This is a genomic window from Paenibacillus sp. FSL R7-0179 (assembly GCF_038002265.1).
Classification (GTDB): Bacteria; Bacillota; Bacilli; order Paenibacillales; family Paenibacillaceae; genus Paenibacillus_AQ.
Genome location: NZ_JBBOCC010000001.1, coordinates 633,465 through 691,135, shown reverse-complemented (window position 1 = coordinate 691,135; position 57,671 = coordinate 633,465). Strand labels below are relative to the sequence as shown.

The 57,671-nt window shown below is 54.4% G+C and carries 53 protein-coding genes (2 of these 53 cut by a window edge); 37 read left to right on the top strand and 16 right to left on the bottom strand.

What is annotated here, in order from left to right:
• The 5 genes from MKX63_RS02910 to MKX63_RS02890 form a co-directional block, all read left to right on the top strand.
• On the top strand, positions 1-1,768 hold the 3' portion of the coding sequence (locus MKX63_RS02910; RefSeq protein WP_341015156.1) for a carbohydrate-binding domain-containing protein. The gene continues 1,700 nt to the left of window position 1, outside the view; 1,768 of the gene's 3,468 nt are visible here — the last part of the coding sequence; its start codon lies beyond the left edge, outside the window; the stop codon is at positions 1,766-1,768.
• 138 nt (positions 1,769-1,906) lie between these two features.
• Positions 1,907-3,652 carry a glycoside hydrolase family 3 protein gene (locus MKX63_RS02905; protein WP_341015155.1) on the top strand — a complete coding sequence of 582 codons (1,746 nt, stop codon included), beginning with the start codon at positions 1,907-1,909 and terminating at the stop codon, positions 3,650-3,652.
• A gap of 76 nt (positions 3,653-3,728) precedes the next feature.
• On the top strand, positions 3,729-4,898 hold the full coding sequence (locus tag MKX63_RS02900; RefSeq protein WP_341015152.1) for a glycoside hydrolase family 88/105 protein: 1,170 nt from the start codon (positions 3,729-3,731) through the stop codon (positions 4,896-4,898).
• Between the two features lie 158 nt (positions 4,899-5,056).
• The gene (locus tag MKX63_RS02895; protein ID WP_341015151.1) at positions 5,057-7,171 is read left to right on the top strand and encodes a hypothetical protein; all 2,115 of its coding nucleotides are present in this window, start codon (positions 5,057-5,059) and stop codon (positions 7,169-7,171) included.
• 266 nt (positions 7,172-7,437) lie between these two features.
• A complete protein-coding gene (locus MKX63_RS02890; protein ID WP_341015149.1) occupies positions 7,438-7,611 on the top strand; it encodes a hypothetical protein in 174 nt (57 codons plus the stop codon).
• Positions 7,612-7,730: 119 nt separating this feature from the next.
• Here the strand turns inward: MKX63_RS02890 and hflX are convergent, their stop codons facing one another.
• Positions 7,731-9,002 carry a GTPase HflX gene (gene hflX / locus MKX63_RS02885; protein ID WP_341015146.1) on the bottom strand — a complete coding sequence of 424 codons (1,272 nt, stop codon included), beginning with the start codon at positions 9,000-9,002 and terminating at the stop codon, positions 7,731-7,733.
• 611 nt (positions 9,003-9,613) lie between these two features.
• Here hflX and MKX63_RS02880 point away from each other — a divergent pair.
• Positions 9,614-10,408, top strand: a complete 795-nt coding sequence (locus MKX63_RS02880) for a hypothetical protein (protein WP_341015145.1) — start codon at positions 9,614-9,616, stop codon at positions 10,406-10,408.
• A gap of 112 nt (positions 10,409-10,520) precedes the next feature.
• Here MKX63_RS02880 and MKX63_RS02875 read toward each other — a convergent pair whose 3' ends face one another.
• Both MKX63_RS02875 and MKX63_RS02870 read right to left on the bottom strand, forming a co-directional pair.
• Complete coding sequence (locus MKX63_RS02875) at positions 10,521-13,568, bottom strand: DEAD/DEAH box helicase (protein WP_341015143.1); 3,048 nt, start codon at positions 13,566-13,568, stop codon at positions 10,521-10,523.
• Positions 13,565-15,202 carry an SWIM zinc finger family protein gene (locus tag MKX63_RS02870; protein ID WP_341015142.1) on the bottom strand — a complete coding sequence of 546 codons (1,638 nt, stop codon included), beginning with the start codon at positions 15,200-15,202 and terminating at the stop codon, positions 13,565-13,567. The genes MKX63_RS02875 and MKX63_RS02870 overlap by 4 nt, the downstream gene beginning before the upstream one ends.
• A 585-nt stretch (positions 15,203-15,787) precedes the next feature.
• Here MKX63_RS02870 and MKX63_RS02865 point away from each other — a divergent pair.
• Complete coding sequence (locus MKX63_RS02865; protein ID WP_341015140.1) at positions 15,788-16,420, top strand: copper amine oxidase N-terminal domain-containing protein; 633 nt, start codon at positions 15,788-15,790, stop codon at positions 16,418-16,420.
• Positions 16,421-16,425: 5 nt separating this feature from the next.
• On the opposite strand, the gene MKX63_RS02860 is transcribed toward MKX63_RS02865, so the two are convergent.
• Both MKX63_RS02860 and MKX63_RS02855 read right to left on the bottom strand, forming a co-directional pair.
• On the bottom strand, positions 16,426-17,316 hold the full coding sequence (locus MKX63_RS02860; RefSeq protein ID WP_445321810.1) for a copper amine oxidase N-terminal domain-containing protein: 891 nt from the start codon (positions 17,314-17,316) through the stop codon (positions 16,426-16,428).
• A 159-nt stretch (positions 17,317-17,475) separates the two neighbouring features.
• Entirely contained in the window at positions 17,476-18,459 is a 984-nt protein-coding gene (locus MKX63_RS02855; RefSeq protein ID WP_341015137.1) for a phosphotransferase enzyme family protein, read from the bottom strand.
• Between the two features lie 481 nt (positions 18,460-18,940).
• Between MKX63_RS02855 and MKX63_RS02850 the strand changes: the two genes are divergently transcribed.
• Genes MKX63_RS02850 through MKX63_RS02840 form a run of 3 tightly spaced genes read left to right on the top strand, consistent with a single transcriptional unit; the run spans position 18,941 to position 20,982 of the window.
• Positions 18,941-19,537: a bifunctional transcriptional activator/DNA repair enzyme AdaA gene (locus MKX63_RS02850; protein WP_341015136.1), complete on the top strand. Its 597-nt coding sequence runs from the start codon at positions 18,941-18,943 to the stop codon at positions 19,535-19,537.
• Positions 19,512-20,102 carry a methylated-DNA--[protein]-cysteine S-methyltransferase gene (locus tag MKX63_RS02845; protein ID WP_341015134.1) on the top strand — a complete coding sequence of 197 codons (591 nt, stop codon included), beginning with the start codon at positions 19,512-19,514 and terminating at the stop codon, positions 20,100-20,102. The genes MKX63_RS02850 and MKX63_RS02845 overlap by 26 nt, the downstream gene beginning before the upstream one ends.
• The gene (locus MKX63_RS02840) at positions 20,083-20,982 is read left to right on the top strand and encodes a DNA-3-methyladenine glycosylase family protein (protein ID WP_341015132.1); all 900 of its coding nucleotides are present in this window, start codon (positions 20,083-20,085) and stop codon (positions 20,980-20,982) included. Before MKX63_RS02845 ends, MKX63_RS02840 begins: the two co-directional genes overlap by 20 nt.
• A gap of 203 nt (positions 20,983-21,185) precedes the next feature.
• Here MKX63_RS02840 and MKX63_RS02835 read toward each other — a convergent pair whose 3' ends face one another.
• Positions 21,186-21,611 carry a VOC family protein gene (locus MKX63_RS02835; RefSeq protein WP_341015131.1) on the bottom strand — a complete coding sequence of 142 codons (426 nt, stop codon included), beginning with the start codon at positions 21,609-21,611 and terminating at the stop codon, positions 21,186-21,188.
• A gap of 114 nt (positions 21,612-21,725) precedes the next feature.
• Here MKX63_RS02835 and MKX63_RS02830 point away from each other — a divergent pair, with 114 nt between their 5' ends.
• Positions 21,726-22,688, top strand: a complete 963-nt coding sequence (locus MKX63_RS02830) for a helix-turn-helix transcriptional regulator (protein WP_341015129.1) — start codon at positions 21,726-21,728, stop codon at positions 22,686-22,688.
• 334 nt (positions 22,689-23,022) lie between these two features.
• Here MKX63_RS02830 and pdxR read toward each other — a convergent pair whose 3' ends face one another.
• Positions 23,023-24,477, bottom strand: a complete 1,455-nt coding sequence (gene pdxR, locus MKX63_RS02825) for a MocR-like pyridoxine biosynthesis transcription factor PdxR (RefSeq protein WP_341015127.1) — start codon at positions 24,475-24,477, stop codon at positions 23,023-23,025.
• 105 nt (positions 24,478-24,582) lie between these two features.
• On the opposite strand from pdxR, the gene MKX63_RS02820 reads away from it, so the two are divergent.
• The 5 genes from MKX63_RS02820 (at position 24,583) to MKX63_RS02800 (ending at position 30,585) form a co-directional block, all read left to right on the top strand.
• Entirely contained in the window at positions 24,583-25,137 is a 555-nt protein-coding gene (locus MKX63_RS02820) for a GNAT family N-acetyltransferase (protein WP_341015126.1), read from the top strand.
• A gap of 214 nt (positions 25,138-25,351) precedes the next feature.
• On the top strand, positions 25,352-25,828 hold the full coding sequence (locus MKX63_RS02815; protein WP_341015124.1) for an Hsp20/alpha crystallin family protein: 477 nt from the start codon (positions 25,352-25,354) through the stop codon (positions 25,826-25,828).
• A gap of 247 nt (positions 25,829-26,075) precedes the next feature.
• Positions 26,076-27,071 carry a DnaJ C-terminal domain-containing protein gene (locus tag MKX63_RS02810; protein ID WP_341015123.1) on the top strand — a complete coding sequence of 332 codons (996 nt, stop codon included), beginning with the start codon at positions 26,076-26,078 and terminating at the stop codon, positions 27,069-27,071.
• A gap of 82 nt (positions 27,072-27,153) precedes the next feature.
• On the top strand, positions 27,154-29,796 hold the full coding sequence (clpB, locus tag MKX63_RS02805; protein ID WP_341015122.1) for an ATP-dependent chaperone ClpB: 2,643 nt from the start codon (positions 27,154-27,156) through the stop codon (positions 29,794-29,796).
• A 363-nt stretch (positions 29,797-30,159) separates the two neighbouring features.
• The gene (locus tag MKX63_RS02800; protein ID WP_341015120.1) at positions 30,160-30,585 is read left to right on the top strand and encodes a hypothetical protein; all 426 of its coding nucleotides are present in this window, start codon (positions 30,160-30,162) and stop codon (positions 30,583-30,585) included.
• Here the strand turns inward: MKX63_RS02800 and MKX63_RS02795 are convergent.
• From MKX63_RS02795 to MKX63_RS02780, 4 genes are all read right to left on the bottom strand, one after another.
• A complete protein-coding gene (locus MKX63_RS02795) occupies positions 30,582-31,031 on the bottom strand; it encodes a GNAT family N-acetyltransferase (protein ID WP_341015118.1) in 450 nt (149 codons plus the stop codon). The genes MKX63_RS02800 and MKX63_RS02795 overlap by 4 nt on opposite strands.
• 351 nt (positions 31,032-31,382) lie before the next feature.
• Positions 31,383-31,604 carry a hypothetical protein gene (locus MKX63_RS02790; RefSeq protein WP_341015116.1) on the bottom strand — a complete coding sequence of 74 codons (222 nt, stop codon included), beginning with the start codon at positions 31,602-31,604 and terminating at the stop codon, positions 31,383-31,385.
• On the bottom strand, positions 31,547-31,888 hold the full coding sequence (locus tag MKX63_RS02785) for a sigma factor-like helix-turn-helix DNA-binding protein (protein ID WP_341015114.1): 342 nt from the start codon (positions 31,886-31,888) through the stop codon (positions 31,547-31,549). Before MKX63_RS02785 ends, MKX63_RS02790 begins: the two co-directional genes overlap by 58 nt.
• A 208-nt stretch (positions 31,889-32,096) precedes the next feature.
• A complete protein-coding gene (locus tag MKX63_RS02780) occupies positions 32,097-33,812 on the bottom strand; it encodes a glycosyltransferase family 2 protein (protein WP_341015113.1) in 1,716 nt (571 codons plus the stop codon).
• Positions 33,813-34,044: 232 nt separating this feature from the next.
• Between MKX63_RS02780 and MKX63_RS02775 the strand changes: the two genes are divergently transcribed.
• From MKX63_RS02775 to MKX63_RS02735, 9 genes are all read left to right on the top strand, one after another.
• Complete coding sequence (locus MKX63_RS02775; protein WP_341015111.1) at positions 34,045-34,263, top strand: hypothetical protein; 219 nt, start codon at positions 34,045-34,047, stop codon at positions 34,261-34,263.
• Positions 34,260-34,685 (top strand): peptidylprolyl isomerase, encoded by a 426-nt coding sequence (locus MKX63_RS02770; RefSeq protein WP_341015109.1) that lies wholly within the window; start codon positions 34,260-34,262, stop codon positions 34,683-34,685. The genes MKX63_RS02775 and MKX63_RS02770 overlap by 4 nt, the downstream gene beginning before the upstream one ends.
• Positions 34,686-34,793: 108 nt before the next feature.
• Positions 34,794-36,407: an ABC transporter substrate-binding protein gene (locus MKX63_RS02765; protein ID WP_341015108.1), complete on the top strand. Its 1,614-nt coding sequence runs from the start codon at positions 34,794-34,796 to the stop codon at positions 36,405-36,407.
• 85 nt (positions 36,408-36,492) lie between these two features.
• Complete coding sequence (locus MKX63_RS02760; protein ID WP_341015107.1) at positions 36,493-37,443, top strand: ABC transporter permease; 951 nt, start codon at positions 36,493-36,495, stop codon at positions 37,441-37,443.
• Positions 37,444-37,447: 4 nt separating this feature from the next.
• Entirely contained in the window at positions 37,448-38,293 is an 846-nt protein-coding gene (locus MKX63_RS02755) for an ABC transporter permease (RefSeq protein ID WP_341015105.1), read from the top strand.
• 14 nt (positions 38,294-38,307) lie between these two features.
• Positions 38,308-39,318: an ABC transporter ATP-binding protein gene (locus MKX63_RS02750; RefSeq protein ID WP_341015104.1), complete on the top strand. Its 1,011-nt coding sequence runs from the start codon at positions 38,308-38,310 to the stop codon at positions 39,316-39,318.
• Positions 39,315-40,232 carry an ABC transporter ATP-binding protein gene (locus tag MKX63_RS02745; RefSeq protein WP_341015103.1) on the top strand — a complete coding sequence of 306 codons (918 nt, stop codon included), beginning with the start codon at positions 39,315-39,317 and terminating at the stop codon, positions 40,230-40,232. Before MKX63_RS02750 ends, MKX63_RS02745 begins: the two co-directional genes overlap by 4 nt.
• A gap of 26 nt (positions 40,233-40,258) precedes the next feature.
• On the top strand, positions 40,259-40,708 hold the full coding sequence (locus tag MKX63_RS02740; RefSeq protein ID WP_341015102.1) for a hypothetical protein: 450 nt from the start codon (positions 40,259-40,261) through the stop codon (positions 40,706-40,708).
• Positions 40,709-40,900: 192 nt separating this feature from the next.
• Entirely contained in the window at positions 40,901-41,647 is a 747-nt protein-coding gene (locus MKX63_RS02735; RefSeq protein WP_341015100.1) for a hypothetical protein, read from the top strand.
• 74 nt (positions 41,648-41,721) lie between these two features.
• On the opposite strand, the gene MKX63_RS02730 is transcribed toward MKX63_RS02735, so the two are convergent.
• Positions 41,722-42,561, bottom strand: coding sequence for an SDR family oxidoreductase (locus MKX63_RS02730; protein WP_341015099.1), 840 nt, complete (start codon positions 42,559-42,561; stop codon positions 41,722-41,724).
• A 235-nt stretch (positions 42,562-42,796) separates the two neighbouring features.
• Between MKX63_RS02730 and MKX63_RS02725 the strand changes: the two genes are divergently transcribed.
• From MKX63_RS02725 to MKX63_RS02695, 7 genes are all read left to right on the top strand, one after another.
• Positions 42,797-43,831 carry an AI-2E family transporter gene (locus MKX63_RS02725; protein ID WP_341015098.1) on the top strand — a complete coding sequence of 345 codons (1,035 nt, stop codon included), beginning with the start codon at positions 42,797-42,799 and terminating at the stop codon, positions 43,829-43,831.
• 102 nt (positions 43,832-43,933) lie between these two features.
• Complete coding sequence (locus tag MKX63_RS02720; RefSeq protein ID WP_341015097.1) at positions 43,934-44,947, top strand: S66 family peptidase; 1,014 nt, start codon at positions 43,934-43,936, stop codon at positions 44,945-44,947.
• 329 nt (positions 44,948-45,276) lie between these two features.
• A complete protein-coding gene (locus tag MKX63_RS02715; protein ID WP_341018500.1) occupies positions 45,277-46,161 on the top strand; it encodes a DegV family protein in 885 nt (294 codons plus the stop codon).
• 16 nt (positions 46,162-46,177) lie between these two features.
• Positions 46,178-46,735 (top strand): hypothetical protein, encoded by a 558-nt coding sequence (locus tag MKX63_RS02710; protein ID WP_341015095.1) that lies wholly within the window; start codon positions 46,178-46,180, stop codon positions 46,733-46,735.
• A 225-nt stretch (positions 46,736-46,960) separates the two neighbouring features.
• Positions 46,961-47,377, top strand: coding sequence for a hypothetical protein (locus MKX63_RS02705; protein WP_445323472.1), 417 nt, complete (start codon positions 46,961-46,963; stop codon positions 47,375-47,377).
• Between the two features lie 199 nt (positions 47,378-47,576).
• On the top strand, positions 47,577-48,632 hold the full coding sequence (locus tag MKX63_RS02700; RefSeq protein WP_445323515.1) for an RNA-guided endonuclease InsQ/TnpB family protein: 1,056 nt from the start codon (positions 47,577-47,579) through the stop codon (positions 48,630-48,632).
• Positions 48,633-48,988: 356 nt separating this feature from the next.
• Positions 48,989-49,513, top strand: coding sequence for a helix-turn-helix transcriptional regulator (locus tag MKX63_RS02695; RefSeq protein WP_341015092.1), 525 nt, complete (start codon positions 48,989-48,991; stop codon positions 49,511-49,513).
• On the opposite strand, the gene MKX63_RS02690 is transcribed toward MKX63_RS02695, so the two are convergent.
• A complete protein-coding gene (locus tag MKX63_RS02690; RefSeq protein WP_341015091.1) occupies positions 49,510-50,130 on the bottom strand; it encodes a flavin reductase family protein in 621 nt (206 codons plus the stop codon). The two genes, MKX63_RS02695 and MKX63_RS02690, sit on opposite strands and share 4 nt — an antisense overlap.
• 95 nt (positions 50,131-50,225) lie before the next feature.
• Here MKX63_RS02690 and MKX63_RS02685 point away from each other — a divergent pair, with 95 nt between their 5' ends.
• Positions 50,226-50,915: an ArsR/SmtB family transcription factor gene (locus tag MKX63_RS02685; RefSeq protein WP_341015090.1), complete on the top strand. Its 690-nt coding sequence runs from the start codon at positions 50,226-50,228 to the stop codon at positions 50,913-50,915.
• Positions 50,916-51,144: 229 nt separating this feature from the next.
• On the opposite strand, the gene MKX63_RS02680 is transcribed toward MKX63_RS02685, so the two are convergent.
• On the bottom strand, positions 51,145-51,540 hold the full coding sequence (locus MKX63_RS02680; RefSeq protein WP_341015089.1) for a hypothetical protein: 396 nt from the start codon (positions 51,538-51,540) through the stop codon (positions 51,145-51,147).
• A 253-nt stretch (positions 51,541-51,793) separates the two neighbouring features.
• Here MKX63_RS02680 and MKX63_RS02675 point away from each other — a divergent pair, with 253 nt between their 5' ends.
• The 3 genes from MKX63_RS02675 (at position 51,794) to MKX63_RS02665 (ending at position 55,180) form a co-directional block, all read left to right on the top strand.
• Positions 51,794-52,486, top strand: a complete 693-nt coding sequence (locus tag MKX63_RS02675; protein ID WP_036723597.1) for a response regulator transcription factor — start codon at positions 51,794-51,796, stop codon at positions 52,484-52,486.
• Entirely contained in the window at positions 52,483-53,955 is a 1,473-nt protein-coding gene (locus MKX63_RS02670; protein WP_341015088.1) for a sensor histidine kinase, read from the top strand. The genes MKX63_RS02675 and MKX63_RS02670 overlap by 4 nt, the downstream gene beginning before the upstream one ends.
• Before the next feature lie 103 nt (positions 53,956-54,058).
• Entirely contained in the window at positions 54,059-55,180 is a 1,122-nt protein-coding gene (locus MKX63_RS02665; RefSeq protein WP_341015086.1) for a TolB family protein, read from the top strand.
• A 109-nt stretch (positions 55,181-55,289) separates the two neighbouring features.
• Here the strand turns inward: MKX63_RS02665 and MKX63_RS02660 are convergent, their stop codons facing one another.
• Positions 55,290-56,438, bottom strand: coding sequence for a DUF4179 domain-containing protein (locus MKX63_RS02660; RefSeq protein WP_341015084.1), 1,149 nt, complete (start codon positions 56,436-56,438; stop codon positions 55,290-55,292).
• Positions 56,404-56,997 (bottom strand): RNA polymerase sigma factor, encoded by a 594-nt coding sequence (locus MKX63_RS02655; protein ID WP_341015083.1) that lies wholly within the window; start codon positions 56,995-56,997, stop codon positions 56,404-56,406. The genes MKX63_RS02660 and MKX63_RS02655 overlap by 35 nt, the downstream gene beginning before the upstream one ends.
• Positions 56,998-57,328: 331 nt before the next feature.
• On the opposite strand from MKX63_RS02655, the gene MKX63_RS02650 reads away from it, so the two are divergent.
• A protein-coding gene (locus tag MKX63_RS02650) for a MarR family winged helix-turn-helix transcriptional regulator (RefSeq protein WP_341015081.1) crosses the window boundary here: on the top strand, positions 57,329-57,671 show its 5' portion. 200 nt of this gene lie beyond the right edge of the window; the window shows 343 of its 543 coding nt (coding positions 1-343); the start codon lies at positions 57,329-57,331; the stop codon falls past the right edge of the window.

Below are 57,671 nucleotides of genomic sequence, written 5' to 3'. Positions count from 1 at the left end.
GGCATACTTCCGCGCAGTGGATACCTCGACGCTGGGCACTTCGGCCATCGGGGCTGCTGCGGATAAAATCCTGCTGAACTTCGTGAATTTCGAGAAGACGCCGGTAACGATGCAGGTCCGGGTGGCCCTGCCGTCCAGCGGAGTATATACCGGGGAGCGGTTCGGACCCGGGGAGACGTACGCCGCCGCCTACTCCCGGGTGGAGCTTACGGCAGATCCCTACGTTACCCTTACAGTGGCACTGGACGCGGGAGAGACAGTCCAGTACATCCTGGATGAGCAGGACAACACACTGCCTGCTGCTCCGGGCAACCTTGCGGCAACAGCCGTAAGCCATGAGCAGATCCGGCTGACCTGGGCGGGTTCGACAGACAATGATGCTGTGGTCAGCTATAACGTCTACCGTGACGGCGGAGCGGCTCCGGTGATCAATATTCCGGGTAGGCTGACCTTCTGGAGTGACTATACCGTTGCGCCCCAGACCACTTACAGCTACACGGTGCAGGCCGTGGATGACTCCGGCAATGTATCGCCTCTCAGCGCAGCCGTGTCAGCGACTACGCCGGTTATGCCCATTACACCGCATGCCGCAGGAGATCCTTCCAAGTTCGAGGCCGAAGCTACCGCCTTTGCCCTGCCGCTGAAGACCGGTAATAACAGCAGCGCCTCGGGCGGCAAGGTCGTAGAGCAGACACATAGCGGAGGCTTAACGATCCAAGGCTTCCACTCCGTGAACGGAGGCAGCTATACTTTGACAATTGTATACGCTTCCAATGAGGAGTCGAAGAAAAACATTCTCGTGAACGGCGTGAAGCAGTCCACAGTAACCCTGCCTTCTACGGGAAGCTGGACCGCGAATCTGACAGCACGGCAGTATGGCATTACCCTCCAGCCGGGCTATAACACGATCAGCTTCACTTCGGCCGGGAAGGGGGCGAATCTCGATTACTTCAGGCTGGAGGAGGGGCAGTACGTTCCGCTCTCCCACTGGTATCCGGCCGCACACGATCATCCTTATATTGACTATGCCGGATTCACGCCTGCGCCCAATGGAGTCTCCCATGTGACCTACGAAGAGGATGCCACAGCCGCCTTCAGCTTCAATGGCATCGGTGTCCGCTGGAGATCAGATATCAAGAGCGATATGGGCAGTGCGGATGTCTACGTCGATGGCGAGTATAAGGAGACTGTAGTTATTCCGCAGGCAGGGCTGGAGGGCGATCATAAAATTGTCTACGAGCTGACGGGTCTGGAATACGGGCTGCACCGGATAGAGATTAAAGGGAACGGCGGAAAGGTAATGGTCAGCGGACTGGAGTATGATAGCTACGAATCCGTATTGCCCGTACCGGGACCGGATATGACTGTGACGGATATCGGCTGGCATATTGTGAACAGTGACGGCAGCCCTTCCGCCCACAGCACACCGCAGCTGGGCGACTCCCTGATCTTCTGGGCCAAAGTGAAGAACATTGGCGTCCGTCCCACACCGCTGAATGCTTCGACCGGACTTGGGCAGATTACCGGCGGCGCTTTCTCGGTCAACGGCGGGGTGGTCTCGTGGACGGACACGAATACCAGTGTGATTCAGCCGGGCGAGGAGATTACACTGACGGCTAACGCCAGTGCCCAGGGCACGCCCCGCTGGACGGCGCCGACCATCGGCGAGTTTACGGTCAGCTTTTTTGTAAATGATATCTGGCGGTATGCGGAGATGAACAAGGAGAATAACAAGCGGGCAAGGACGCTTCTGATCAGCCTGCCCTGACGGGCTAATCAGCCGCTGGGGATATGCGCGCAGGCAGTTTGTAGAATATTGAACTTATATTATAGCTGGCTGTATGTAGGGCAGCTTTACGATCCGGTACACTAGACTCAGAACAGAACCTGCCGGGAGGAGCTTTAAATGATGCAGAAGCCGTTAAGCAAGGAAGAGCAGGAGTGGGTAGAGGATACGCTTGAAGCGATGAGCCTCCGTGAGCTGATCGGTCAGACGATGCAAGACCATGCAGGCAGACTGCCGTTCAAAGGAGATGATGCGGCAAGTCTCCGCAAGTATCTGGAGCAGTATCCGGTGGGCAGCTTCTTCATCGGCGGGGAGGTCATTCAGAAGGCTGCGGGCAAAGCGGAGGATTACCGGGACTGGGCGGGAATGCTGCAGGGCATCAGCAGGTTCCCGCTGCTGTTCTCCGGTGATCTGGAATTCGGGGCAGGCTCGGCCGTGAGAAGTCTCACGGCCTTCCCGCCGCTCCTCGCGCTTGCCGCCGCCGATGATGAGGCCCTGGCTTATGAATACGGCAAATATACCGCGCTTGAAGGCCGGGCGGCGGGGTTCACCTGGGCGCTGGCTCCGGGCACCGATCTGCTGCTGAACTGGATGAATCCCGTGATTACGACCCGTTGTCTCGGCGATGAGGCCGGACGGGCGGCACGCCTGGCTGCCGCTGTTATGCGGGGGATGCAGGAGCATGGCCTTGCGGCATGCGCCAAGCATTTTCCTGGTGACGGGGTCGATTACAGGGATCAGCATATCATTACTACGTTGAACAGCTTATCGGAAGAGGAGTGGTTCTCCACTTACGGACAGGTGGCCGGGGAGATGATTGATCAGGGTGTGATGTCCTATATGACCGGACATATCGCCCTTCCTTGGATCGAAGACGGGGCAGGCAGCGGATCGAAGCCGATTCCGGCAACCGTCTCGGAACGGATTACAACAGGGCTGCTGCGGGAGCGGCTGGGCTTCGATGGAGTTGTGCTGTCGGATGCGCTCGATATGGGCGGGTTCTTATCCTGGGGAGACTACACGCAGCGCATCATCGACTGCTTCAATTGCGGTACGGATGTGCTGCTCTGGCCAGGAGTGCGTTACTTCGCGGTCATGGAGCAGGCGGTGGAGGACGGACGTGTCAGCCGGGAACAGCTGAAGGCCAGTGTCCGGCGGATTCTGGAGCTGAAGGCGCGGCTTGGCGTGCATGCTGCCCGCGCCGGGGAAGAAGACGGCCGGGCGCTGCCGCTGCTGGACGACAAGCTGCTGCCCAGTCTGGACCGGCAGGTCAGACAGTTCAGCCGCGAGCTGGCCGGGCGCTGCATTACCCTGGTGCGCAACCGTACCGGCCAGCTGCCGCTGAATCCGCAGAAGATCCGGCGGGTGCTGGTCATCATGCTGAATAAGGTGACGGAGGGGCGCAGATATGAGCGGATGAATCTTTTTGTGGAGCAGCTTAAGGCCCGGGGGCTTGCGGTCGATATTCTGGATGAATTCGAGCCGCTGACGACGCTGCGGCAATGGGAGCTGTCCGGGGTCCGCTGGGATGCCGCCTTCGCCCCATACTTCCTTCCGCTGCACGGAATGATGAATACCGCCCGTCCAGTGGGGGAAGCAGCCAAAGCCATCTGGGCCATGCAGCATGCAGAGACTGTCCGGCCGATCGGTATTTCGTTCGCTACGCCGTATCTGCTGCAGGACATTCCCTTCTTAGATACCCTGGTGAATGCGTATTCCCTGCATGAAGATACGGTAGAGCTGACGGTGAAGGCACTATTCGGAGAGATTCCGTTCCAGGGAAGCTCTCCGGTGAGGACGGAGATTCAAGAGGGATATTATGGTTCAGGGAGGCTCTCCGGTAAAGGCAGAGATTCAAGCGGGTGAATACGATTCAGGGAGGCTCTCCAGTGAGGACGAAGATTCAAGAGGATGATTACGATTCAAGGAGGCTTCAGAGGTCTTGACTATCAAGCGGGAGTTAGCGAACAGGCAGGCATTAGAGCAGAAGCTGGAGCGGATCTGGGAATACATGCGCTCCGAGCAGCACCAGGGCAATTGGGCTATGGATATAGATCATTGGGACTGGGTGCCCGGCGTGGGCGTAATCTCGTTGTTGGAGTATGGCACGGTGACTGATAAACAAGAGGTGAGGGATTACCTGCTGCACTGGGTGAACCGGAATAAGCAGAAGGCTGAGGGGGGTTGGGTTATTAATTCCCTGGCCCCTTATGCGCTCTTTCCTGAGCTGTACCGGCTGACCGGCGAGCCTTGGCTACTCAGCCGGGCGCAGGAGGTTGCCGCATGGATACTGGAGACTGCCCCCCGGACCCGGGAAGGGGCGCTGGAGCATACGGTGACAGAGGCGGTGGAATTCCCGGAACAGGTATGGGCCGATACGGTATATATGGCCGTGCTGTTCCTGGCCCGGCTTGCCGGCCTAACCGGCGACAGGGAGGCTGCCGCCGCCGCTGTGCAGCAGACGCTGCTGCACCTTCGTCTGCTTCAGGACCCGGAGACGGGGCTGCTGTTCCATGGCTGGAACAGCCGGGCAGGCAGCCATATGTCGGCAGCCCGCTGGGCCCGGGCCAATGCCTGGGTGCTACTTGCTATCCCGGAGATTGTGGCCGGGACAGCAAGCCTGATTGCTATTCCGCATGAGCTATACAGCCGCTACCGCAGGCTTGCTTCTGCGCTGCGGCAGGCTCAGGGGGCCAGCGGCTTGTGGCATACGGTGCTCGATCAGCCGGATTACTACGAGGAGACCTCGGCCAGCGCCGGAATTGCCTGCGGCTTCCTGAAGGCGGTGAAGAGCGGACTGCTGGAGGCTGCTTATCTGGAGAGCGCGAAGGCGGCCCTTGCGGGTATTCTTCCACTTATCTGCGAAGATGGTGAGGTGCAGGGAGTCTCGGGAGGCACTCCGGTCATGCCCTCGATAGCAGCCTATAACACCATCGAGAGATATCCGGCACTGTACGGGCAAGGGCTGGTGATGCAGCTATTGACAGAGGCACTGGATCTGGGGGAAATGGAGTATCGGCTTGCGGGGCAGGAACATCAGGAGTGTAAGCAACGACACGCGGACCAGAGGAGTAAAGAGCCTGAAGAGTACCAGAGACGACAAGAGGGCTAAGGGTGTCAAGAACATCAGGAGCGCCAGGGACGACAAGAGAGCCAAGGGTGTCAAGGACATCAGGAGCGCCAGAGACGACAAGAGGACCAGGGGCGTCAAGAACATTCAGAGCGTCAAGGGGGTAGCAACGTCAGGCGCAATCCGAGGGGAGGGTTCCCTTGAAGTTGAAGGAAAGGCAGGGAATAACAGTGAAGGATAACTTAGAAGCTGCGGGTGGAGGGCTGGATCAGCGGCAACGGCTGATTCATAAGATGGCCGGACTGGAATCCCGCTATGATTCGGCAATCTGCATGCTGCGCTCTCCGTTCAGCAGCCCGGGGTATCATACGACACTGAAGGAGGCGGAGTTCATCCACTCCACCAGAGACTCGCTCAGCTATGCGCTTGGACTACTCGACACGGAGCTGGCCGGTTATGAACAGCGGGCATTCGATATTATCCGGCAGGTGATCTCCTTGCAGGATACAGACCCGGCGCATGATACCTTCGGCATCTGGTCATGGTTCTATGAGGAGCCGCTGGACCAGATGGCTCCGCCGGACTGGAACTGGGCGGACTTCTGCGGCAGCCGTCTGGTGCAGGCCCTTTCGCGCCACGGCCACCGCTTCCCGGACGATCTGCGGGAGGCGGCCGTCTTGTCCATAGAGTATGCCTGCGAAGCGATTATCCGGCGGAATGTCGGACCCGATTATACCAATATTGCGATAATTGGCGCGTTCGTGACCCGAATTGCCGGGGAGAAGCTGGGGCGTAAGGATTATGCAGACTATGGGCTGGAGCGGCTAAGGAGGCTGCGTGCTCACACCCTGAAGCATGGGGCTTTTCAGGAATACAACAGCCCGGTCTACACCTACATTGCCATTCTGGAACTGTCGAAGCTGCAGTCCGAGACCTCGGACATCAGGGTTAAGGCATGGACCGGCGAACTGCTTGAGCTGACCTGGAGGACCGTGGCCGGGTATTATCATCCTGCCACGGCCCAGTGGTCCGGGCCGCATTCCCGCTGCTATGGGGTGCTGCTGGAGGACCAGAGCAAGGCGTTTCTGCAACTGGCGACAGGAGGAGCCGCGATGTTCTTCCCATGGGAGGAGTTGCCCTACGAAGAGGAATGGTATAAGAGCGGCATCCGTTGTCCCCCAGCCTATTTGGATCGATTCAAGGTTCCTGATACGAAGGAGGTAAGGCAGCGCTTGGAGGGGGAGGGAGAAGGAAAAGAGGGAAGGGAAGGTCGGGAGCGTGAGGAAGGACGGAGGGGGGAGCAGAGTCAAGAGCAGAGTCAGGAGCAAGAGCAGGGTGAGGACCGGGAACTGGAACTGGGGCTTGAATTGGAACTGGAGTTGGAGCTGGAGCTCGGTCAGGGTCCGGGTCAGGTGCATAGGCAAAGGCAGGAGCGTGACGGCAAGTGGGCGGTCACTTATATGACTCCGCAGTGGAGCATGGGCTCCTTCACCCACAGTGACCTGTGGAACCAAAGACGGCCGCTGCTGATCTATGCAGATCATTACGGTCAGCCTGCCTATATCCGGCTCCGTTGCCTGCATGATGGCTATGACTACTGTTCTGCACGCTTTCAATCGCTGCAGAAGGCAGGCCATGTGCTGTTCGGGATCGATTTCGTAACGGATGGAGGGGATACCCATCCGAATCTGGACCGGACCGGCGGTGTGATTGCAGCCTCGGACCTGCGGCTGCGGCTGGAGGTTGGCGGCGCTCTGGACGAAGTTACTGCCGGATTAACAGAGGAAGGTGCGGTGATCAGCATCGGAGGGACGGAGTTTAGCCTGATCACCTGGTTCGCAGCATTCAGCAGACCAGCGAATGCAGAGAATCGCTTGGCATGGGAGGTTCATAAGGCAGACGGCCGGATGAATATTGATATGATTCTCTACGCCGGTCCGCGCAGGACCCTTGATTTCACCTCCATGCAGCAGGCAGCGCTGGTGTTCTCTCTGGTGGCTGGAGAGGAGGGGAGATTGAACTCTGCCCCGCTTCTGGAGCAGACAGATGAGGGCGGACTGCGGGTTAGCAGTGGGATGGAGCATGAAGAGGACAGAACGCAGGGAGTTGCAGGAGAGAAGGCAGCGGGAGCGAAGAGGGTCAACGTATGGAATGATGAGAATGGAGCGAATGAAGTAAATGGAGTAAATGAAGTAAACGAAACAAACGAAACGAATGTTGAGAAGGGAGGGTGGGGTGTAAGGGGCGTGAACAGCATGAACAGCATGAAGGGAGGTTTCGTACTTAACCTGCGGCCCGCGCCGGGAGAGCCATGACCTCACCACTCAAAGAATGAATGTATGCGAAATACCGAACACAATTTGCTGGTACAAAGGCCGATGACCAAATGTATGCGGAAAACCGAATACAATCGGTAAGTGCGACGGCGCATGAACCAAATGTATATGAAAAACCGAACACAATCGATGCTGCTGCGATGAGGGTTAGTCCCCCATATACCGTAGGCAGTAACATCGTAGAGAAATCCTGCTAGAAGTACAGCAATACTGCCCCATAGAAGCGGCTTATGCTGAAATCCTGCATGAAAGGCAACAAAGCCAGCGCTAATTTGCTCTCATCACCAGAAATCCTGCAAATGATACAACAATATAGCGTAACCTGTAACTTTTTTAGGGAAATCCTGCAAGATGTGCAACAATGGGGCTTCATCATGCAAGCGACCAGTGAGAAAACGCGCAGAATTGGCAAGAGATAGGCGGAGCACCGCTATGAAAGGAAGGGACAATTCAGAACGTATGCGAAAACAAACCTCATAGACAACACAAGGAGCTGGCCCCGTAATGTGGGGACCAGCTCCTGTGACATTCAGAGGTTTTATTGCGGCAGCTCTATAAAATCATCTCTGAACCGCTCGTAATCGGCGGCCCGGCATTCCAGCTTCAGGCGTGTGCCCTGCTCTTCGTAGCTGACGGACTGCACATCGGCATGTTCATTAAAGTAGGAGACAATGCTGCCCCGGTCGAACGGGACCAGAATCTCACACTGTACATAGTCGGTGAAGATGCGGCTGCGGATCAGAGTGACCAGCTCGGCGATCCCGCGGTTTTTCTTAGCAGACAGGGTTACAGAGTTCTCCTCCACCTGCGGGTAAGGCTCCTCCCTAAGATCAGCCTTGTTGTAGGCGTACAGAGTAGGGATTCCGTCAGCGCCCAGCGCCTTCAGGGTCTCATTCGTTACAGCCATATGCTGCTCATGCTGCGGGTCGGCAATATCGACGACATGAATCAGCAGATCGGCTTCCGTTACCTCCTCCAGGGTCGAACGGAACGCCTTCACCAGATGATGGGGCAGCTGGCTGACGAAGCCTACGGTGTCGGTTAACAGGAAGGTCTTGTGATCAGGCAGCACGATGCTGCGCACCGAGGTCTCAAGCGTCGCGAACAGCATATCCTTGGCGAGCACGCCTTTGCCCGAACCGGGATGATAGGTCTCGACCAGGGTGTTCATTAAGCTGGACTTGCCGGTGTTGGTGTAGCCGACCAGACAGACCACAGGTACCTCATTCTTATGCCGCTGCTTACGCTGGATCTGGCGCCTTGCGACCTGCGTCTGCAGCTCTAACTGCAATGCGGAGATCCGCTCTTCAATCCGTCTGCGGTCCAGCTCCAGCTTCGTTTCCCCGGCTCCCCGGTTCTTCAGGCCGGCCCCGCCGCCCTGTCTGCCGAGAGACTCACGCAGTCCGCTCAGGCGGGGCAGCATATATTGCAGCTGAGCGACCTCTACCTGCAGCTGGGCTTCCTTGGTCTTCGCCCGCGAGGCGAAGATATTCAGAATCAAGATGGTCCGGTCAATGACCTGGCGGTCCAGCGATGACTCGAGATTGCGGATCTGGGAGGGAGACAGCTCATCGTTGAAAATAACGACCGGCGCTTCATGCTGCTCCATCAGCAGCGCCAGCTCCTGGATTTTGCCGGTCCCGATGTAATGCGACGGGTTCACCCGGCTGGATTTCTGGCTAAGCTCAGCCACGACCTCAATCTCGCAGGCGGCTGCCAGATTACGCAGCTCCTCCATCGAATAAGCGAAGTTCGTATCGTTCTGCAGCTGCATGCCGACGATAACGGCTTTCTGTTGTACGGGTTCCATATATAGATCAACCTCCATAGTGTAATTTGGGCATCAAAAAAGCACAGGCAGTCTGCCTGTGCTAACAGTAGGTGGAGGAACAACAGAATAAGGTCTGGTATAGCCCGCTGCGCGGGAGCAGCTATACGGCCATGCTTGCCATAGACACCATGAAGGTTCAAGCTGCAGGGCCAAGGGCCCCGGCAACTTAAAAAGATATAAAGCTAATCCTCCCGGCAAACACAGATCCTGACGGGGCGGATACATGCACTAGTGGGCACAGTGTACCGGTTCCGGGAATCAGCGTTCGGGTTGCGGATTAACAGGTGAATTCTATGGGTTACGTGTTATGGACAGACTTATCCTGAGTCCTCTGCACAGGGCAGAGCTTTCGCGCTATGGGAAAATAATTAGCCGCGCAAAGTGCGAATCCGGATATAATCTATCACACGCAACCCTCCGTTCTAAAAAAGTTACATTGATTTTAGCACAGTCCTTGCCATCTGGCAACAACCCCCAGTAAGCGGGAGTGTGTGTGATTTGACAAGTGCCATGGTCTGTCAACCGACCAGAAACTTCCATTTTCCTCTGCATATCCTATTGAATACGGCTCTAATCGGAGGGTGATAACTATGCCTATACTTACAACCAATATGTTAACAAAGAACCCTACCCCGGGAGCAGGACTCATCAGTCAGGCGGTAGTGAAGGTAGTGAACAACGGGATCGCCCAGGGATCGGTCTATTTGACCGGTTACAACAACGATGTAAGTCCCTCAACGCTGTTTGCACAGGAGCTGTTTGAGTCGAACTATCGGGAAGTTGTGACCAAAACGTATAATATTACGCAGAATTTTTTTCAATTCAATATTTCCTACTCCCAGGAGCAGATCCGGGCACGGATCTTTCTGGTGGACAGCAGCGGGGTCTGGATTCCTGTTACTCTGCAGCCCATAACGCTCAACCGGATTACCTCGGAATTTCGTAACAATATCCCCGTAACCGGCAGCGACACCGCAGCCCTCAGCTTCCGCAGAAGCACCACGATCACCGTTCCTGAAGCAGTGACCGCCGAGATCTTTCCGGACGGGTTGGAGATTCTGGCCTCCACTCCCATCCGCTATAAGGTGATAGCCGGGGGGACCGTTAACGGGGCTTTTGTGAATTACCCTACGCCGACTACGGCTATCCCTGTCACTGAAACAGCGCTGCTGGTGAACTATACCTGCACATCGGTCACCGGCGGACGGGTGCTGACTCAAGGCATCGGCTCCGGCATATCCGGGGCGTACCAGAATGTGGCGGCGAATCTGCTGAATCAGCGGCTCGCGTACGATCTTCAGCTATTGCCGGTCACGCTGGTGGTCAGCTCGCTTGCCGGTGAGGACAATGTGGCGGTTACCTTCCGAATGTCTGAGCAATGGTGAAGACTGCCGGGTGAACGCCCGTTATTGCTACGCTGGTTGACTGGTAACAGACCCATGCCAGACCTGTAGCAGATAAAAGATAGCCGGAACAGGGGGCATCCGCAGCAGCGAATTATCCCACCCATTCCCGGCGCAGTGTGAACAGATCCTTCAGCGCGTCTGTGGACAGCTCGGTAATCCAGCCCTCGGAGCCGGAGATGACGTCGTCGCTGAGCTGCTGCTTGCTCTCCAGCATCTCGTCAATCTTCTCCTCCAGCGTGCCGAGTGAGATGAACTTGTGCACCTGCACATCCCGGGTCTGGCCCATGCGGTAGGCACGGTCCGTGGCCTGATTCTCCACCGCCGGATTCCACCAGCGGTCGAAATGGAACACATGGTTGGCGGCCGTCAGGTTGAGGCCGACCCCGCCCGCTTTGAGCGAGAGGATGAATACATTTGGCTGATCGGACGGCTGCGCTCCGGCCGCTGCATCTGCAGCCCTAACCCCTTCGCCCGCAGGTAGCACGGGAGCCTGGAACCGCTCAATCATGCGGTCGCGTGTGCTCTTCGGCGTGCTGCCGTTCAAGTACAGCACCGGTTCCTGCAGCTCCTGCTGAAGTACGGCCTGGAGCATCTTACCCATGCCTACATACTGGGTGAAGATCAGGCAGCGCTCGTTCTCCTCGCGCAGCTCGCGGACCATGGCGAGCAGCCGTTCCAGCTTCGCAGAGCGTTCTATCAGGGAGGTGGTGTCCAGAGCGCTGCCGTCCTCCGGATCAGGAAGTACCTCCTTGGTAAGCAGCATCGGATGGTCACAGAGCTGCTTCAGGCTGGTCAAGGCGGCGAGGATGGCCCCCTTGCGTTCGATGCCCTCCAGCTTTTGCATCCGTTCAAGCAGGCTGTTCACATTCTGGTCGTAGAGTGCAGCCTGCTCGGCTGTCAGGTTGATGTAGGTTTTCATCTCATTTTTATCCGGGAGATCAAGCTGGATCGCCGGGTCCTTCTTCTTGCGGCGCAGCATGAACGGCTTGACCAGCCGCTGCAAATCAGCGGTCCGCTCGGCATTGCGCTCCTTCTCAATGGCATTTGCGAACCGGTCCTGGAACCCCTTCGGGCTGCCCAGATAACCAGGTGTAATGAAATCGTAGATCGACCACAGCTCGGACAGCCTGTTCTCAATCGGCGTTCCGGTCAGCGCGATCCGGTGCAGGGCCGGGAAGCTGCGCACGGCGGCGGACTGCTTCGTTCCGGCATTCTTAATATTCTGTGCTTCATCCAGGCATACCGTTGCCCAGGTGAACTGCTTCAGCAGTTCCTGGTCCAGTGCAGCGGTAGCGTAAGAGGTAAGCACAACATCCGCCTGTGAAGCTGCGCCGTAGAAATATCCGGCATCCAGCCGTCTGCTTCCGTAATGAAGCATCACGTTCAGGGAAGGCGCGAAGCGCTGCAGCTCCTTCTGCCAGTTGCCCAGCACGGAGGTCGGGCAGATGATGAGCGAAGGCCAGCCCGCCGGTTCGGTCTGCCGCCGGGCCACAGGTGCGCCGGAAGCTGCAGCTTCCTCCTCCTGCTCCTTCAAATGGAGCAGGTAGGAGATTAGCTGCACCGTCTTGCCAAGCCCCATGTCATCGGCCAGGCAAGCGCCCAGCCCGAAGCGGCGGAGGAAGACCAGCCAGGCGAAGCCCTCGTGCTGGTAGCTTCGGAGCTCGGCGTGCAGACCGGCCGGCACCTCCGGCTTCGGCCACTGGCTGCGCTGGCCCAGCTGGCCGATCAGCTTCACGAGATGCTCGTTCAGCTCGACCTCCAGCCGGACGCGGACCGCTTCTTCCTCGGCACGCTGCGCTTCCGCTTCCTCCGAATCACCGTCTGCACCTTCGTTCAGCAGGTGCAGCTGCAGCACGTCCTGGAAGGACAAGCCGCGCGACTTGTCCATCCCGGCCATGGCCCGCTGAATCTGCGCGAGCAGCGCAGGGTCCAGCGGAATCCACTTGCCGCGGAACTGGACGAGGCGTTCCCCGCGCGCTACGAGGTCGGCGAACTCCGCCTCGGACAGGTCGGCGTCGCCGATGGAGATGCGCCAGTCGAAATCGACCAGCGCATCCAGGCCGAACAGCGACTGCCCGCGGCTGCCCTCAGCCGTGCCGGAGCTGATCTTCGCGCGCAGGCGCGGCTTCCTGCGGCTGGCGGCTTCCCACCACGCCGGCAGCAGCACCTGCCAGCCAGCCTCCAGCAGCGCCCGGCTGTCGGCCGTGAGGAACCGCCACGCGACCTCGTCGCTTAGCGGCTCTGCCAGCACATCGGCGCCGCGCCCGATGTGCTCCGGAAGGCTGTCACGCAGCCGTGACAGCCACCCGCCCGCCCGCTCGTGGACATGCGCTGTCCACGCTGCGGGCCAAGTGCCATGCGGCTCGCCGTCTCCGGTGAGCCGCAGCGGCACAAGCGCGGACTCGTCGCGCTTGTCCTGGAGGAGCAGCTGGAGCCGCCAGTACGGCAGCTCATCGTCAGGCTCAAGCAGCTGCAGCACCGGCCGGAACGGCGCGGTGTCTGCCTTCCAGCCGATGGACATCAGCCAGCTGTCCTCGTCCATACCGGCTGCGCTTCTCCCACCTGCGCTGAACAGCAGCGGGAATTCACTGCGCAGATCACCGGCCTGCGCCTCGGTGCTGTAATACCGCTGGAAGACCGCCGCCGAGAAGGCGGCCTGCAGCCCTTCAGCGAATCCGCTGCGCTCCTGAAGACGATGCAGCGCGGCCGCATCATCCCAGTCTGCCTCGGCGGCTTCCGCCAGCACTTGCTCTGTCCAGGCCCAGCGGAGCTGGCCTTCACGGTAGGCTGCGAAGCTGGGGGCGTACTGCCGTGCCTCCAGCATTCTAGCCAGCAACGGGGCCAGCCGGGTCAGCAGCTGGGCATCGCCCTGCCAGCTCCAGCCGACATGCCGGAGCAGCCGCAGGTCCGCAAAGAACGGCAGGACCTGCTCGGCAGGCAGCACCACCAGCTCGACCTCATCGGCCTTCGAGGTGCTAAGCTCCGTGCCGTAGAAGGATTCCTCATGCCAGGCGAACAGCAGCTGCTTGAGCTGGATACCGGGCATATAATCATCCCGGTCATCCACACCATAGATCAGCGCATCCCCATACTGGGTAAGGGCGAGCTGGACGGTAATATTGCGCATCTTCATATTCATGGGATCAGTTTTCCTTTCCGCAGCTCCTCCTGCAGGGCGCGCAGGCGGCTGTGTCTATCCGTGAAGCTGTCCAGGAACACTTCCCAGCGTGCTTCGCGTTTCAGTTTTTTGTACAGCTTAGCGAGCCGCTTCAGCAGCTTCACGGCCGCTTTGTAGCTGTGCCGGTTCTTCTCCAGCACGAAGCGCTCCACCGCCTGATGGTAGAACGGCAGAAGCAGCTCCGGCGCATTCTTCTCGATCGGCTGGAGGTCACTCACCCGGAAGTCGGCAGGCCGATGGCCGGAGGCGATCTGCATATCCATCCATTCCTGCCATTTGCCGTAGGCTAGGAGCTGGGCTTCATAGATTTCGCGTGACAACGGCAGCATACCCGACAGCGTCTCCCACATCAGCTGCTCTTCTTCTGGCAGGTGACGGACTGCCTCATCCCAGTAGCCCGCATAATCCAGCAGATTATACATTCGGCTGTTCAGCAGCGGGCCGAGCGCGGTCAGCCACTGGGTCAGGCGTCTCCACTCGCCGGCTTCGGCCAGCGGAGGCAGGAAGCTCATCAGCTCCTCCGGGTGCAGCCCGGGCCGTTCGGACGCGGCGTTCAGCTTCTCAATAGCGGCCGAATCCTCATGCAGCAGCGCATGCATCCGGCTCTCGGCCAGCAGCAGGGCATGTCGGGGAGCAGCGGCGCTTAGCTGTTCTCCGGCCTGTTGCAGCTCCGCCAGCTCCTTGGTGTACAGCTCCGATCCGCTTAGATTTGGGGTAATCCAGTTGATCCACAGCAGGCTGTAACAAGCTGAGAAATAAGGCTGTTCTCTGGCGCGGTCGCGCGTTTCGTTCAGCATCTCGGTCCGGAGATAGGCAATCGTATCGTAGACTCTCGGCCACTCCTCGGGGGCTTCCGCCAGCGGCAGACCCCGTTTCATCGTGTCTATGATATGCTTTTGCAGCTCGGAAATCGCAATAGAGGTGTAGTAGCCCACGGAATAACCAAGGGACAAGGGGTTCGCCGTTAGGGAGGTCCCGCCAGGCCGGAGGATACTCTCCAGCACACAGAGATGAGCGTGTAGCTTGAACAGTTGGGCAGCAGCGGGAGGCAGCTTGGGCTGGCCCCCGGTAATGGCGGCGAGCGCCCGGTCCGCATACTGCGGGTTGCGCACCGTATGGGCAAGCGGCTCCACCAGCAGCGCCATGTATTCGCGCCACTGCTGCACCGTAGCCTCAGGAATCAGGGCGGCCAGCTTCTTCAATTGTTCGCCGCGCCGTCCCGGAACAGCAGGCGCCGCAGTGGAATGAAGCTTGGGCTGGCCTATCAGCGCCTTGGCGTTTGCAATGGAATGCACAGGCTGCGCTTGCTCCTCAGCGTATTTCATCAGCACAGCCGCCATATGCTTGCACATTCCGGACACTGGACAATCGCAATGGCTCTCCTCCAGATCGTCCAGGTCAATAGAGACCCCATAATCCTCGCGGCCTTCGACCAGCGACATGATTCTGTGCGGCGTGATCATTCTGAAGGCCTGCACGCGCTGCTGCTTATAATATTGAAATCCCCGTTTCAGGGTCAGATCATCGAAAGAATGGGCAACCACCGAGATGAGCTTATCCCACCCGGCAGCATCCATCATATAGTTTGACTGCATCGCTATCGTTCTCCTGTAGCAGATTGGGTGAATCCGTCGTTCCATTATATCATTATTGCATAGCGTATCCCGCAAAAGTCTGAAATCCTGGCAGGTATGATATGCCCCATATTGAAAAATTAGGGGGAAAGTAAAACGGGATGTCTGCTGACGGCCGGGGGGAGCAGGAGGATGGGGTCTATGCTCCGCAGCAGTAACATTTATAGAGAAATCCTGCAGGAAGTGCAGGAATACTGCCCCATAGAAGCGCCAGAGCCTGAAATCTTGCATGAAATGCAACAAAGCTAGCGCTAATGTACTCCAAACACCGGAATTCCTGCAAATGATGCAACAATGTACCTCAGCCCCTAACACTTTTAGAGAAATCCTGCAAGATGTGCAACAATGCGGCTCCAAGCAAGCGGCCGGTGAGAGAAAACGCTCAGAATCGGCAAGCGATAGGTCGGGCACCTCCAGGAAAGGAAGAAACACTTCAGAACGTATATGAAAAACGGAATATATAATTACATAATTTTGATTTTATAGAAACAAATATGCTTGAACGGCGTCTAAAATAGAAATCTGTCATCCAGGGAGAGATCAGGAATGAACAAACTTTTGAAAATAGCCATATCAGGATTAGCCTTGACCCTAGTGTTTAGTGCGGGTGCCTTTGCGGCTACAGTTGCTCCAAAAATAATCGTAAACGGCAATCAAGTGAAAACTCAGACGCAGCCTAAGATTATTAATGGTACGGTATATGTCCCGATTCGGGCCGTTTCAGAAGGATTTGACGCCAGTATTCAGTGGGATAATACAAGTAAAACCGTGTATGTGGATTCTGATCCGAATTTCGGAATGGAGCGCAGCAGTGTGGCTTATGTGGCGAACCGCAACCTGGCATATAGATGGATTATGGCGTATGACGAACGGGATCATCAAGGAGTGCTCGATGTAATTACGCCTGATTTCAAGACCGATATCTATAACGAAAGTTTCCCGGCGGGAACGTATAATATGGAAACGATTGTTGACATGAAGGCTGTAGCAAGTACAGACAGCACCTTAACGGTGCGGATTGTCCAGAGAGTGACTGCGGAGGATGAGTACAAGGTGAAGGTGGAGCGGTGGAATTTTATTTTTGGGCAGGGGAAAATCAAGTCCGTGAAAAGGGTACCGGACACGGCAAAATATCTGGACCGGTACACCCTTTTCCCGGGAGCTAACTTCGGCATCTAGGTTCCTTATTCGGGGATGGCCCGGATCAGATCCGTATAAGGGAGGCCGGAGAATTTAAAGGTTGTTACAGTGCCGTCGCTAAGCCTCTGATAACCGCTATACACCCCGTTGTTGTAGCTAAAAGAATCCTGAAACAGATCAGAAATATACGCTGGCTGCACACCGCCGAACGTAGTTGCCGGATAACCGGGGATATCTGCTTCTGAAGCCTGCCATATGGCTGTGGCCGTTGTGCCTGTAATCTCAACCACAGTGGTTATTTCTCCATTGCTGTAGGCATAGCGGGTGGCGTCCTTTGAGGCAAAGGAATAAGAGTAGTATTGGGAGTGGTCACTTTGTGCACTTGTACCGGGCTTGAAAGAGTAGCGGACCGGCAACGAAATGGCTGCCAGGCGGGCCTGCTTAAGATCTGCTGAATGGATGGCCTGGGCATCAGGAGTGAAATTCTTGGATTGAATGAAGATGATTTCCCTTATTTTTTCATAGTACACACTGTATCCAAATGCCTCACTGACAAACTTTGCGGGAACCATGATTCGTCCGTTGTAATTATTGGCTTCACTATCCATTTGTACCGGTACGCCATTCTTATAGGCAATCGATTGTCCCTGAGTCATTTCAAATTGGTCATTTGAGGAATTCGTAATCGTTACCGTATGGCGGATACCATCCCAGGAATAGTGGAGCCCCAGGGAAGCAAGCGTGCTTATGGGAATCATCATTCGGCCAGCGAGTATGAGGGGACTGCGATCAGCGGAGATAAAAGCCCCATCGATGTTAATCTGTATAGGTTTTGTGGTTGACTGGGCCTGGCTGGCAGCAGCGGCGGAGCTAATGCCGGCAAATAAGAATAAGAGGATCAGACAGAACGGAACTAACCTTTTCAGTATAGGCATTGGCAGCTCATTCCTTCCAAGTAATTTATATCTTTTGATTATAACGTGAGGTTCAAAGGATGTTAAGATTGCGGGCAGATGAAAACAAGCCTTCCAGACCCCGTTAGGGCGTTGGGAAGGCTTGTTAAAAATATACGGGTCACCGTAGAATTCTGTCAGCTATAAGATAAAGTCACAACCCTCAAAGCGCTGCCCCTTAGAGATTAGCATCACCGCATGAGCAATAGCGGCTTGTTGAGATTCAGACAGTCCGGACTCATCGCCGTTCCAAGCATCCAGCCACCAGAAATAGGAGCAGATATTCCGGTAGTCCATGAGCATAGGGAGCTGCTGAATCCAGTAAGCGGATAACACATGATGCAAAGAGTAACCGGTCAGAAACTCATTCAGGAAGTGAGCGGCAAACTTATTTTTGGACTGCCGGTCTTTCCCGGGGGAACCCCACCAGACCGCATGGACGGCTGCGATTGCTATATCAAGGGCGTACCAGCCATAGATGCTGTCATCGAAATCGAACACCGTAAGCTCACCTTTGTCGATATGGAAATTATACGGATGAAAATCATTGTGGATGAGTCCATATGAATCCGTATCTCTTGGCAGACTGGAGAGGACATCCTCCAGGGCTTCCAATTTGTCTGTGAGCATCCGGTAGCGGCCTTGGTGCAGATAAGGGTTAGTGATACGCCGCCTTCCCCAGTCAGACCGTCTTGCAGCGGGATCTGCAGGAGAATAGCTTTTGGTGAGCAGGTGTATCCGTCCCATGGTCTCGCCCCATAGTCTGAATATGGAGGGGCCCCACAATTGCGGATCGCTTTTGTCAAAAAAACATCCGGGTGCCATCTGAAAAGCTGTAGCAATATAACACTGTTCCTGCTGACTGTATACAGCGGTAAGCTGCCCGTCTGAGGTATGGACCGGCAGGGAAGTGCGCACTCCATTGAGTGCCAGATAGTAGACCCAGTCTATCTCCGCTTGTATTTGTTTCACATAGGCTGCAGGTTTCGCTGACATTCTTAGGATATGCGGCTGATTGTTTTTGACAAACCGGTAGACTTCATTGCTTGAGTTGCTCAGGAAGACTAAAGTTTCCGCATCAAATCCAAAGGCTGCCGCTGCTTGGTGCAGCAGTTGTTGACTCACCAATTGAAACCCTCATCTCATCTTTAGCGTCCCCCGGCCGGGTGCACCCTCAGACTAACAGCATTTCCCGCTGAAATATAGACTTATAGTTTCCTGTCAAATATACTAAGACTTAAGTCCAAATCATTTTATTTCTTCACCACAGGAATCCATACCTCGCAAATACATTCATTGTGCTCATCATTCGTTGTTACTCCGGTCATGCATTCCATCGTTTCTCTTCAACCATCCTGTTTTATCATATACTCCATTCTATGCGTTTCCTGAAACCCGAGGCTGTTATACAAATGTATGGCTTCATTCCCAACAACGCAGGACAAGGTAACGTTTGTATAGCCGCGCCGGTGGATAATCTGCCAGGTAAGATGCGTTTTTCCAATGGTTTGTCCAACTGCCTCACTGTCGTAATCTTGCTCTCCTATCTCAATAGGCTGCATAAGCCGAAACGAATCGTTTATACTGGCGGTAAGAGGTGATGGGGATGGACCCGCAATTGTTTGAACGCATCTATGATACGGTGGTGCGGCGTGAGCCGACCTATGACGGCATCTACTATACGGCGGTGAAGACGACGCATATTGTCTGCCGCCCGTCCTGCCGGGCGAGAACGCCGAAGGCAGCGAATGTTGTATTCTATGGCTCCTTGCAGGAGGCTATTTCGTCAGGCTTCCGTCCCTGTAAAAGATGCCGTCCCGAAGAAGGCGGCACCCTCCGGCCGGACGCGGTCCTGGCGGCGCAGGCGGATGCCATTATGGACAGGCGGTTCGGCAGCAAGCTGACCCTGCAGGCGATGGCTGAAGAATTGAAGGTCAGCCCGTTTCACCTGCAGCGCACCTATAAGCGGGTAACCGGCCAGTCACCGGCTGCCAGATTGGATGCGCTGCGCACGGAAGAAGCCCGCAGGCTGCTGGCGGAGACGGATTCGGGAGTGGCTGAGGTTGGCACGGCAGTGGGGTTCCGCACGCCGTCCCATTTTGCCGCCTGGTTCGTGAAGAAGACGGGGCTGTCCCCTACAGAGTACCGCAGCAAGCATAACGAAGGAGGAAACCAACATGAACCCAAGCCCAAGCCGGAATAACAGCCGGAGTACAAATACTGTAAGAATTTATCATCATACCCTGAATCCCGGAAAAGGGGAGTGGACCCTGTGGGCCAGCGATAAAGGCCTGATCCGCATATCCTTCCCGCAGGATGAAGGGCAATTACCCGCCTCCTGGTTGAAAATGTATGCGCCTGCCCATGAGCTCATAGAGGATGCCGGGAGATTTGAGCAGCTTGGGGTGATCACGCTGCTGGAGCGGTATTTTGCCGGAGAGCCGGTAGATTTCAGCAGGGTGGAGCTGGATCTGTGGGGCACCCCGTTTCAGCAGGAGGTGTGGCGGGGGCTGCTTACCATCCCGCATGGGGAGACGGCCAGCTACAAGCAATTGGCGGAGCGGATCGGCAGACCGCTGGCGGTTCGTGCTGTTGGTGCGGCCAACGGGCAGAACCCGGTACCGGTTATTGTACCCTGCCACCGGGTCATCGGCGCGAACGGTACCTTAACCGGCTTCCGGGGCGGACTTCAGATGAAGCAGGAGCTGCTCCAGCTGGAGGGAATTCTTAATGTAAAGGCGGCTGGTCATGAACGATTTGCTTTTTGAGCTGCCGCTACCGGAAGACTTCGACCTTGGGGCCTGTCTGGAATACATGAACCGCTCGCCGCTGGAATGCCTGTTCCGCACGGATGAAGCAGGCGTCAGCCGGATGTTCAGGATAGAGGGCGGCCTGCTGCTGGTGAGGCTCAGTGTGTCCGAGGATCACAAGCTGAGTGTAACCCGGCTGCATGGGGCGATCCCTAGTGTGCTGGAGCAGGAGGCGCTGGCCCGCTACATTGTGGAATGGTTTGATCTGGACCGTGATCTTGCCCCGTTCTACAGTTTGGCGGCGGCGGACCCGCTGCTTGGGCCGCTGGCCAATGAGCACCGGGGACTGCGGATTATCGGCATCCCCGATCTGTTCGAGGCCTTATGCTGGGCGATTCTGGGCCAGCAGGTGAATCTGGCTTTTGCCTACAGGCTGAAGCAGCGGCTGACCGCTGAATACGGGGAAGCACTGGAATGGGAGGGGCAGACGTACTACCGTTTCCCTGGCCCGGAGGTGTTCACAGAGGTGCAGGTAGAGGAGTTATGCGCCTTGCAGCTAACCCGTAGTAAGGCGCAGACGATTCTTACGGTCGCCGGGCTGATCGCAGCCGGGGAGCTGAGCCGGGAGGAACTCCTGGCGCTTCCGTCCCCGGCTGCCGCCGAGCAGCGGCTGCTGCAGATCCGCGGGATCGGCCCGTGGACCTCGCAATATGTCCGTATGCGCTGCCTGCGCGATGCGTCCTCTTATCCGGTCGGCGATGTCGGCCTGCAGAACGTGATCAAGCATCTGACCGGCATGGACCGCAAGCCGACGCCTGCGGAGCTGCTGGAGCTGGCCCGGCCGTGGCAAGGCTGGGAAGCATACGCCACCTTCTACTTGTGGCGGGCGTTATATTAGAACAAAGCCCTGTCTCGCGGTTATTTCGGGAGACAGGGCTTTTTAGATGAAATTGTAGAGTGATGTGGTGCTGAATGTATCTGGAGAATCGCTGGAAGGAGCAGGAGTGTGTTTGATTCCACAGGTCAAAGGCCGAATGTATGCGAAAAATCGAATACATTCGAAGCTGTGAGACGCTTACTCCCCCGCTCTCCGCCCAATTCCTACTTCCTGTTATCCATGAAAATCTGGAAGCATACGCCGAACTTATCGGTCACCATGCCGTAAGCAGGACTGTAGTAGGCCGGTGCCAGCTCGATATCGACAGTTCCGCCTGCCTTCAGTGAGTTGAACAACTGCTGTGCTTCAGCTTCGGTCTCCACCGTGAGACAGATGTTGATGCTGTTTCCCCGGCTGCGCGGCATCCCCCGCTCATAATCGGCCACAAAAAACTTCGTCTCTCCCGCCAGCAGCACGGCATGGGCAATCAGCGCCTTTTCCTGCTCTGTCATCGGGTTCTCCGGGTTCTGCGGGCCCTCGCCCATTGTTTGCTTGAACAGCACCACAGCGCCAAGTGCCTCCTGATAAAAGGCTATCGCCTCCTGTGCAGATCCGTCCACCAGAATATAAGGGTTCATTTGCAGTTTCATGTCTTGTTCGCTCCTTGGAAGGTATATTTGCCTGTACTAACCAGCTATGGTTATAGTGTAGACTATAATAGTGACAGGTCTTGTCATAGTTAAAATATAAAGGGAGTGAACCCTGTGTCGAAATCCAAAAGGCTGCTGGACCTGATGATGACCGTCAACCGCAAGCGCAAATTTACCGTAAGGGAGCTGGCTGACGAATTCCAAGTCTCTTCACGCACAATCCTTAGGGATTTGCAGGAGCTGGGGGAGCTGGGCGTACCGCTCTATTCCGAAGTGGGGCCGCATGGTGGGTATCAGGTACTAAACGAGAGAATCCTGCCGCCCATTGCGTTTACGGAGGAAGAGGCGGTGGCGATTTTTTTTGCCAGCCATGCCCTGCGCCATTATAAATATCTTCCCTTCAAGGAAGAATCCTTATCCGCCCTGCACAAGTTCTATAACTACATGACTGGCGATGTCCGTGACCGGATTGATGAGATGAAGAACAGGATTGATTTTCTGACCCCGGCGCGGCAGGCGGAATTCCCTTATCTGCCCCAACTGCTGGAAGCGGCCACCGGGCAAAAAGTGCTGCTGATCGATTACCAGTCGAAGGGCCGTCGACAGCAAAGGTGGATTCAGCCCGTCGGCATCTATGCCAGTAACGGACTGTGGTATTGTCCGGCGTATTGCTTCCTGCGGGGCTGCATCCGTACTTTCCGCTGCGACCGGATTCAGTCTGCCGGGTATGATGAAGCGGGACCGGCCGCGCTGGATCTGCGTCATATCCACTTGGACAATACGGAGCATTACGGCAGCCCGCCGCAGGAGCAGGCCGAACAAAGCCTTATCCGGCTATACGTGGAGCTTGGGAGTGAGGGGGTTCAGGCCTGCGAAGGGGAAGTATGGTCCCCGGTGCTGCTGCATATCCGTGCCGACGGCACAGGCTGGCTGGAGGGTGAGATTCCGGGAGGCGATCTGGGCTTCTTCGCGCGGTTTGTAATTGGCCTGTGCAGCGAGGCAACGGTGCAGGAGCCGCCGGAGCTGGTGGCCGAGGTGAAGCGGATGCTTGCGGACATGCTGGAGAAGTATAGTTGATCTAAAAGCCTGGGTGATTGTATTTCGTGCAACAGAAAGCTTAAATTTGACCGTGAATTGATATTCCATTGTATTTCGTACATTGGAATGCTGCATTTTGGGCGAAAAATGGCTTTTGTTCAATATTCAATTGTACCGAATACAATAGAATCTATTTCGAAGCTGGTTTGACATCAATCTGTTGTACAGAATGCAGTTACCTGCTGTTCCAGTGCATATAATAGTATACGAAAGACTGCGTAGGAATGTATGCTGGCTCGTTGAGTTCCGCCGCTGAGGGTCTTATTTGCAATATTGGCATCTGGTTTTTCACAAGTTTAAACCTGATGCTCTACTAGCCCAGCCACGCCCCGGCCAATCTGCGAATGCCCTCATCGATCAGGTCCTCGGCGATCCCGCCGAAGCCCAGGATGAATTCAGGTTCATCGTATTCCGGCTTGGCCCACCAGGTATAGGACATGGGGGTGACGCGAATGCCTTCGGCTTCCGCTACGGCAGCGAGCTCCTTTGCGCTGGTACTAATGCTGGCTCTATTGCTAACTCTGGTGCCAGCTTCTGCTGCAGGCGGCTTAAAGCTCAGCAGCAGATGGAATCCGGCATCCGTTCCGCCGAGCACTGCGGCATCGCCGAAATGCTGCCGGATCGAGCGCAGCAGCAGGTCATGCTTGCGCTGATAGAGCAGGCGCATCCGGCGCAGGTGCTTCTCGAAATGCCCCCGCTCCATGAAATAATGCAGCGCGATCTGATGAAGCCGTGAGGCTGAATGCTCCAGGTACAGCTCGCTTTTCAGGCTATGATAGTCCGGCAGCAGCTCCTCCGGCAGAACCATATAGTGAATACATAAGGCGGGGGTTACCGACTGGGCGAAGCTGCACATATAGATTACCGGACTGCCCTCGGCAAGCCCTTGCAGCGCGGGGATCGGCCGCCCGTGATAGCGGAACTCCCCGTCATAATCATCCTCGATGATATAACCGCCTGTGGAACGGGCCCACTCCAGCAGAGCAAGGCGTTTGCTGATTGGCATGGTCATCCCCCGGGGATACTGGTGGGACGGCGAGATGTACACAGCATCTGCCCCGCTGCTGTACAGCTTGTCTAGCTGCAATCCGTCCTCCTCCAGCGGAATTGGCTTGATTTCGTATCCGCTGCGCCGAAATGCCGCTGGCAGCAGGTGGTACCCCGGATCTTCGATACCCAGTCCGCTCATTCGTCCCTTCAGCAGCAGACATACCAAAGAACACAGCGTATACTGGTCTCCGCCGATTACAATCTGCTTCTCCGTACAGCGCAGCCCGCGGAATTGCCGCAGATGGGCGGCGATGCTCGCGCGGAGGGCCGGCTCACCCTGGGGATCGCCGTACTGGAGCAGGTCTGGATTCGCCAGCTGCTCCTGGTAGAGGCTGCGCCATATTTTGTGCGGGAACAGGGAGAAATCATTGCGCGACATATGGAAATCATATGTGTAGTGCCGTGGATCACGGGGCGTGATCGGGCGGGGGGCCGGACTGGGCCGTTCCCCGGCGGCAGGGCTGCCTTCCCGGCGAACGGGCAGGATGTAGTAGCCGCTGCGCGGCTTGCTGGCGATGAAGCCCTCTGCCAGAAGCTGCTGGTAAGCAAGCTCCACCGGAGTGGCGCTGATTCCGCATAACGCCGCCAGACGGCGGATAGAAGGCAGGCGCGTCCCGCTCTGGAGGGTGCCGCTCAGGATGGCTTTTGCCAGATAATCATAGAGCTGTATGTAGTAAGGGGTCTTGCTATGTTCATTCAGATCCGGGACAAGCAGCATGCTTCACCTTCCATCTGTCCTTTGAAATCGGACGTTTTTGTATATTTTATAGTATACAGATTTATATTACGATAAGAGCAATTACGACAGTGGGAGTGGACAGAAATGAACAGTAATTCAAGGCTTTTAACAGGGGATAAGGTATATTTGCGCTCCCTGAACGGGGAAGACGCGGGGCTGTATTATGAGATGTTCCACGGCGCGGAAGTCCGCAGGCTGACCGGTACCAAGAATCATGTCACCAAAGAGCAGATTGAGCAGTATATCGCCCATAAATCCGGGGATGACAGTACGGTGCTGCTGCTGATCGCGCTGAAGGCGAACGATGAGGTGATCGGCGACATCGCCATTCAGGATATCGATGGGGATAACCGCAATGCCAATCTGCGGATCGCCATCGGGGACGAGCGGCATCAGGGCCAAGGGTACGGGCGTGAAGCGCTGCTGCTTATGCTGGATTACGGCTTCGGCATTCTGAATCTGCACAGGATTGAGCTGGAGGTCTACAGTTATAATGCCCGTGCTGCGCATGTCTATGAGTCCATCGGGTTTGTGCAGGAGGGAGTGCGGCGTCAGACGCTGTTCTATAACCATGAGTATCATGATGTGATTATGATGGGCATGCTGGAGAGTGAATACCGGGAGCGTTATTTGAAGTAGAACAGGAAGGTCAAATAAGGTCAAAACTTTAATAATATTAAAATATATTATAAAAAACGAGCCGAAACGCCGGATTTTCCCGGATTTTCGGCTTATACCGGTTTTGTTTTCTCCGGGGGTGCAGGCTATAATAAAGCCATAGGTCAGACAAAGTCAAAGCCTGGGCAAGACCGAATTCAAAAAATCAAAAAGTCGAATGAGAGGAGAATGAAAGATGTTTGATTTGGTTCCTTTTGGTAAACGCAGAGATGATGCTTTTGGTGTGCTGGCGAAGTCGCTGAACGAAGTGTTTAATGATGATTTTTTCGCACCACTGACAAGTAACGCGCTGTCTTTCCGGACTGATATCCGGGAGAGTGAAGGGGCATATCTGATCGAGGCCGAGCTTCCGGGCTTCCGTAAAGAAGAAATCGACATTGATTATTCCAGCCCTTACTTGACGATTAAGGCGGTTCGCACAGAAGAGAGCAGTAAGGAGAACAATGGGCACCAGATGGTGCGCCGCGAACGCCGGTATGGTGAATATGTACGCCGGTTCTACGTGCAGGATATTGCTGAGGAAGACATTCGTGCTTCCCTGAAGGATGGTGTGCTGAGCCTGGAGGTGCCGAAACGGCAGAAGTCCCAGGGCAAACGGATCGAAATTCAGGATGGCGGAAATGATACTTCAGACCGGAAAGAGCTTCAGTAAGCAGAAGGGCAGCCTTAAGAGGCAGATGGACCTCCAAGTCCGGCTGAAGCTGCCGCTTCCGCAGGAGCTCCGGGCTTAGCGGCTGTAGCCGCTGGCCTATCCGGTTCACCGGGCGGCAGCAGGAATTCACCGGGCTTTTCATATAGCAATTCATATTAGACGCATTGTAGTGGGGGTTCCGGCTATAATGCGTCTTTTCCCGGAGGAAGGCAGAAAGGTTCCCATTACATGAAAGGAGGAGGTTCCGGTGGCGGCAAATTATTATGAGCGTCTTGGGGTAGACAAGAAAGCCTCGAAGCAGGAGATCAAGAAGGCCTATCAGAAGCTGGCCAAAAAATGGCATCCCGATGTCAACAAGGCCCCGGAGGCAGAGGCGAAATTCAAGGAAGCAGCCGAGGCATATGAGGTGCTGGGCGATGAAGCGAAGCGCAAAATCTATGATGAGGAGCTCCGCTATAGAGCCGCAGCAGATTCGCGGGGTCAGCGCAGCTACGGATCAGCCTCCTCTGCGTCATGGGAATCGCCGTTTGGCGCGGGCTGGAGCAGCGGAGCCGCCTCTTCCGGCGGTATACCGAAGGAGGATCTGTTCGGGATGTTCTTCGGCAGCCGGGGCGCGGCTGACCGCGCGGGCTTCTTCTCCGGCGGCAGTAGCTCCCGTCCAGGCGGAAGCCCGTGGGGGGATGAGTTCAGTACGATGCAGGCCCAGCTTGAGATTACGCTGGAGCAGGCTTATAGAGGCGGTAATATCAGCGTTCAGGCGGCAGGCAAAGACCTGAACGTACAGATTCCCGCACGCTCAGCGGAAGGGACCGTCATCCGGGTACCCGGCGGCGGAAGCGGAGCCGGGCAGGGCGGGGATCTGCTGGTCTCGCTGCATCTCCTGCCGCATGAGATCTATGAGCCGGACGGCGGGGATCTGCTCGGCACGGTTGAGATCGCTCCCTGGCAGGCGGTGCTTGGCGGGGAAGCCAAGGTGGCGCTGCCGGATGGCAGCAGCGTGAAGCTGAAGATCCCTGCCGGGATAGCCAGCGGCGGAACGCTGCGTCTCTCCGGCAAGGGGCTGAGACGTCTGGACGGAACGAATGGCGACATCCTGTTCCGAATGGAAATGGTCATTCCGGCCGGAACGACCGAGGCGGAGAAGAAGCTGTACCGCCAGCTGGCGGAGTCCGGCAGCTTCCAGGCGGGTGCGAAACGGCGTACCACAGGCGGAGCGCAGCGGCGCAGAGCCGGAGCACGGTAAAGGGTTCAGTAAATATCACAGCCGGGCATCCGCCTGATTAACCTATACAAATAGAAAGTACAAATAGAAAGGCGATGATGGTATGGATTTCAATAAGCTTACCCAGAAGCTGCAGGAAGCTGTGGCAGAGGCGCAGTCGCTGGCGGCTTCCGGCGGGCATCAGGAGATTGACAATCTCCATCTGCTGAAGGCACTGCTCCAGCAGCATGAGGGCCTGCTGCCCCGGCTGCTGCAGAAGATGAATGTTCCCGCAGCCGAACTGCTGCAGGGAACGGAAGCGCTGCTTCAGCGCAAACCCAGCGTAAGCGGGAGCGGAGCAGGCACCATGCGGCGCTATGCCTCGCCTGCGCTGATTGCCATGCTGGAGCAGGCCGAGCAGGAAGCGGCCAAGATGCAGGATGAATTCGTTGCGGTAGAGCATGCCGTTCTGGCGATGGTCTCGGATGCAAGCAGCGGGAACCGCGAGCTGCGCGGGCTGTTCACCAGCCGGGGCGTTACCCGGGAGAAGCTGCTTGGCGTATTAGCGGAGATTCGCGGACACCAGCGGGTGACCAGCCGGGAGCCGGAGGCCACCTATGAGGTGCTGGAGAAATATGGCCGCGATCTCGTAGCCGAGGTAAGGGCAGGCAAGATCGATCCGGTCATCGGGCGCGATGCCGAGATTCGCCGGGTGATCCGCATCCTCTCCCGCAAGACCAAGAATAACCCTGTCCTGATCGGGGAGCCGGGTGTCGGCAAGACAGCGATTGTCGAAGGGCTGGCTCACCGGATTGTCCGCCGGGATGTGCCGGAGGGACTGAAGGACAAGACGATTTTCTCGCTGGATATGAGCGCGCTGATTGCCGGTGCGAAATACCGCGGGGAGTTCGAGGAGCGGCTGCAGGCGGTGCTGAAGGAGATCCGTGAGAGTGACGGGCGGATTATTCTGTTCATTGACGAGCTGCATACGATTGTCGGTGCGGGCAAGACAGAGGGGGCCATGGATGCGGGCAACATGCTGAAGCCGATGCTGGCCCGGGGCGAGCTGCACTGTATCGGGGCGACCACGCTGGATGAGTACCGCAAATATATCGAGAAGGACCCGGCGCTCGAACGCCGCTTCCAGCAGGTGCTGGTCAGTGAGCCGGATGTCGAGGATACCATTTCGATTCTGCGGGGCTTGAAGGAACGCTTTGAGGTGCATCACGGGGTCAAAATCTATGACAGCGCCCTGGTCGCAGCCGGTGTGCTGTCTAACCGTTACATCACCGACCGCTTCCTGCCGGATAAGGCGATTGACCTGGTCGATGAAGCCTGCGCGATGATCCGTACGGAGATCGACTCCATGCCCGGCGAGATGGACGAGGTGACCCGCCGCCTGATGCAGATGGAGATAGAGGAAGCCGCACTCAAAAAAGAAACCGACGACGCCAGTGCGCGCCGTCTGGAGAATCTCCAGCGGGAGCTGGCCGACCTCAAGGAGAAGCATCTGGGGATGACGGCCCGCTGGGAGAAGGAGAAATCGGCCATTCAGGGCATCCGTGACCTGAAGAAGCGGCTGGAGCAGGCCCGCAAGGATCTGGTCGATGCGCAGGAGATCTATGATCTCAACAAGTCGGCTGAATTAAGCTATGGCATTATTCCTGATCTGGAGCGGCAGCTTAAGGGCGCGGAGGAAGCGGCGCAGCAGGATCAGGAGACCCGGCTGCTGCGTGAAGCCGTGACGGAGGAGGAGATCGCCGATATTGTCTCGCGCTGGACGGGTGTTCCCGTAAGCAGACTGGTGGAAGGCGAGCGGGATAAGCTGCTGCGGCTGGAGGATACGCTGCATGAGCGGGTAGTCGGGCAGGATGAGGCGGTCCGGCTGGTAGCCGACGCTGTTCTTCGGGCAAGAGCCGGCATCAAGGACCCGAACCGTCCGATCGGCTCGTTCCTGTTCCTTGGACCGACCGGGGTCGGGAAGACGGAGCTGGCCAAAGCACTGGCGGTATCACTGTTCGACCGCGAGGATGGTATGATCCGCATCGATATGTCAGAGTACATGGAGAAGCATAGTGTCTCCCGTCTCGTAGGTGCTCCTCCCGGATATGTCGGCTATGAAGAGGGCGGCCAGCTGACGGAAGCAGTGCGCCGTCAGCCGTATACGGTGGTGCTGCTGGATGAGGTGGAGAAGGCGCACCCGGATGTATTCAACATTCTGCTGCAGCTGCTGGATGACGGGCGGCTGACCGATTCGCAGGGCCGGATGGTCGACTTCAAGAACACCATTGTCATCATGACCTCCAACATCGGTTCACCGCATCTGATTCAGGGCACGGATGACAACGGCGAGCTGACCGAAGCCGTGAAGGACCGGGTCATGAAAGAGCTGAGCGGGCATTTCCGTCCAGAGTTCCTCAACCGGGTGGATGATATTGTAATGTTTAAGCCGCTGACCATGAATGAGACGGAGCAGATTGTCGTGAAGCTGGTAGACGGCCTGCGTCTGCGATTGGCTGAGCGGAACATCGGGCTGGTCCTCAGCGCCCGGGCGGTGCACTTCATTGCCGAGGAAGGCTTCGACTCCGTGTACGGCGCCCGGCCGCTGAAGCGGTTCATCCAGCGCAGCCTGGAGACCCGGGTAGCGCGTGCGCTGATCGCCGGAGAAGCGGAGGAAGGCTCAGTGATGACGGTGGACGAAGCGGACGGCGAGCTGACCGTGCAGATAATGGCACCGGAATCTGCGGAGACCGTAGGATCGATGTGAAATGTAATGGGCCCCGGCGTCACCTCCTAGTACTGTGTCAACGGCCCGAAGAGGCCGTATCCCCACGAGAACGCCATCTTTTGCAGCGTAACGGACACAGTGGACCTTATCGTCTTTCTGTGAGACGTTTTGGAGCTGAATTGCAGGGGATAAGGTCTTTGCGGTCCGCTAATCGCCCAAGTGACGACTTTCTTCCCGGATAAGTGAAGCCCCTGTGTCCGTTACTCTACCTCCCGGCTAGGTCTTTGGTATAGTCTAATCAGCATCGGAGTGAGACTATGAGACGATTCTTTGTAAATATGTGGTTTAAATGTTATCAAGGCGGGGGCTGCCGGGTAATAGAAATGATTAGAGCTTTCGAATATGGCTGGATTTGAAGCAGAAGCCAAGGAAACGGAGGGAGAGATCATGGCGGCACAGACGGTATCTGGTATCAGCCCGGTACGGGCCACTACAACTTACGGCAGCACACAGAGTGATGTCAGTTCGATGGAGAAGCAGCGCAACCGGCTGCTGATGGAGCTGGACAAGGTGAATGCGGCGCAGGGCGGCGCGATGCAGACTCCTTATCGCCGGGAGCAGCTGCAGCGGCAAATACGGCAGCTCGAGGCCCATCTGGTGCAGAAAAGCGGGAGTACCGCTTCGGCTTCATTTGTACCTGCTCCCCCGCTTCAGGATCATACTCCGCCCTGGCGGACTGAGGGAAAGGGAGGCCTTAAGGGCATCGGTCTGACTGATCCCCGGACAGCGACGGTAGACGCAGAAGGCCATTTTGATGCGTTGATTTAGATAAGGGAAAAGTGAACCCAATCCTTCCCTTTGACCGCGTTCATGTTTTCAAAGAAGCTTTGAGCGCGTTTATTGTTAGTAGAAGTAATCCAAGTCATGTTGGCATATCCATGATTCTGTGAGTACTGTTGACATGCCAGGAATAGTTGTGATTCCACTTCGGTATCTCTAAAGGGTTCTCTTACAAAGAGGTCGTTCATAACACTGATTTTATCTGCTTTCATAGTGCTGAATGTAAAGAATAGGGTAGCAAAGCCGACCAATTCTCCATTCTGCTCTGCCACGAACTGCACCCCCTCCTGCCGGTCAAAAAGGGTCTGGATTAAGGCGTTGATTTTATCGGCAGGAGGTTTAGGGTTCTGATAAAAACCAACGATGTATTCATACATCAGCTCGGTCAGACTGTTTACATCATTAGGCTCAGCATTTCTGATTATCAATGGCATAGGTGTGCTCCTTTTTCGCGAAGTATGAATAATAATACAACTGTTAGTATAATAACTCAACACTTGATAGACATATCCGTACAAAAAAGGCCATCCATAAAGGGTGACCTTATCCAAAATCTAAAGGATTCTCACTATATTGTTAGAAACTGCCGGATAGTGTTCGAATATTTGCAGATCATGGAATGGGAGCAGAATGAATCCTTAGCAAATTATTGCACCAGTAGCATTCATCGCCGGTTATTATATATTCGGTATGAACCGATAGCCTGTATCGCCCTTTTCTTCTCAATGAGGGTGATTAATGACAAGCGGGCAGGGCCACGGGTAGGGTGGCGTTTGCCCGCTTTGTCATGTGCTGTCCCCGGCCTGTATGAAGTTAAGAATCTCCGTCACAATATGAGAAATGGCATCCTCCCGCGGGAGAAGAATGCATTGACTGACCATTTCAATGTCCTCCTGAAATAGCTCAATGATCTGGAGCATGGCTTCCGGCCGTTTCTGGCGGACACCGGTCAGAAGGTCTGCGAATTCGCTGTCTGTGATAGCTGCTGGAGCATTTTTTGCTTCCATTTGTTAACCCCCTGTTGACTCATATGCAGCTGTGCCGCGACCTCAGCCTCTGTCATTTCCTGCAGATAAATCTTCTGCAGAATCACCTTTCCTTTGGTTGGAAGTGTATCTAATAGCTGCTCAACGGACAAGCGGTTAATCATCTCCTCCGTTTCATTCCGCTGAGCCGGGCGGATATCCAGGAAGGTACATTCATGCCGGCGGGTTCGCTTGCTGCGGTATTGTAAGCGCCAGCCGATTCGATAGATTTCCTGCCGGTAACGCTGTATCATTTGCTGTTCCATTGCGGTTACGCCTCCTCTTCTATATATCTTTCTAATAATAGGGAAATATTAGGTTATATTTTACAACCAAAATGCGAACTTATGTTCTGTTATTTTATCATATTTGCCTGCGCACCTATAGTGATTTATTTCCTGAGGCTGATTCGCACAAAAAGAAGAAGCCCCGATAGGGAGCTTCTTTCTCTCTTCTTATGACTAGTATTGTGCCTTATTCACTCCAAGGCACCAGCCGGGGATGCGGGTCAAGGATAGACTGGTACTGCTCCTTCCAGCCGTACTGGGCGTCCGGGTCCAGCAGCATATAACGCAGATACTTCTCCAGCCGGAATTCAGGCTTCGACCAGCCAAGATGCTTCAGGCGCAGGTTGCTTAACTGATGGGACAGCTCGAAGATATTCTCCGGCAGCCGCCCGCAGTGCTGCGGCAGATCATTCCAGGCATAGGTGAAGTCTTCCCGGTAACGGAGCAGGAACGGGCGGTAGCTCTGGTGAGCCTGCCAGTAGCTGTCCTCGCGGTAGCTGGCCTCATCCCAGAAGTCGTAGAGCCGGAAGCAGAATAAGTCGCAATCCGCTGTCCGCAGCAGGGAATCAATCTCTTCTGGAAAACATGACTCGAACAGCTCATCCCCGTCCAGATTAAGAATCCACTCGGGCCGGGCCTTAACCACCGCCTCCCACTGCTGCTTACGCAGCTCTGATTCATTATGGAAGCGGGAGACAGGGTTCTGTATCAGGTGCAGCGGAATCCCCTCAAGAACCTCGCGGCAGATATCGGCTGTATCATCTGTGCTTGCGTCGTCGATAATGACGGCCTCATCGATATACTTACGGTGCTCCTGCAGCACCTGACGCAGGAACCTGGTGCCCTCATTCTTGACGATCATGGTGAGAGTCAGCTTGGGCCGGCGGGAGGCAGGAGCTGCAGAAGTAATCTTCTCCGCCGCCCGGGTTGCATCAGCAGGCAGAGGCTCCTTGGACAAGTGCTGCCGGGCTTCGGCTTCGGTCCACAGCACCTCCCACTGCGCTGCTGCCTCCTGCACTCTTTTGTCAGCGGGGGTATCGCTGTCTTCAATGCCCGCTGCTTCGTGTGGGCCGTCAGGTTCTGCTTCCGTGTCCGAGGTGTGCCGGATGAACTCCGCCACCAGATCCAGATCGCTGTCTCTGTAGAGGTGCAGTGCCGGGAAGTGGGTATCCACGAAGAGCGGAAGGCCGAGAGCCGCTGCACGGATGCAGAAATGACGGTCCTCTCCCCAGTAGGAGATATTGCGCATCCGGTCGTAGCTGATCCCGGAGCTGAGGGCTGAGCTGCTGATCAGCGTGCAGGCGCCAAGTCCGCCAACCTCATAGATTCCGGGCTGCTGCATCTTCTGCAAAAAAGCAAAAAAGCGGTGCTGAATCTCCTCCGGCGAGAGCTGCTCTCCCGGATGAATCTCCCACTGGTTGTATTCGTCATGCATCCATACCTGCGGCTGAAGCAGTGTATTCGGCTGCCACTGTGTCCAGAAAATCTCGGAGATAATATCCTTGCCTGTACCGATCAGATGCAGCAGTGTATCCGGGTGGAGAATGAGATCGGAATCAATCAGGAACAGGTAGTCATAGCCGAAGGCCTCGGCCCGCCGGATCATCAGATTCTTGAATCCGGCCACCTTCCAGATCAGATTGGAATGCCAGACATGCGTATGCTCATCACGGATATAGTCATCATGAAGCCCAGAGGATTGCAGGAAGACGGATCTGCCGTTCCGGGCGAACTGCTGCAGAAGTTCGCTTGCGGCTTCATCCGGGTTATCGTCAATCAGATAGAAATCCAGATCGATATCCTTCAGGTTCAGACGCAGCAGAGAGTTCAGGAATTGCTCCAGGATCGCCGGTTTTTGATGAATCGGGCTGCCTAGCAGCACCCGGGTTCTATTCGAATTCATAGCAGGCCACTCCAGAATAAGGTCAACATGATAGAACATCCCCTTGGATTCGCAAATAGTTGATATCAATTATATGTATTCGATATTTTTAGAGAAGTACCGGAATTTCCCCATTTCCCTGAAATAATAACCTGCATGTATAGAGGAGAGCCGTATTGCCGTCTGCCCTGAGCTGTTGTACAATACCGCTAATATATATAATCCCCGGTAGAGGGCAGGCAGGAGTGAGAGGATGGACAAGCCAACGTTAAAAGTACAGCAATTGATCAATGTCCTCCTGGCGATGAATCCGCGTGCCGAGGTGTACCTGCATACGGAGGGCGGAGAGCTTAGGCCGCTCGTGGACGAGGATATCGAGGAGATTTATGCGCCGCTGCATGCTGCCAAGACGGCAGTATATATCGGTGCACCAGCAGATACTGCGGCCCGTGTAGAGGGGGAGTCGCCATGAAGCAGGCTCTGATCCGTCTGGAGCAGGGACCGGAGATTCAGCTGGAGCTGTTCGAACAGGAGGCGCCGGGAACCGTAGCCAATTTTGAAAAGCTTGCGAACAGCGGCTTTTACAACGGTCTGGCCTTTCAGCGTGTGGTTCGCGGCTTCGTCGCCCAGGGCGGCTGCCCGGACGGTAACGGTAGAGGCGGCACAGATCCCATTCCCTGTGAGACGCAGGGGAATCCCCATAAACATGTGCGCGGGGCGCTGTCTATGGCGCATTTTGGACCGGGTACGGGGTCCTGCCAGTTTTTTATCTGTTATGATACATTCGATTATCTGGATGGCTGGCATACGGTATTCGGCAGAGTCACAGAAGGCATGGAGCATGTCGATGCCCTGCGGCGCGGCGCGGTCATGCAGGAGGTCCGCGTCTGGTAAAGAGCATGATAAAGACCATGGTAAATTCATACATTGTAATTCCTAGTATTCCGATATATAATTGCTCAACAACGAGTAACAATGCTCATAGACATGGAGGAAGAGACAATGCGTAAAGGGATAACAGGGGTTGCTATTCTACTATTATTAACACTGGTGATCAGTGCATGCTCCAATGGGAATAACGCTTCATCTACCAATGCCGCACAGACACCGGCTGCATCACAAGAGCCAGCTGCCGGCGAGCCGAAGGATGGAGGCAGTCTGATTATAGGGGTCGCTTCCGATCCGGTAGTACTGAACCCGAACTATGCGGGTGACCGTGTCAGTCTGACGATTGACCAGGCGCTGTATGCACCGCTGTTCCAGGTGAACAACGGCAAGAAGACCTACTATCTGGCGGACAGCCTGACACCGTCAAGCGATAATCTGACGTATACATTGAAGCTTAAGGATGGATTGACCTGGCATGATGGAGAGAAGCTGACGGCAGATGACGTGGTGTTCACCATCGACAGCATCCTTGACGAGAAGCAGAACAGCTTCCTGCGGGCCAACTTCCTGATTGGCGGCAAGGCCATCAAGGCCGTCAAGGTTGATGATCTGACCGTTGATTTCAAGCTCCCGCAGGTCAGCCCGGCCTTTGAGGCTACACTGGTGCAGGTAACCCCGATTCCTAAGCATATTTTTGAGAATGAGACTAACATCGAGAAGAGCACCAAGAACGCTTCCCCGGTAGGCTCCGGTGCCTTCAAGTTCAAGGAATACAAGGCTGGCGAGTACCTGACGCTGGAACGCTTCGACAACTACTTCGGCGGAAAGCCGCATCTGGATTCGGTCACATACCGGATTGCCAAGGATACCAATGCTGCGAATCTGGCTCTGCAGAACGGCGAGATTAATGTGCAGTATCTGGACCCGAAGGATGTTCCTACGATTCAAGCGACGAATAATTTTGAGATTCTCCCGTATAGCGAAGGCCGCCTCGCTTATCTCATGTTCAATGCGAACAGCGATACCGGCGCCCTCGCCAAAAAAGAAGTCCGTCAGGCCCTGTCCCTGGCCCTTAGCCGCGACGAGCTGATCCAGACGGCTTATACTTCCAGCGAATATGCTGATCCGGCAAAATCCTTCCTGACACCGGATGCGCTGTACTTCACGAACGATGTCCCTACCTTTGACAATGATGCTGCCAAGGCGAAGGAACTGCTGGCTTCTGCCGGTGAGAGCAACCTGAAGCTCCGTTATATCGTACAGAGCGGGAACAAGGCGCAGGAAGCCATCTCGCTGTATGTGCAGCAGAAGCTGAAGGCAATTGGCGTAGAGGTTGAACTGCAGAACATGGATTCCTCGGCCTGGGTGCAGAAATTCATTGATCTGAAGGCGACCGATTATGAGCTGGCGTTGACCGGCTATATCATGGGCTATGATCCGGATGCGTACCGTATCCTGTTCACTACGGACAGCTCATCCAATTACTCGCATTATTCCAACAGTGAAGTTGACAAGCTGATGAATGACGGTGCAGGCGAAGCAGATCCGGCCAAGCGTGCAGAGATCTACAAGAAAGCACAGGAACTGGTAGCCGAGGATGCACCGATCTATCCGATCGCCTATACTAAGACTGTGGTAGCGGTATCGAAGAACTACGGCGGTATTGATGAAGCGGTACTGAAGCCTGTCGTCATCTTCGAAGACCTGTCCAAGATCTACAAGAAATAATTGGCCTCACAAAATAAGCAAGGCAAAAAAATAAGCTGGTTTCCCCAGCTTATTTTTGCCTGTTAAGAGCTGGGAGAAGCTGCGTATGAGACAACTCATCGTCCGAAGGTTGCTGCAAACATTGCCGATGCTGTTTTTCGTATCGGTGGTCTGTTTTACTATGATTAAGCTGGCTCCGGGAGATCCGGTGCTGTCTTTCGTTACGCCCAATATGCATGCTGATGATATTGAGCGCATCCGCCATAATCTGGGGCTGGACAAACCTGCTTATATCCAATATTTCATCTGGATCAAGGAAATGGTCCAGGGTAATTTCGGCTATTCCCTGGTCAATCACCAGCCTGTGCTGGGCCAGATCCTGGAACGTCTGCCTGCGACAGCGGGACTAATGGGCAGCGCCATCGCGCTGGCAGTAATCCTGGCAATTCCGCTAGGCCTCGCGGCCGGTGCGAACCGCAACCGCTGGGTAGACAAGCTGATCAATTTTATCGCTTATATCGGCATCTCCATCCCCTTATTCTGGCTGGCGATCCTGCTGATGTACCTGTTCGCGATCAAGCTGCATCTGCTTCCAAGCATGGGAATGCGCACCATTGGTGTGGAATCGCCGCTGGATGTGCTGAAGCACGGGATATTGCCTTGTACGGTGCTGGCCTTCAGTTTCCTGTCCGGGTATGTGCGCTATATCCGCTCCAGCACGATCGGACAGCTTAAGGAGGAGTATGTGCAGATCCAGTACGCCTTTGGCTCGAAGAAATCCACCATTCTGTTCCGCCATGTGCTGAAGCATGTACTGCTGCCGGTCATCACTCTGATCGGTATGTCGATGGGAGATCTGGTGGCCGGGGCGATTGTTACGGAGACGGTGTTCTCCTGGCCGGGGATCGGCTCCCTGGGAATGACGGCGGTGAAGGGGATGGATTATCCTGTCATTATGGGGATTACCCTGTTCTCTTCCTTAATGCTGATCTTCGGTAATCTGGTGGCAGATATTCTCTACAGCGTTGTCGATCCAAGAATCAAACTGAAGGGGTGACCTCATGAATCGCAGTAAATGGAAAAACCTGCAGTCCGAGCTGTTTACGAACGGTCTGGGTGTCGCTGCTCTTGTCATATTGACGGTGTTTACACTGGGGGCGGTCTTTGCCTTCCTGTCCGGCCATGATCCGAATGCCATGGATGCCATGGCCCGCCTCACGAAGCCCGGCGCCGCGCATCTGTTCGGTACCGATGATTATGGCCGAGACTATTTGTCCAGAGCCTTATACGGCGGCCGGGTTTCACTGCTGGTCGGATTCGCTTCCATGATCGTAGCAACCTTTGTGGGCGTGCTGGTTGGGGTGATTAGCGGATATTTCGGCGGCTGGATCGATAATCTGCTGATGCGGATGCTGGATATTATCATGTCGATCCCGTCCTTCCTGATCCTGCTGCTGCTTAGCGTCTATCTGAAGCCGAGCATCGGCAATCTGATCATTATTATTGCTCTCTTGATGTGGATGAATGTGGCCCGTGTCGTTCGCGCGGAGACCCTGACGATCAAGGAACGGGAGTACGTGTTATATGCCAAGGCCTCGGGACAGAGTGCCTTCGGCATGATCTGGCGGCACATCCTCCCGGGACTGGTCCCGGTAATTATCGTAGGGGCGACGAATAATATAGCCTCGGCCATTATGATGGAATCGTCGCTCAGCTTCCTCGGCTTCGGGGTGCAGCCGCCGAATGCCACATGGGGGAGTATGCTGAACAGCGCACAGGGGTATATTGCCCAGGCGCCTTATCTGGCGCTGTTCCCCGGACTGATGATCCTGTTTACTGTGCTGAGCTTTAATGTGCTGGGAGATATTTTGCGGGTCGGCTTTGAACCCAAGCTGATCCGGAGATAGGAGAGTGGAACATCATGACTGAACGGCTGCTGACTGTTGAGGATTTACAGGTTTCTTTCGCTACCCGGGACGGAGAGAATCAGGCCGTCCGCGGCGTTAGCTTCCATATTGATGCGGGTGAGACCGTAGGCATTGTCGGGGAATCCGGCAGTGGTAAAAGTGTTACAGCCAAGGCGGTCATGTCCCTGATCACACCGCCGGGACAAATGACTGCCGGGAAGCTGGAATTCCGCGGCAAGAGCCTGAAGGGGCTTACGGAGAAGCAGTGGCGGTCCTTACGCGGTAACCGGATTGCAATGGTCTTCCAGGACCCGATGACCTCGCTGAATCCGGTCAAGCGCATCGGCCAGCAATTAACAGAGGTTATCCGCAGACACCGGGGACTGGATAAAGCGGCGGCATATACCGAAGCGGCGGAGCTTCTCCGCCAGGTCGGCATCCGTGATCCGGAGCAGCGGCTGAAGCAATATCCGCATGAATTCAGCGGAGGAATGCGCCAGCGGGTGATGATCGCGATGGCGCTCTCCTGCCGCCCGGAGCTGCTGATTGCCGATGAGCCTACCACCGCACTGGATGCGACCATTCAGGCGCAGATCCTTGATCTGTTCAAAGAGCTGAAGGAACGGGGAGATACAGCAGTTGCGCTTATCACCCATGATCTGGGAGTAGTAGCCCAGGTCTGCACGCGTGTCATTGTCATGTACGGCGGACTGGTTATGGAGGAGGGGACGGTGCAGGATATCTTCTACCGGCCTCAGCATCCGTATACGCAGGGCTTGCTGCGTTCCATACCGAAACGCGGCGGCGGTGAACGTGAGCGGCTGATTCCGATCGAGGGCACACCGCCCGACCTGCTGAATCCCCCGCCCGGCTGCCCGTTCATGGACCGTTGTCCGCATGCCTTCGCCCGCTGCAGTGAGCGTCCTCCGGTAGTCGAGTTTGCACCAGGACACCGCTCGATGTGCTGGCTGACCGAAGGTACAGAAGAGATGACGGCAGTTACAGCAGGGAGGGATTTCACTTGAGTGAGCGCAAGGTGCTTGTAGAGGTTAGCAATCTGAAGAAGCATTTCCCGAAGGGCAAGGATCTGCGCGGACGGGATAAGGCGGTACTTAAGGCTGTGGACGGGGTCAGCTTCCAGATTCGTCAGGGCGAGACCTTCGGACTGGTTGGCGAATCCGGGAGCGGCAAGTCTACGGTCGGACGCTGTCTGCTCCGTCTGTACGATTATACGGACGGCGAGGTGCTCTATGACGGGAAGCCGCTTGGCAGGCTGGGCGAGAAAGGGCTGAAGCCCTTCCGCAGGCGGATTCAATCTATTTTCCAGGACCCGTACTCCTCACTTAACCCAAGCCTGAACGTACTGGAGCTGATCAGTGAGCCGATGCGGATTCATGGTCTCTATCCAGGCGAAGAGCGCAAGGAGGCGGTGGCAGAGCTGCTGGAGAAGGTGGGACTGAAGCGGGAGCACCTGTACCGGTTCCCCCATGAATTCAGCGGCGGGCAACGCCAGCGGATCTCCATCGCACGGGCGCTGTCGGTCCGGCCCGAGTTTGTCGTCTGCGATGAGCCCATCTCTGCGCTGGATGTCTCTGTCCAGGCCCAGGTCGTTAATATGCTGGAGGATCTGCAAGCCGAGTTCGGGCTGACCTATCTGTTCATCGCCCATGATCTGTCGATGGTCCGGCATATTGCAGACCGGATCGGCGTGATGTACGGCGGCCGGCTGGTGGAAGTGGCTCCAAGCGATGAGCTGTACGATAATCCGCTCCACCCCTACACCAAAGCGCTGCTGTCCTCCATTCTGGAGACAGACCCGATGAAGGCCAGCCAGCGGATTCAGTTGGATACCTACCCGGCGGCGCGCGGGACGGAGGAAGCTGCTGCACTGCGGGAAGTGAGTCCTGGACATTATGTGGCCGGGGACTATGGAAATTGACTTATACGAAAAGGGAGGATGCACCAATGACAGAAATGAAGAATAAGGTCAAATTATCACAATGGGATGCGCTTCTGCTGGAATCGCTGCGCGCTTTGTCAGGATCTGACGAAGAGCTGCTGCGCAGAGTCAGTGAAGGGGATCTGCCGGCCGATGAAAGTAAATATGAGTTCGATTACGGGCAGTTGTCAACCCTTGCTGATGAGCAGCCCGAGTTGTTCCGTCAGGCTGTAACGGAAGGCTACCAGATCAAGTACAATACCATCCGCGGCATCCGCAGCTGGATTGAAGTTGCCTTCGGCATCGAGCCAAAGCTGGAGCTTGAGGAAGGCTGCGAAGCAGTCGAGGCGTTGTTATCTGAATCACAGAAGCGGCAGCTGGAGGGTGTATTATCCTTCGGCTGGCACATTACAGGCAGCGGATCATCCGCAGATGGCGGGAATGCCGCTTACCGGATCGAGCCGATCCAGAGATAGACCGGAATTGCCGGGCGATCTTTGTTTAAATATAAGAATTTATATGTTGCACATGATAACTTATCCTTCTATTTCTCGCTGAAACGGGTACCGTCCTTTACAAGGACGGCAAAGCCGTTTCCACTTGTTTGGATTGGAGCAAGACGTTGGTCGGTAGATGATAGGTTCTAGTAAAGTGAAGGGGGACGAGAGATGAGCTTGATCCTGAAACACATCTTCACAGTGCTGCTAGCACCACTTATGCTGATTACCGCAGGCTGCGGATCTTCCGCTGACACTTTGGCTGCGGAGAACACACAGGTTACCGAGCCGGTTAAGCTGGATTGGCAGGAGATGCAACCTACGCTCAAGCCTGAGGCTTGGGCAGGTCTTCCTTCAGATGCGGAGATCATTTCGGAACAACATCTGGAGGCATTCGGAGGAATCCGGCTTACCTTCTTCACGAAGCCCGGGGATGAGGATTATGTATATGCTGGACTGGAGTCTTCGGCCGGATCTTACTTTCTCGGTCCGTCAGGGACTTACAATTACCGGGAACCCGGTGATAGTACTGCCGCTGCTTGCGTACTGTTTGACGGTGTGGCCCTCAAAATCACCGGTGGGCTTGGAGCAAATCTGTCGCTCAGCAGTTATTACACCATTGATGCTTTAGGGATACCGGCTGGAGTATTGCAGGTGAGTACCGGGCATACCCGTGAAGCGGATGTGGACCGGGATGGGAGTACGGAGGTGGTTGCAGCACATGGCACCCCTATGTCGGCCTATGTGTACCGCTGGCATAACGGCCATGCCGAGGAGGCTTATCTGAATGATGCCCTGCAGGCCGATTCCGTGATGCTCAGGGATGATCTGGTGTACGAAGCTGCTGATTTGGGTGAGAGTCAGTTAATGGAATACCGGCTCATTCCCGAAGGATTGATTCCGGTAGATGCTGAATAAATGAAACGGTGTACTCCCGACAGTAAGAAGCCGTGTACACCGTTCATTAATATTCAGCTGCTTACACAGTATGTTTACATATTTAACTGAATTCTGCGCGTGCTTAGTACGCCTTCCAGTCCGGTAGGGTCGGTGCTAACCTTGCGGGCCACGAAGGCTTCGGCCCGCTCCGAGGTGCGCAGGCGCAGCGGCTTGGTCTCAAGCTGTACCAGCTCCCACATCACATCCGCAACAGAGTCTGCCGTTTGCGGCTCCACATTGCGCTCCAGGAAGGCCGCTCTATAAGCATCCAGAATGGGCTTGTACTCGTCTTCCAGAACGCCGCCGGTGCTGGCGACATGCCCCATTACAGTTGAATTGAATTCCGTGGCGATTGCCCCTGGCTCAAGCAGGGTGATGTCGATGTTGAACTGCGGCTTGTAATAGGTGGCCAGACTCTCCAGCAGCCCTTCCACTGCGAATTTGCTGGCGCAGTAGACCTCGTTCATCGGTTGACCGACCAGCCCGCCGACACTGGAGGTGGCGACAATATGGGCGTAGCCCGTCTTTTGCAGCAGCGGCAGTGCAGCACGGATCGTATGCATTACCCCGTACACGTTGGTATTGAAGACATCCTCGATCTCAGGGAACGGTGCCTGCCCAAGCGCTCTCAGGTAGCCGAAGCCGGCATTGCAGAATAATAGATCCAGCTTGCCTTGCTCCGCTTCTATCCGTTCAATCACCTGCTTAATACTCTCCGGCTGTGTCACCTCCAGCTCTACGAACTGCAGACCCTCTACATTCTGGTACAGCTCCTGATCACGCTTCAGATGGCGGGTTCCGGCGTAGACCGTCCAGCCCTCATGGGCGAACTTCAGTGCAGTGGCAAGGCCGATGCCGGAGGATGCTCCGGTGATGCAGATTACTTTTGACATACTAGCTTTCGCCTCCATTAGTTTGAACTTCATTGATTTGGACCTATTGAAAAAGGTATAAATGTTCCAATTTCGCCCACATTATAGCATATAGCAATAGAGCTACCTGAAAATCGACATAAAGTTCGCTGTTTCGCGGGAATTGGGCTGTGCCAAAGTTGCTATAATTGTTTTCAGTACGGTACACTATAACTAAAATCTTAATCGCCTGCGAATGGAGAGGAACAAGGGAACAATGGAAGTATTCAAGCGTTATGTCGCCAATTTAACAGTCCGGCGCTTCTTGATTCTGGGATTGATTGGACTGCTGCTGTACAGTATCAGGGATATGCTGAATCTGGTGCTGCTGACCTTCCTGATTGCTTATGTAATGAACAGCTTTCAGGTGCTGCTGAGCAAGCGGATCGGCAAATTCGTGAAGGTGAACAGCAAGGTCATCATCATTATACTGTATGTGGCGCTGATCAGCATGATCGTCATGGCACTCGTCAAATACATGCCCAAGGTATTCTCGCAGATCAAGCAGTTAACCACCTTTCTCGGTACGCTGACCTCCGATGATATTCCGCAGAATGAAATTATGCAGTACTTGTTCCGAAAGGTCAAGGAGCTCAATTATCAGAGCTATTTGAATCAGGGGATCGAATATGTCTTCAAAATCAGCAACTGGGGAACCACCTTCGTCCTGTCCACAATTCTAAGCCTTGTCTTCATTCTGGAAAAGAACCGGATCGTCAACTTTACCTCCCGTTTGAGAGACAGCAAAATCTCCTGGTTCTATGTGGAGCTGGAGTATTTCGGCAGAAAGTTCATCTCCTCCTTCGGTAAGGTCATTGAAGCGCAGATTCTGATTGCGCTGTTCAATACTTTGTTTACCGTGGTCGGGCTGTGGGTGCTTGGTTTCTTTTTCGAGCCGTTCCCGTATCTGTTTGCCCTCTCCATTATGATCTTCATGCTTAGCCTGATTCCGGTTGTCGGCTTTGTCATTTCACTGATTCCGCTGTGCATCATCGGCTATAACACGGGCGGACTGGTGCTGACGGTTAACATTCTGGTGATGATTGCCGTTCTGCATGTCATTGAAGGCTACTTCCTGAACCCTAAGCTGATGTCCTCCAAAATGAACCTGCCGATGTTCTACACGCTCGTAGTGCTATTGTTCTCCGAGCATTATATCGGGGTGTGGGGACTAATTCTCGGGATACCGATCTTCGTCTTCTTCCTGGATATTCTGGATATTAGCCGGGACAATAAGCCTTCACTGGAATGATGCAGCCAATTATATAATCCGTAGTACGCATAGAGCGATATTCAACCTGCACAAGGTTCGGGTATCGCTTATTTTCATATTAAGCATTGGAGGAGACATAAGATGATCAGATATCCAGTATTAGAAGCAGGAGCCGTTATTGGTGTAACTGCACCCTCATCTGGAGTGGGGGAGGCGCTTCGTGAACTGCTTGAGCTGGCTGTAGAACGGCTGCAAAAAAGCGGGTACGGCGTAGTCTGCGGACCCACAGCGTGGACACAGCAGAAGGCCAAATCGGCCCCGGCCGCCGTACGTGCCGCTGAATTCAACAAGATGATGGCCGATGAGTCCATCGGACTCGTCATGCCGCCCTGGGGCGGGGAGCTGCTGATCGAGATGCTGGAGCTGGCGGATTTCAGCAAGATGAAGTCTAAATGGATTCTCGGGTATTCCGACATCAGTGTGCTGCTGCTGGCGGTCACTCTGAAGACGGGGATTGCCACTGCTCATGGCACGAACTTCATTGATCTCCGGGGAGAAGAGACAGACCCGACAACCGCCATGTGGGACAAGGTATTGTCCACTCCAAGCGGCGGGACTGTAATTCAATCATCCTCACAGCAATATCAGCTGGAATGGGGAGGCGAGCCGTCACCCCATGTGTTCAACCTTACAGAAGCAACTAACTGGAAGACGGTGGGCAATCACGCTATCGCCATGCAGGGGCGCCTGCTGGGGGGCTGCATTGACGTTATCCGGCATCTGATCGGCACCCCTTACGGAGATGTCCGGCACTTCCAGCAGCATTATATCAACAACGAGCCGATTCTGTGGTACTTAGAGAACTGTGAGCTGTCCGTGACCGATCTGCGCCGCTCTCTGGTGCAGATGAAGCTGGCGGGCTGGTTCGAGCATTGCAGCGGTCTTATGTTCGGCCGTAGCGCGGCTAACCGCCCTATGGACAACTATACCGTTGAGGATGTCTACCAGGAGCTGGCCGATGAGCTGGGCCTGCCGGTTGCATACGATATCGACTGCGGGCACCTGCCACCCCAGGTTACTTTGGTGAACGGCGCTTTTGCAGAGGTAGTGGTTGGGGCAGGTAAGGGAACGGTCACGCAGTACTTCCGGGATTAAAGAAATAGTCCCAGGTGGGGTGAATTTCAGTGGTTTCCGATGTATGAAATACAATAGAACCTTGAAAAAAGCTGGCCCTCCAAAGCCCCAATGAAATGGTTTGAATATCCTTTTTTTACCTGTTCCCATACCATAAGCAGTCCTCTCTTAAACAGGTATATTCGTCATATATAATGTGAATTTATGTCGAATTTAGTTGAAAAAAAGTGATGGGATTATTCAAGGAATACTCTACGCATAGCTTGCATCCTGTATAATTTATGAATATACAGACAGCCATAGCTGCCGATTCCTGAGCAGTGAATCCCTCACGAAAGAGAGTAGTGACTATGAAATCCATCGCCTGGGTGACTGACAGCACCAGCACCATTGATTCTGAATTCGCTATGAATAACCATGTGTATATCGTTCCCCTCCGTCTAATCGTCAATAATGAATGTTATAGAGAAAATATAGATATTAACGCCGATCAGTTCTATGACAAAATGCGTCAGCATGACAAGGTGGGCAGCTCCCAGCCGCCGATTGGCGAGTTCGTGGAATTATACGAGCGTCTGAAGGAAGAGTATGACGAGATTATTGCGATCCACTGCTCCTCCGAGCTTAGCGGAACCTTCAACACCTCAATGCAGGCGGCGGATATTGCTGGAGTGAACGTAATGGGTATTGATTCCAAAGTAGGCGCATACCCCATCCGTGAGATGCTGCTGCGCGGTATTCACTGGCAGCAGGCAGGCTGCTCTGCACAGGAGATCAAGCACAGAATTGATAATATAATTGAGGAAATGTCCTTCTATATCATCCCGGCCAGCCTAAGCCAGCTGCACCGCAGCGGACGGCTCTCCGGCTCCCAGTTCCTGCTGGGCCAACTGATGCGGATACATCTGCTTCTGAGGTTCGATGAGGGCAAGATTGTCGTTGTTGATAAAATCCGCACCTTCAAGAAGACGAAGCAAAAGCTGCTGGAGACCATCCAGGAAGAAAACGGCCGCTTCCAGGATGTATGTATTATGCACGCGAACAATAAAGAAGAGGCGCTGAGCCTGGAGTGGGCTATTAAGGCCATGTCCCCTTCGGTGCGTACAGAGATTATGCCCTTTATCCCGGTGGTAGGTGCTCATATGGGCGAGGGAACACTGGCGTTGTCTTGGATTAACCGTACGGCCCTGAATAGTATTGATGCTGAGGATGAAGTGCTGGAGTCTGTGCTCTAGGAAAAGGAGCGGAACGATGTTCTTATACCATTATTATGATGCATCTGTGGGTCCGTTTGTCAGCCTATCCGATTTGCCAGGCGATCAGGCGAGGGCTGTGCTGGAGACGATTAAAGAGACCAAGCCCAAGGCCCAGAGCGCCCAAAGACACGATAAGTATGTGGAATATCGGCAGAACTGCGAGAGCAGCATCCGGTCGGAATTTATACGTAAGGGCGGTGTGGTCCAGCGGTCCTCCCCGCATTATATGGTAGTTGAACACAGTCCGTGGCTAAGCACGTGGTTTGAGAATGGCGCATCGCTCAAGATTCCGATTGAGGAATTTGAGGTGAACACGATTTCTTTTACCTATGGGGACTCCATGCCGACCTTCAGCCCGTTGATTAACGATGGCAAAGAGTACAGGCATACCCTGTATACCTATTCCGAGATTGTGGGCATCATCGACAAGTACGGGTTACCGCAGAACTGGAACAATGACGGAAAATACGGCCCCGAGCGGTACGTCGAAGCGCATATCTGGAGCGATGAGACGGTTGGGCGGTATCTGAGTGATCGGGGCCGGAACCGATAATGTAATATCGAAATAACCAGAAAACGGCTGGATCAGGGGAACCTGACCAGCCGTTTTGTTATGAAATAGTATTATTATCAAGACTTCAATCTAAATGATAACAGAAGTGAAATGAATAGTCTAGTAATTTCTGGGCGAGGTGTTAACATAAGGTTACCGGTAAAATAAAATGTGAGTGCGCACGCAGGACTTGCAGACCTCCGGGGCGAACCGTTGTCGGCCAGGTTGCTTATCAACCGCATGGTGGAGCAGGCAGTTCAATTGATTTTTCTCTATAATAAAAGGCTCCGGCCTGGAACCTACAAATGGATGTCCAGGGAGCTGGCGCAGATTAGCCCTGAGGTTAGCCGGCAGACCAAGCAGCTTGAAGCTATTTTGCTGGAACCCTCTGTTACAAGGGCCGTTGAACAAATGGAAGAGATATTAACGGAATTAGTGAATCAACATAACGAGATGAAGCTGACGGATCATATTGAGCTTCAACCCTCCATTTTCTACGCAAGAGGCTTGCAATCCTATTCTTATACCAATATGGAGGATGCTCTATTCGCTACGTTACCCGAAGAACTTCAGCAGCTGGAAATCCCGGGTACGCTGGATCAATTCATTACAGAAATTAGTCGAGAAAACCCGCTCCTTTAGGGGTGGGATGAATTGTCTTTGTTTAAGGAACATCCTTATGTTGTCAAAATTATATTAAATGAGCGCATATTTTTGAGGCAGTTAAATTATTTAACTGCTACAATCTAGGTATGAGACAATCCTATATAAATACGAAAACAACCGTACCGAAACGATCAAACAATATGTTGAGGAACAAAAAAACAAGGGGGGTGAAACCCTGCAAACCGTAACGATTCAAATCCGCATTTTCCCAACCCATCCGTCTGTATTGGTGGATATGGGCAACGAATACATTTGTACCGTCAACCAACTAACGGAGCAAGCCGAAAGGTCTGGAACGTTCCCGAAGCTAACTTCAAAAACCGTTCATGCCAATCTCCCCTCTGCCGTAAAGAATCAAGTGATTCGAGACGCCAAAAGCCTATTTCAGCGGTTCAAGAAAACGAAGAAGCGACCTCTTCTCCAAAAGAGGGTGTACTACGTGAACAATCAAAATTATACGATTTGGGGCAACCATATTTCTTTCCCCGTGATCCTGGAAGGAAAAGTACAACGTCTTATGGTTCCTGCGCTTTTTTCGGATCGGGAGCGGGACATGCTTTCGAATGGGAAGCTTGGACTTCTGCGCGTGGTTCAAAAATCAGCGAAATGGTTTGTTCAAATTTCAATCGAATGCCCCACTGAGCCAGCCGAGGGTCATGAAGTGATGGGGATTGATTTAGGCTTGAAAGTTCCTGCTGTTGTCGTAACCTCTAGCGGCAAGACAAAGTTTTGCGGAAATGGACGTAAAAACAAGTTTGTTCGCCGTAAGTACAGTGCCTATCGCCGCAAATTAGGAAAGCTTAAAAAGTTATCAGCGATCCGTAAACAGAACGACAAGGAAAGTCGTTTTATGAAAGATCAGAATCACAAAATCAGCCGCCAGATCGTGAATATGGCGATTCAAGAAAAGGTGTCTGTCATCAAGCTGGAGAAACTGACGAATATCCGTAAGACGACAAGAACAAGTCGTAAAAACGCTAGAAATCTGCATCATTGGTCGTTCTATCAGTTGCAAATGTTCATCGGGTATAAGGCGACACTCGCTGGAATCAAAGTGGTTGAAGTGAATCCGGCTTACACATCGCAAACCTGTCCCTCTTGTGGAGAGCGGAACAAAGCAAAGGATCGAACGTATCAGTGCGACTGCGGTTATATAGCACATCGAGATCGGGTCGGTGCCATCAACATCATGCGTCAACCTGTGGCAGATGGTAATAGTCTGCCAGCCTAGATAGCTATACGCTCTGATCTAGGATGGGTGAATGAACTCGCCCTTAACTTAGCAGTAGGGTAAAGCGGAAACGTATGCACCCACTAACTAGCTAAGAATCCCACCCTTTTAAGGGTGTGGAGGTTCAAAAGTGAACAGGTATTGATCTGGGCGGATCACTATTCCAAATTCAAGTCAATATACGGCGTCAGGTCTGATATAGAGAGAACTGGGGTGGGGGATATGATTGTATAGCTTTTGCAACCTAACGTTGCGAAAGGGATGCGCATTATTCAACTTACCCTCGATTTCGATATCATCCCTTCTATGCTACTATTGGCTGTGTTGAGTGATAGTAGAGTGGAGGTGTCGTCACGTTGATAGATAATAACAAAGCCGGGCAGAATATATTGAACTTAAGGAAGGGGTTATCCCTGACCCAGACAGAGCTCTCCAGCTTAGTTGGCGTAAGCCATCAGGCGGTTTCCAAGTGGGAGCAGGGAGACTGCCTGCCTGATATCGGGGTGTTGCTGAAGCTTGGACAGGTCTTCGGGAAGTCGGTGGAAGAGCTTCTGTTAGGGGATAGTGTTAGCGGCGGTTCAGCTTCTGATAAAATTGTAAGCCCTCCCATCGAGCTGCCGGATGAGGTCTGGACTGAGGCTTTGGATCATATTCAAACCCGCATCTCGCCGCCCAGCTTCAACACCTGGTTCAAGGGCACGAAGGGGAGGCAGCTGGGGGAGACTTACTGCGTCTACAGTCCTAGCCGTTTTGCTGCAGAATGGTTATATCACCGCTATTCGGATTTAATTGTACCGGTTCTCGAAGATATTACAGGCACATCCGGCCTTAAGGTCGAGTTCTGCTCTACGGGAGTGTGGGACATCAACCGTAAGGATTAGGTTTCTGCCCGGTAGGTTTTGCCGAGCTGATGACCCAGACCAAAATAATGGCGGAAATTGTAGATGAGCGGACTCCATTTCAGAGGATCGATATGATTGTCATCGATAATAATATCCTGGTGGGCATGTACATGAACAGCCTGCGCCTCAATGATGGCAAAGCCAGGCGAATGATCCGGTATACGAATATGTTGGACGCTTGCTTCAATTTGTAACGGGCATTCCATAATTCGTGAAGGCTTAACTGTTTTGGACGATACGGGTGTGAGTCCGCTGGCAGCATATTTATCCTTTTGATAGGAGTACCCATGTTGTTGCTTGTAATCAGGGACAGGATTCTTACCCGTATAGGGAGCAAGCTGCTCCACATTCTCCCATAGTGAAGGGCCGGGGATGTTGATGACGCATTCGGGAAGCTGTTCCAGGTTCTCGATGGCTTTTCCCCCAAGGCCAATTCCTAGTACTATACAGTCTCCCAAGGCCCAGGAGGACGAAATAGGGGTGATATTGACGGTATCATCCTCATTTAAGGTGTTCAGTAAGATGACAGGAGTTCCATAATATAAAATCTTGGGTTGTATCGTTTCAGTGTTCATTCTTTGCTTCGTAGGGTTCATTGTATTTCTCCTCCCATATTGTAGATCCTGCTTCAGTGTATAATATAAATAATTCAACACTCATCGAAGTATGGAATACAAAAAGGAGGTTTAGGATGCAGGCCAATCCGAATGTTGCGATCATCGCAGCTCTAGTAAGTGAAGCTTCACGGGCGGCAATCTTAACCGTTCTGCTGGATGGAAGGTTCCATTCGGCAAGCGAGTTAGCCTATATGGCAAGAATTAAGCCTCAAACGGCAAGCTTTCATTTAGCGAAATTGATCGATGCCAACGTGGTTACCGCTTTGAAACAAGGGAGACACCGTTACTTTGCGATTGGAAATCAAGAGGTTGCGCGGGTGATGGAATCCTTATTGTCGATTGCTCCGCCTGTGGCGGTTAAGTCTTTACGGCAATCCTCGCAGAACAAGGCAATGCGTTATGCCAGAACATGTTATGACCATCTCGCCGGGAACGTAGGGGTACAATTAACCCAGGCATTGCTAAGCAGCGGTATTTTGATTGAAGAAGAGGACAGGTATACGGTGACGGAGCATGGGGAGAAGTTTTTTGCCGACTTTGGCGTTGATTTGAACGAAGCTGCAAAGAAACGCCGTCAATTCTCGCATCAATGCCTGGATTGGAGCGAACGCCGCCACCACCTGGCCGGAGCCCTAGGAAATGCCCTTTTGGAGAGAGTCTTGGAGCTGGACTGGGTCCGGCGTCTGCCGGGTACACGTGCAGTACAGGTCACGAATAAGGGGAAAGCGGGTTTTGAAGAAATATTCTCCCTGGATTTGAATTAGGGGGAATGTGTGCGAAAAACCGAATACATTGGACGAGAGCATGGGATGTGGGCCGAATGTATGCGAAAAACCGAATACATTCGGTGGGCACAGAAGCCAACGGGCCAGATGAACAAGTGAAGTAGTAGCGCATATAAAAAAGCTGTTCCACGCGCAGTGTACTGCTCGTAGGACAGCTTATTTAAATACTTTAAGTCACATTTAATTGTCGCTGCTCCGATTCATTCACTCACCCAAATGAAGTCTCGACACTCTGCGCCACAATCTCCCTGAGCTCGGCCTTCTGCGCGTTGAACTGCTGCGGGGTGATGCTGCCGCTGGCGAGTCTGGCTTCGAGCTGCCGGGTCAGCTGCTTGACCTGCAGGTTGATGACCTGAGTCACGTTGCCGCCGTTCTCTTCAGCGATGTTGCGCAGGGATTTGCCGTCATACAAGGCGTCGTATAGCTCTTCGTCAGAGGCCGGGTTCAGGTTCAGGGCATCCAGCAGCTCATCGGTATCGGCCACATCTGAGGTGGACCATTTGGCGACAGGAAGGGTATGTAACGCCGGCTTGCCCCAAGCCGTTCCTCCGAACGACATGGCTACGATCATTGTTCCTACAATCATTACGCGCTTGATATTCATATGTTTTATATTCATGTGTATAATCCTCTTTTCGTGGTTGGTTATATCGGTCAAGGTTCATCATTTACGGCGGCTTGTGAACTTCAGCTAAGTACAGTTTACCCAACTATACTGAAATGAAGCTTAAGTCTTCTTAAAGATAACCTAAACTTTGCTTGTCTCTGCAGGTTCCTTGCTCCGGCTTCTTCATCTGCGTTATTCTTGAAGGGCATGACCCGAACTGAACAAGCGCGAGCGGAAGGATGAACCGTCTATGAAAAAAATACTGGTCGTCGATGACGAACCGGCCATTGTGAGTGCGATTGCCTACGCGCTGCGGCGTGAAGGCTATGAAGTCGATACTGCCGGTGACGGGGAGGAAGCGCTAAGCAAGGCGAATACCTTCCGTCCGAATGTGCTGGTGCTGGATGTAATGATGCCGAAGCTGAGCGGTTATGATGTCTGCCGCAAGCTGGAGGACCGGGATGATATTGGAATCATCCTGCTGACGGTCAAGAATGATATTGTCGATAAAATTGTCGGTCTGGAGCTGGGTGCAGACGATTATATGACCAAGCCCTTCGAGATCCGCGAGCTGCTGGCCCGCGTGAAGGCGCTGCTGCGCCGGCTGGAGAAGAATACGGCTGAGGTCCGCAGTGAGCTGATCGAATACGGCCTCTTGCAGGTTCACCCGGACCGGCGCAGCGCCGAGCTTGGCGGCGAGCCGCTGGAGCTGACCCCGAAGGAATTCGATCTCTTGCATCTGCTGCTCTCGCACCCGCAGCGGGTGTATATGCGCGAGGAGCTGCTGGAGCAGGTCTGGGATATGGACTATGCCGGGGGAACGCGCACCGTAGATATTCATATCCAGCGGCTGCGCAAAAAGCTGGGGGAGCCCTACCAGAATATCCTGCAAACCGTCTACGGCGTAGGCTATAAGGCCGTACCTGCGGGGAGCTACTCATGAGAATCAGCATTAAGCTGAAGTTCAGCCTGTTCCTGGCGGCACTGCTGATTCTGGCCGTCGGCGTGCTGAGCTACTTCGTCTTGCGCGGCGTGGAGCGCAATGAGCAGGGCCAGACGGAGCGCAGTCTGGCCCAGCATGTCAACACGGTCAATCTGCGCGTGAAGCAGACGTATTATACAGGCGCGCGCCTTACGCCGCAGGTCTTCATGCAGCAGCGCGGCAAGGCGCTGGCTGCCGAGCTGGCCGGATTCACCGGCCTGGAGGTGACCCTGTACGACAGCCAGGGCCAGCAGGCAGGCACCTCGGCGCAAGGCGGGCCTGAGCCGGGTCCGGGCAAGCCGGATCTCAGCACAGCGCTGGACTACGCGCTGAATAACAAGGTCGCCTACCAGAGTGAAGGCGACAAGCTGTTCTATCTGGCCCCGCTGCAGGGACCGGAGGGGCAGATGGGCGTGGTGCAGCTGCAGTATTCCCTGGAGGGCGCCCGCAGCTTCCAGCAGACACTGCTGAATCTGTTCCTGACGACAGGCGGCGCGGTGCTGGTGTTCAGCTTCATCCTCGGGTATCTGTACTTCAACCGTGCGGCTGCCTCCATCGGACGGCTGAAGAAGGCGGCGGAGGATATCCGCGGGGCCAACTATATCACGGCTCCGCCGGTGCGGCGCAAGGATGAGCTGGGGGAGCTGGCCGAGGGCATCTACTTCATGAGCCGGGAGATTGAGCGCAGTATTGCCGCCAAGGATGAAGAACGGCGCAAGCTCCAGCTGGCCGTGGAGAAGCTTCAGGCGCTGGAGCAGCAGCAGAAGCAGTACATCGGGAACATCAGCCATGAATTCAAGACGCCGCTGACCTCGATTAAGGCGTATGTCGATCTGCTGAATATGTATGACGATGACCCCAAGCTGCTGCATGATGCTAAGCTGAGCATTGCCAAGGAGACAGAGCGGCTGTACGAGATGGTGGAGAAGGTGCTGCAATTGACGGCACTGGAGAAGTATGATTTTGAATCCCAGGCAGAGCTGCTGGAGGTTGAGAGTACGCTGCGCGATATCTGCGGACGGATGAAAGGCAAGGCGGAGCGCTACGGCCTCACAGTCACGCTTGACGCCCAGCCCGCGCATATCTGGATTGACCGGGAGAGCTTCATGCATATCTTCATCAATCTGCTGGACAATGCGATCAAATATAATGTCCCTCAAGGGAGTATTCATCTGCACAGCGAGATCAGGGAGCAGCGGGTATGGATTACTGTGCAGGATTCCGGCATCGGCATTCCCGAGGCGTCGCGGGAGAAGATCTTCGAAGCGTTCTATACGGTCAATCGTGACCGTTCCAGAGCCTCGGGCGGCACAGGGCTTGGTCTCTCGCTGGTCCGTAATCTGGTGGAGAAGCAGGACGGCACCATTGCCCTGCTGGAAGGCTCAGTCGAAGGAGCAGCGTTTGAGCTGTCTTTTCCGCTGGTGACCTGAAGGGATAATGTTTACAAGTTGGATATAGTTGAGATGCAGTTTGGAAATAAGCGTCCGGTATGCTGAAGAGGCAACATGAGCGATGAGCTGGAGGGAAGCCTGAATGAATCATATGAGCCTTAGAGCCAGCGGCAAAATCTGGAGCATTCTGCTCTGCGGAGCTGTTCTGCTATCAGTTACTGCCTGTAGTACTGAGAACACAGATACACGTGAGGTTGTAGAGAAGGCAGGCCGCAAAATTACAGTCCTCGACAATATCAGCGAACCGGTCTACACAAAGCTGAAGCTTGACGGCATACAGAAGGTGGATGGTGTGCGGGGGACGGATTTTGCCGGTGAGGATGTAATGGTAGTGACCAAGGAGAACCGCAGTCTCCCCCCGCAGGTGATTGAAGGACAGGAACGGTATCCGCTGAATCTCTATCTGCATACCCTGTCCACAGGTGAGGAAGCTCCGCTGCAGGTTGGAGAGCTGAATTATGGCGCGCCGCAAATCTCCCCGGACAAGACGCATATCTTCTTCAAGGAGCTGTACGACAACACAGGATTCGGCTATATTATGGATCTGTCCGGAGGTGCTCCGGTGAAGGTAAGCGATGCGGAGTTTCGGGTAGAGGAAGGGAAATGGGCGGATGACGCGCATGTGATTTTTCCTGATATGGAAGGCAATATTCGAAGTGCCGATCTAACCGGCAAGCAGGAGACGATCCTGAAGACGGGCATTCCCTATGTGCATGAGGTGGTTCAGACCGGCAGCCGGATTCTCTATGTTACTGGTGAAGACAGCCAGCTTAGCGCCTATGACACAGTGACGAAGCAGACCAAGGTGCTGCGAAAAAATGTGATCTGGGCGGTTCCCTCCCCGGACGGAAGCCTGCTGGCGATTGTCGAGCGTACCGGACGCGGAGAGATGACGCTGAAGCTCTGTGACAGCGAGGGCAATGAGCAGTCTAAGCTAGCATCGGGGCAGCAGATCTTCGGCACCAGCTGGTCGCCGGACGGCAAGCTGCTCTCTTATGCGGTCACGGCGGCCGGTTCAACGGATGACCAGCAGGACCTGTTCATTACCGAGGTGGAGACCGGAGAGCAGACGCCTGTGCTGAATGATTTTCGTTTGGCTGATTCTCTCCACTGGAGTCCATCCGGTAAGAAGCTGCTGGCTACAGCTACGGTGCTGAAGGATAATATCTATCAGTTTCTGACCTACGTGATCAGCCTGTCGTAACGCTTTTATGCGACAAAAGCAAAAGGCTGCCCGGAATCAGCCGCATGACGGCTACCCGGACAGCCTTGCTTTTTAGATGATGAACAGCTTGACGGCTGGCATTAATGCACTAAGGCTGGAGGGTGATCGTGGTCTCCAGATTCTTCAGATAAGTCCGTTTGCCCAGATTCTCGCTTCCCGGCAGAATGTTGCCATTGCTGTCTTTCTTCTGCCCCACAATGGTGAAGTCATCGTTCTTAACGGTCAGAGTATACGGCTTGATGGTTATGGTCTTAGGCGTGTTAGCAAAAGGAGGATACAGCTCATTCAGATGGTATTCTGTCTTCGGCTTGCTGTCGTAGAATCCGTATCTATTAGGGTCAATAGAATTGCCCTGGTCATCTACAAGCTCATAGTACATCATGCTGGCATGATATTCGCCGGACTGCTCTGCGGATTGCGGCACCTCACCCTGACTGTTCAGAACCAGACGGGTGGATACCGGAGTGACCTTTAATTGTTCGACAGTATAGCTGAAGGCACCCTCTGTTTTGGTGATATTCGGAGTAACCGTGAGCGCGGTATCCATGATTTTTACAGGTGCAACGAATGTAAAGGTCTCATTCATTGACTTCACCTTGGCCTCCACCGTCAGGGTAAATTCATTCGGCAGATTTAAATCGCCCGACAGCTCGGCCAGATAAGCATTATCCTGATAAGGAATATCGCCGTAGGCTCCTGAAGTGAATTTAACCGGTTGCCCGTCAGCCAAGACGGCCGGAGGCTCGATCAACTGTCCTATAGTTCCGCCGGAGAAATCTAATCCGCCCTCATGCTCAAGCTGGAAGCTAAGCCGTGTGCCGTCATAGAGCAGATCCGTCAGCTTGAGTGTCACTCCGTTATGGGTTACGCTGAGACCCGGCTGTGACAATATCCCCTGGCTTTTGGCCAGCTCAAGCGACTGTGGGCTTGTTCCCTGATAAAGAATGCCGATCCCCGGAATTTTCTTAAGCGTCTCTGCCATTGCCGGTGACACGAAGCCAGCACCCAGAACGCCTGCACCCAATACCCCGGCGATGGCGGCGGCGATAGCTGTTTTTTTGATGAACCCCGATCTGGCCTTCGCTGCTCTTGATCTTGTTATGTTGCTCATTTCTTCCTCTCCAATCTTATTCATAATGATCGTGCTTAACTCCGCTCTTGGCTTAACGGACTCCCGGATCTGTTGTTCAATGGCATCCATCTCAGGATGTCTTGTTCGCTCCCGATATTGTTCCATGCATCCTCGCTCCTTTTTGGCCGGCACGCTCCAGCAGTTTTTTGCGCAGCCGTTCGTATTTTTTGCGGACTGTGTTGGCCTTGATCCCCATAATCCCGCTGATCTCCTCGAAGGTATACTGCTCTACCGCCTTCAGCAGCAGGATGTGACGCTCCTCTGTGGTCAGACAGGCCATTAGCTCGGAGGTTACCGATTCACCTGGCGGGACCTGCTCCTGCCGCTGCTGCTCCTTGTAATGCTCTACTAATCTAAGCCAGCGGCTTTGTTGTTTCTTCAAATTGATTAGATGGTGGTAAGCCATCTTGTACAGCCAGGCTGAGAAGGAAGTGCTGCTGCCATAGCGGTGAAGGTTCGCATAGGCGCGGATGAAGATTTCCTGAACGGCATCTTCTGTTTCGGTATGGTCTTTGAGAATATAGAAGCAATAGGTATAAATCTGGCGTTGAAACCGCTTAATAATGATTTCGTACGACTGCTTGTCTCCAGCCTTCACAGCCTCTACAGCCTGCTCGATCATTAAGCTTCGTTCGTCCGCTTCCCCGGGGACGGTTAATTGCACTTACCTCACCTCCTTTGGTTGGATACCTATATAACAATCGGAATGCCACGTATTGTGACACAATCTTATACACAAGGGAATTACGAGTATAAGCGGGTTAGCCGGTCCAAGCTTATTTTTCTAATTCATACTTGACAGGTTGGTTTAAAGGGGTATATGATAACAGCAATCGTTCACCGCTAATTAAATGAACAGTGAAAGAATCGCTGTGAACATCATACCTGAGATTTGAGCTGATTGGACCACCAAAGGCTCCCGTTACAGTTCCCGAACAGGGAATGGACCGGGGGCCTATTTGCGTCCCGTGGATGAATAGCAGAGGAGAGAGAACATGGAGTATAGACAATGGGAGCGGCTGGAGCAGGCGGATCATCTGTTCCGTAAGCTGGTACGCAGGTTCGTTAAGGAGCGTGACCGGGTAAGCGTGGAGGGAGTGGCCTTGCCGGGAATGCTGATTCTGCACAAAATCATCCGCGACGGGGAGCAGCGGCTCGGCGATCTGGCGGAGCAGCTTGATTTCACCTCAGGCGCTATAACAGCGCTCAGCGACAAGCTGGAAGCGGGCGGATATACGGTACGCAGGCGTAAGGAGGATGACCGCCGGACTGTGCTGCTGGATATTACAGACCGCGGCCGGGAGATGGTGCAGCGTAACGGCAACATCGGTGCGAGGT

What these genes read in the sequence shown, in the direction of transcription:
- MKX63_RS02785 (WP_341015114.1), bottom strand. Translation starts at nt 31,888, where the DNA reads ATGGAACAGCAAATGATACAGCGTTACCGGCAGGAAATCTATCGAATC.
- MKX63_RS02790 (WP_341015116.1), bottom strand. Translation starts at nt 31,604, where the DNA reads ATGGAAGCAAAAAATGCTCCAGCAGCTATCACAGACAGCGAATTCGCA.
- MKX63_RS02665 (WP_341015086.1), top strand. Translation starts at nt 54,059, where the DNA reads ATGAATCATATGAGCCTTAGAGCCAGCGGCAAAATCTGGAGCATTCTG.
- MKX63_RS02880 (WP_341015145.1), top strand. Translation starts at nt 9,614, where the DNA reads ATGCCTATACTTACAACCAATATGTTAACAAAGAACCCTACCCCGGGA.
- MKX63_RS02905 (WP_341015155.1), top strand. Translation starts at nt 1,907, where the DNA reads ATGATGCAGAAGCCGTTAAGCAAGGAAGAGCAGGAGTGGGTAGAGGAT.
- MKX63_RS02795 (WP_341015118.1), bottom strand. Translation starts at nt 31,031, where the DNA reads ATGCCATTGATAATCAGAAATGCTGAGCCTAATGATGTAAACAGTCTG.
- MKX63_RS02800 (WP_341015120.1), top strand. Translation starts at nt 30,160, where the DNA reads ATGGCTGGATTTGAAGCAGAAGCCAAGGAAACGGAGGGAGAGATCATG.
- MKX63_RS02735 (WP_341015100.1), top strand. Translation starts at nt 40,901, where the DNA reads ATGAGCTTGATCCTGAAACACATCTTCACAGTGCTGCTAGCACCACTT.
- MKX63_RS02770 (WP_341015109.1), top strand. Translation starts at nt 34,260, where the DNA reads ATGAAGCAGGCTCTGATCCGTCTGGAGCAGGGACCGGAGATTCAGCTG.
- MKX63_RS02755 (WP_341015105.1), top strand. Translation starts at nt 37,448, where the DNA reads ATGAATCGCAGTAAATGGAAAAACCTGCAGTCCGAGCTGTTTACGAAC.
- MKX63_RS02660 (WP_341015084.1), bottom strand. Translation starts at nt 56,438, where the DNA reads ATGGAACAATATCGGGAGCGAACAAGACATCCTGAGATGGATGCCATT.
- MKX63_RS02670 (WP_341015088.1), top strand. Translation starts at nt 52,483, where the DNA reads ATGAGAATCAGCATTAAGCTGAAGTTCAGCCTGTTCCTGGCGGCACTG.
- MKX63_RS02860 (WP_445321810.1), bottom strand. Translation starts at nt 17,316, where the DNA reads ATGCCTATACTGAAAAGGTTAGTTCCGTTCTGTCTGATCCTCTTATTC.
- MKX63_RS02760 (WP_341015107.1), top strand. Translation starts at nt 36,493, where the DNA reads ATGAGACAACTCATCGTCCGAAGGTTGCTGCAAACATTGCCGATGCTG.
- MKX63_RS02680 (WP_341015089.1), bottom strand. Translation starts at nt 51,540, where the DNA reads ATGAATATCAAGCGCGTAATGATTGTAGGAACAATGATCGTAGCCATG.
- clpB (WP_341015122.1), top strand. Translation starts at nt 27,154, where the DNA reads ATGGATTTCAATAAGCTTACCCAGAAGCTGCAGGAAGCTGTGGCAGAG.
- MKX63_RS02875 (WP_341015143.1), bottom strand. Translation starts at nt 13,568, where the DNA reads ATGAATATGAAGATGCGCAATATTACCGTCCAGCTCGCCCTTACCCAG.
- MKX63_RS02820 (WP_341015126.1), top strand. Translation starts at nt 24,583, where the DNA reads ATGAACAGTAATTCAAGGCTTTTAACAGGGGATAAGGTATATTTGCGC.
- MKX63_RS02840 (WP_341015132.1), top strand. Translation starts at nt 20,083, where the DNA reads ATGAACGATTTGCTTTTTGAGCTGCCGCTACCGGAAGACTTCGACCTT.
- MKX63_RS02835 (WP_341015131.1), bottom strand. Translation starts at nt 21,611, where the DNA reads ATGAAACTGCAAATGAACCCTTATATTCTGGTGGACGGATCTGCACAG.
- MKX63_RS02675 (WP_036723597.1), top strand. Translation starts at nt 51,794, where the DNA reads ATGAAAAAAATACTGGTCGTCGATGACGAACCGGCCATTGTGAGTGCG.
- MKX63_RS02730 (WP_341015099.1), bottom strand. Translation starts at nt 42,561, where the DNA reads ATGTCAAAAGTAATCTGCATCACCGGAGCATCCTCCGGCATCGGCCTT.
- MKX63_RS02890 (WP_341015149.1), top strand. Translation starts at nt 7,438, where the DNA reads ATGAAAGGCAACAAAGCCAGCGCTAATTTGCTCTCATCACCAGAAATC.
- MKX63_RS02740 (WP_341015102.1), top strand. Translation starts at nt 40,259, where the DNA reads ATGACAGAAATGAAGAATAAGGTCAAATTATCACAATGGGATGCGCTT.
- MKX63_RS02815 (WP_341015124.1), top strand. Translation starts at nt 25,352, where the DNA reads ATGTTTGATTTGGTTCCTTTTGGTAAACGCAGAGATGATGCTTTTGGT.
- MKX63_RS02845 (WP_341015134.1), top strand. Translation starts at nt 19,512, where the DNA reads ATGAACCCAAGCCCAAGCCGGAATAACAGCCGGAGTACAAATACTGTA.
- MKX63_RS02775 (WP_341015111.1), top strand. Translation starts at nt 34,045, where the DNA reads ATGGACAAGCCAACGTTAAAAGTACAGCAATTGATCAATGTCCTCCTG.
- MKX63_RS02865 (WP_341015140.1), top strand. Translation starts at nt 15,788, where the DNA reads ATGAACAAACTTTTGAAAATAGCCATATCAGGATTAGCCTTGACCCTA.
- MKX63_RS02850 (WP_341015136.1), top strand. Translation starts at nt 18,941, where the DNA reads ATGGACCCGCAATTGTTTGAACGCATCTATGATACGGTGGTGCGGCGT.
- MKX63_RS02715 (WP_341018500.1), top strand. Translation starts at nt 45,277, where the DNA reads ATGAAATCCATCGCCTGGGTGACTGACAGCACCAGCACCATTGATTCT.
- MKX63_RS02780 (WP_341015113.1), bottom strand. Translation starts at nt 33,812, where the DNA reads ATGAATTCGAATAGAACCCGGGTGCTGCTAGGCAGCCCGATTCATCAA.
- MKX63_RS02750 (WP_341015104.1), top strand. Translation starts at nt 38,308, where the DNA reads ATGACTGAACGGCTGCTGACTGTTGAGGATTTACAGGTTTCTTTCGCT.
- MKX63_RS02710 (WP_341015095.1), top strand. Translation starts at nt 46,178, where the DNA reads ATGTTCTTATACCATTATTATGATGCATCTGTGGGTCCGTTTGTCAGC.
- pdxR (WP_341015127.1), bottom strand. Translation starts at nt 24,477, where the DNA reads ATGCTGCTTGTCCCGGATCTGAATGAACATAGCAAGACCCCTTACTAC.
- MKX63_RS02725 (WP_341015098.1), top strand. Translation starts at nt 42,797, where the DNA reads ATGGAAGTATTCAAGCGTTATGTCGCCAATTTAACAGTCCGGCGCTTC.
- MKX63_RS02720 (WP_341015097.1), top strand. Translation starts at nt 43,934, where the DNA reads ATGATCAGATATCCAGTATTAGAAGCAGGAGCCGTTATTGGTGTAACT.
- hflX (WP_341015146.1), bottom strand. Translation starts at nt 9,002, where the DNA reads ATGGAACCCGTACAACAGAAAGCCGTTATCGTCGGCATGCAGCTGCAG.
- MKX63_RS02685 (WP_341015090.1), top strand. Translation starts at nt 50,226, where the DNA reads ATGCAGGCCAATCCGAATGTTGCGATCATCGCAGCTCTAGTAAGTGAA.
- MKX63_RS02690 (WP_341015091.1), bottom strand. Translation starts at nt 50,130, where the DNA reads ATGAACCCTACGAAGCAAAGAATGAACACTGAAACGATACAACCCAAG.
- MKX63_RS02870 (WP_341015142.1), bottom strand. Translation starts at nt 15,202, where the DNA reads ATGCAGTCAAACTATATGATGGATGCTGCCGGGTGGGATAAGCTCATC.
- MKX63_RS02765 (WP_341015108.1), top strand. Translation starts at nt 34,794, where the DNA reads ATGCGTAAAGGGATAACAGGGGTTGCTATTCTACTATTATTAACACTG.